We start from the raw sequence: 57,443 nt of genomic DNA, 5'->3' as shown, positions 1-57,443 counted from the left end.
TGCCACAGCCATCCAGAACGCCGCCGATCAGGTGATCTCCGGTGAGTTCGACGCCCACTTCCCCATCGACGTGTTCCAGACCGGTTCGGGAACCTCATCGAACATGAACACCAACGAGGTTCTGGCCTCGCTGGCGACGAAGGCGCTCGAAGCTGACGGAATCAACGTCCACCCGAACGACCACGTCAACGCCTCGCAGTCGTCGAACGACGTCTTCCCCACCTCGGTGCACCTGGCCGTGACCAAGGCCCTGGTCAACACCCTCATCCCGGCCATGGACACCCTGGCGACCTCTCTGGAGAAGAAGGCGAAGGAGTTCGCCTCCGTCGTCAAGTCCGGCCGCACCCACCTCATGGATGCCACTCCGGTGACGCTCGGTCAGGAGTTCGGCGGCTACGCAGCTCAGGTCCGCTACGGAATCGAGCGCATCGAGGCTTCCCTGCCGCGCGTGGCAGAGGTCCCGCAGGGCGGAACCGCTGTGGGCACCGGCATCAACACCCCCGACGGCTTCTCCTCCCGCGTGGTCGAGATCCTCGCCGAGGAGACCGGACTGCCGATCACCGAGGCACGCAACCACTTCGAGGCGCAGGCCAACCGCGACGGGCTCGTCGAGGCCTCCGGCCAGCTGCGGACCATCGCCTACGGCTACATGAAGATCTGCAACGATCTGCGCTGGATGGGTTCGGGACCGAACACCGGCCTCGGCGAGATCGCCATCCCCGATCTCCAGCCCGGTTCGTCGATCATGCCCGGCAAGGTCAACCCGGTCATCTGCGAGGCCACCATTCAGGTCGCCGCTCAGGTCATCGGCAACGACGCCGCGGTGTCGCTGTCGTCGACCAACGGCGCGTTCGAACTCAACGTCGGCATCCCCGTCATGGCGTCGAACCTGCTCGAGTCGATCCGCCTGCTCGCGAACGCCTCGACCGTCATGGCCGAGAAGATGATCGACGGTCTCACCGCCAATGAGGAGCGTGCCCGCTTCCTCGCCGAGGCGAGCCCCTCCATCGTCACTCCGCTGAACAAGGTCATCGGCTACGAGGCCGCGGCGAAGATCGCCAAGCATGCCGTGGCCGAGAAGATGACGGTCAAGGAAGCAACGATCGCGCTCGGCTTCGTCGAGAACGGCTCCATCACCGAAGCCGACCTCGACAAGGCCCTCGACGTCACCACGATGATCGGCAGCTACAAGTAGGTCTCCGGTCTGACAGATCGAGACGGCGCCCGGACGGTATCGTCCGGGCGCCGTGTCGTGTCGGCGGCTCCTTTCGAGCCCCGTCGACCGCTCACCCCAGCGTCGACCGCTCACCGCACAGCGCGATACACCGGCGGTAACGTGAGCGGTCGGCGACCGGAGCAGAGGCTCACGACCGGAACGGGTCGAACTCCTCGAGGACATCGGTGACCAGAGCCGCGATCTCCGACCTCTCGGACCGTGTCAGCGTGACATGAGCGAACAGTTCGTGGCCCTTGAGCTTCTCGATCACCGCAGCGACTCCGTCGTGCCTGCCGACTCGCAGGTTGTCGCGCTGGGCGACATCGTGGGTGAGCACCACCTTCGAGTTCATCCCGATGCGTGAGAGCACGGTGAGCAGAACATTGCGCTCCAACGACTGCGCCTCATCGACGATGACGAATGCGTCGTGGAGCGACCGTCCTCGGATGTGCGTGAGCGGCAGCACCTCGAGGATCTCTCTGTTGACCACCTCGTCGATGACGTTCTTGCTCACCAGCGCGCTGAGGGTGTCGAACACGGCCTCCGCCCAGGGATTCATCTTCTCCCCCTCGCTGCCGGGCAGGTAGCCGAGGTTCTGCCCGCCGACGGCATAGAGGGGGCGGAAGACCATGATCTTCGAGTGCTTGTTCTCCTCGAGCACCTTCTGCAGACCGGCCATGAGGGCCAGCGCGGACTTCCCCGTTCCGGCTCGCCCTCCCATCGACACGATTCCCAGAGCGTCGTCGAGCAGCATGTCGATGGCGATCCGCTGTTCTGCCGATCGGCCGTGGACGCCGAAGATGTCACGGTCCCCGCGCACCATCGACACGCGATTGCCGGTGCGCACCCGTCCCAGACCGGATCCGCGCGGTGAGGTGATGACGACACCGGTGTTGACCACCTCGTCGGAGACCTCCTCGGTGACGACCGATCCCGAATCGTAGAATTCGCTCATCTGCTCGTCGTCGAGTCCGAGCTCGCTCATTCCGGTGAACCCGGAGTCGACGGCCAGCTCCGCCAGGTACTCCTCCGCGTGCAGACCCAGGGCCGACGCCTTCACCCGCATCGGCACGTCCTTGGTCACGACGACGACATCACAGCCTTCGGCCGAGAGGTTGCGGGCCACGGCCAGGATGCGGGTGTCGTTCTCCGACCGGTCGAAGCCGACCGGCATCGTGGAGGCGTCGATGTGATTGAGCTCAACCCGCAGCGTTCCGCCCGCATCGCCGACCGGGATGGGCTGATCCAATCGGTCGTAGTCGGAACGGAAGTCGTCGAGGATGTGCAGTGCTTTGCGAGCCGTGAAGCCGAGTTCGGGATGATTGCGTTTGCCCTCGAGCTCGGAGACGACGATGAGTGGAATGACGACGTGATGTTCGGCGAAGCGCAGCAGCGCTCCGGGATCGGACAGCAGCACCGAGGTGTCGAGAACGTAGGTGTGGACTTTTTCAGCCATGAGGACCTCTGAGGCGTGAGTTCCGCCGAGATCCGGTTCTGACATCCCCCGATCTCGGGTTGGTGTCGACCAACTACAGTCAACCTAACCCGGTTCGTCCCCGCAGACGGCAGCGGCACGCGTGTTCGGGCAAGTCGAGGTCATGAACTTCGAGTGAATGCGGGATTCCACCGTCATACAGCTTCAGATCCGCGCGGGCCGCCGGCAGGCCCTATTTGCCGAAGCGACGCTGCCGCAGACCGTAGTCACGCACGGCACGGAGGAAATCCGTGCGGCGGAAGTCCGGCCAGTAGGCTTCGCAGAAATAGAACTCCGAGTAGGCGCTCTGCCACATGAGGAAGCCGGAGAGTCGCTGCTCTCCCGACGAGCGGATGATGAGGTCGGGATCGGGCTGGCCCTTGGTGTAGAGGTGTTCGCCGATCTGCTCGGGAGACAGCTCGGAGATGATGGACTCGAGATCCGTGCCGTCGTCGGCCCGAGTCCGCAGCAGGGACTTCACCGCGTTGACGATCTCCTGCCGACCGCCGTAGCCGACGGCGACATTGACTCGCATGCCGCAGTCCGCGGTGGTCGTCACGGCTTCCAAGCGGGCCCGCAGATCCGCTGGAACGATCTCGAGATCACCGACGAGCTGGACGCCGACGCCGTCGAGCGCTGCGATCTTCTCCACCAGGTCCGAGATGATCTCGATGAGGATCGACACCTCTTCGGCCGAACGGGCGAGGTTCTCCTTGGACAGAACGTAGAGAGTGACGATCTCCACGTCGATCTCGTGACACCAACCGAGGAATTCGACGATCTTCGCCGCTCCGGCCCGGTGCCCGTCTGCGGTCGTGGCCCCGAATTCCTTCGCCCACCGGCGATTGCCGTCGGTGATGACCCCGACGTGCCGCGGAACCGGAACCGACTTGTCGAGCTCACGCTTGAGCCGTCGCTCGTACAGCCGATAGAGCAGGTTCACGGGTCGCGCCACAGCTGTCCTCCTCCATCTGGGTCGTCGGTCGGCTCGAACACTGTCTAAGACTACTAGCCGACGATGCTGAACGCGGCCTCAGGCGCGCTGGCTACTATGGACCCATGAACGCTTCGCTCACCGATTCCTCTCCAGTCGTCCCCGACGGCTCCTGGCCCGTCGGTTCAGCAGGTGCGGATGCTGCGCCACCCGCCGATGACCACCGCATCGCGCGTCGCCGCTCGGCCCTGCGAGCCGAACTGACGAAACTGGCGGGTCAGGTCAAGCCGAAGCTGCGCGGCTGGTTCCACGCCGGTGCATTCCCTCTGGCGATGCTCGGCGGTCTGGCGTTGGTGATCATCTCCCCGACGATCGAATCGCGTATCGCCGCCGCAGTCTTCGCCGTCACCGGCATGCTGCTCTTCGGCACCTCCGCCGTCTACCACCGGGGCCGCTGGCGCACCCGTGCCCGCCTGGTTCTGCGGCGACTCGACCATGCGAACATCTTCCTCATCACCGCCGGCACGTACACTCCGCTGGCCGTGCTGATGCTCACCGCCGACCAGGCGATCCTCCTGCTGTCCGTGCTCTGGGGCGCCGCCGCACTCGGAGTGGCCTTCCGTACGATCTTCACCACCGCGCCGAGGTGGCTCTTCGTGCCCATCTACGTCGGGTTCGGGGTCGCCGGAGTCGGATACATCCCTCAGATCTGGGCGACGAACTTCGCCGTCGGCCTCCTCGTCGTCCTCGGCGGTGTGTGCTATATCGCCGGTGCCGTGATCTACGGGATCAAGCGGCCGAACCCCTCACCGAAGTGGCTCGGCTTCCATGAGATCTTCCATATCCTCACGATCCTCGGCTACGGCTGCCATCTCGCCGCGCTCATCATCGCCGCCGTCGCCGCCTACTGACCCTCATTCGGCCGAGTCCGGACGGCCTGTCCGTCTGCCCCGGCTCTCCGCCCTCCAGCTGAGTCCGCACGGACGCAATCGGCGCGATCACCGATCGGTGATCGCGCCGATTGCGTGGGCACAGGACCTCAGAGCCTCAGGCTCGTCCATTCCGTTCGTCGGAGGATTCGGAGGAATCGATCGGCTCCTCCGTCGCGTCGCCTCGGCGATGCGCATCAGATGGTCCGGTATCGGCGGCTGCGTCGGTGTCGCGCTCACCGGTCTCCGGTTCGGGTGCCTCCGGACCTGAGAGCGTCGACTGGTTGGGCACCACATGCCTGCGCAGCGGGATCGGGTAGGCATCATTCGCACCCGATCGGGCCCGCACCCGACGGACACGACGCAGAGCGTCCCGGATGAGGAAGATCGTCAGGATGACGATGACGAGCGTGGCCAGGAAGCCGATCGTTCCGGGAGTCACCAGATCCGGGTCCGGTGCGCCTCCGTCCGGGGTCGGGGTCGGAGAGGACGCGAATATCATGCTCGGGCATCGCTTTCGGTCGGGACGGCTGCTTCGGCGTCGAGGTCGTCGGCCGGTGAGTCCGGGAGCATCCCCTCATCGGGAACGCGACGACCGTCGTCGAAGGTCACGCCGGCGAACAGATCGGTCTCCTGGAAGTCGAGATCCCGGTTCAGCGGTTCCCGGCCGGTGAGGTCGAGGGCCAGTTCGAATTCTTCGGTCGGCCAGTATGTGCGAGCGGCCTTGCGAGAAGCGGAGAAGAAGCCGCCCTCGGGGTCGATCTGAGTGGCATGGGAGAGAAGCGCCCGATCGCGCGCAGAGAAGAACTCGGAGCAGTCGATGCGGGTGCTCAGCCAGTTGCGGCGTTGGTTGTCGCGCTTCTTGAAATCCTCGAGGTGGTCGGCGAACGGGGAGTCGAGTCCCGCTTCGAGCATCTTCTCGTGGATGGTGATCCACTTCTTCGCCGACAGGTCCTGATTGAAGTAGATCTTCTGCACCTGCCACGGCTCACCGAGCTCGGGGTGGGAGGTCGCATCCGCGGCGGCCTCGACGGCAGCCATGGTCACGGCATGGTTCTTGATGTGGTCGGGGTGAGGATATCCGCCGAGCTCGTCATAGGTGGTCACCACCTGCGGGCGGAAGGTGCGGATGATGTGCACCAGGGGCAGCATCGCGACCTCATCGGGGACCCGATAGAAGCATCCGGGAGGTGTCTGGTTGTCGAAATCACCGTCGGGCAGCCCCGAGTCGACGTGCCCGACCCAGACATGTTCGGCGCCGAGAGCGGCGGCGGCCGTCGCCATCTCCTCACGACGGAGACCGGCGATATCGCGGCTGGCCTTCGGGCTCTGCAGCAGGGCGGGGTTGAGGATGTCGCCGGCTTCACCACCGGTCATCGTGGCGATGAGCACCCGGGCACCCAGAGACGCGTACTTCGCGGTCGTTGCCGCACCCTTGGAGGATTCGTCGTCGGGGTGGGCATGGACGGCCAACAGGCGCAGCCCATGGTACGGAAGCGAAGTCATATCCTAAATGTCCCTTTCGATTCAGCCTGGTGGCCACCTCCTGCCGGCGCTGCGGCTGACATGATCGCCGGCAGAGGATCGACTACTCTAGATTAGTGCGCGAAGTACTTAATGAGGAATTCAATGACTGAGGTAACAGTGGCACCACCACTGCATGATGATCGCTACGGCCGGACCAGCAGACCCACGCGAGAGCTGAGCCGTCGAGCGAAGGTCATCGCCGTCGTCGTCCTCGCCGCTGTGGTCGCGGTCATCGCTGTCTGGGCCTTCCGTCCGCAGACGAATCCCACGACACCGCGCACTCTTGAATATTCGGTTGTCGACGACTCGTCAACGCACGTCAGCGTCGGAATATTTCCGGATCAGGAACGCGACGTGCACTGCATCGTCCAAGCCACGAACGAGCACGAAGCGATCGTCGGCTTCACCGAGGTGACCGTTCCCGCCGATCCGAACGCCGATCCGAATGCGCCGAAACGCGTCGACGTCGACCTGGCGACGACTCAGCTGGCTGCCTCCGGTCACGCGGACTCCTGCTGGTTCGAATAGTTCTCCCACGAGGACGCCGCTTGCGGCCGCGAAGTTCCGACTCGCGGCAGGCAACGTGATCGAACTCATCGTTTTTCTCTGCAGATGCGTTACACTGTAGTTTCATTCAACTTCCGGGCGTGCCCATACGCCCGGTTTTTTCGTTGCCTGACACGCCCGTCAGTGCACCGACCGAAGAAGGAGAAGTCATGACCGAGGAAGTCACCCAGGAAGAGACATGGTTGACCCAGGAAGCCTTTGACCGCCTGTCGAAGGAACTCGAGCATCTCTCCGGACCGGGTCGTGCAGAGATTGCTGAGAAGATCGAAGCCGCCCGCGACGAGGGTGACTTGAAGGAGAACAGCGGTTATCACGCAGCACGTGATGAGCAGGGCAAGCAGGAAGCTCGCATCCGCCAGCTCGAGGTGCTGCTGCGCAACGCCAAGGTCGGCTCGAACGACAGCGACGGCAAGACCGTGGCCCCCGGAACCGTCGTCACTGCGACCGTCGCCGGCAACAGCATGCGGTTCCTGCTAGGCAACCGCGAGATCGCCGGGGACTCCGATATCGACGTCTTCTCGGAGAAGTCTCCGCTCGGAGCGGCTGTCCTCGGCGTCAAGGCCGGAGACACGACCTCATACGAGGCTCCGAACGGCAAGACCATCGAGGTCAAGGTCGATTCCGTCGAGGCTTTCACCGGCTGATCATCGACAGACAGAACAGACAGAAGTGGGCGGGTGCGATCGCACCCGCCCACTTCTGTATGCACTCCGGCTCAGAGGATCCTCGTCGGCACTCCGCTCAGAAGATCCTCGTCGGATCGCCGTTCGGACGCGACCTGCCGGATCATCCTGGCCCGAGACTCATCCTGGCCCGAGACTCAGTCATCGGGGGCGTTCTTCGATCGTCCGGGCTCGGCCGAACCGGTCGTCCCAGATTCGCCCGAATCGGTCGGTTCGGAGCCTGATGCGCGTTCGTCTTCCGCGGATTCGCGGACGGCGTCGGTGAGCCGTTCCTTCGCGGTCTCCAGGACAGCGGCGGCCTCCCGCTCGTCCGGATCTCGCTTCGGGTCATCCTCTGCGGCCTCGGAGTCACCGGCGTTCGTGCGCACGATGTAGCCGACGACGCTGTTGAGCACCGCCACCAGGGGAACGGCGAAGAGGGCACCGACGATGCCGAAGAGGAAACCGCCTCCGGTGACCGCGAGGATCACGGCCAGCGGGTGGACGGACACGGCCTTGCCCATCAGGAAAGGCTGGAGGACCTGGCTTTCGATCTGCTGGACCGCAATGACCACGGCCAACATGATCACCGCGCTGACCAGTCCGTTCGAGACCAGAGCGACGAGTACGGCGACCGCCCCGGAGGCGATGGCGCCGACGACGGGGACGAACGAGGTGAGGAATACGAGCACGGTCATGGGAATGACCAGGGGGATCCCGAGGAACGCAGCGCCGATGCCGATGCCGATCGCGTCGACGGCGGCGACGAGGATCTGGACCCGCACATACTGCACGAGGGTCGTCCACCCGCGCCGAGCCGCACCCGTGGCGACAGGACGCGCCGGGACCGGCAGCAGGTTCATGACCCATCTGAAAATGTTCTCCCCGTCGTAGAGGAAGAAGAACGTCGCGAACAGGCAGACGGCCATCCCGGTGAGGAAGGTGCCCACCGAGGAGGTGGCCTCCAGGGCACCGCCGAGAAGCTGGCTGCTGTTGGTCTGGAAGAAGCTCGTCGCGGTCTTGATCGCCTCGTCGATATAGCTCGAGATCGTCGAGGCGTCGATGCCGAAGGGACTCGTGGCCAGCCAGCCGCTGATTCCGGACACACCGGCGATGACCTGTCTGACGAGATCGGGCATGCCGGAATAGATCTGCTGACCGACGAGGCCGAAGAGCCCGAGCACGATGACGATGAAACCGATGAAGGAGATCGCAGCGGCCCCGCCGCGCGGTACACGCTTCTTCTTCAGCCACCCGGTCAGCGGAGCGAGCAGAGCGGCCAACAGCAGAGCGATGAGCACGGGCAGCACGACGCTGGAGATCTTCGACAGGAGCCACAGGGCCACGCCGATCGCCACGAGTACGACGATCGACCGCCACGACCACGCAGCAGCGAGCTTGAGACCCGGAGCCACATACGGTTTGGCCTGGGCTTCGATTCGACTGAGTGCGATCTCTTCGGCACTGACGGCCTGCGACGGGGTCGGCTCGGATTCGGACCGGGAACGCGAGGATCCGCGTCCCCTCCGGAACGCCTCCCACGCCCCACGGAATCGGTTCGGAGGTTGCTGCTGATCGTTTTCCGTCATGGTCCAACAATAGTTGTTGAAGCACTGACAAAGGTGCAATGATGACGCCGGAGGAGGGAAACAGTGGGAAGACGCTTGATCTATACGCTGGCGACCATGGGAGCGACCGTCGTCGGCGCCGGTGCCTCGGCTGCGGGGCTGCTCCGCCACCAGGCAGGATCGCTGCGCCGCTCCTTCGACGACGACAAGAATCGCCGCTTCTCCACCTTCGCCGAGGCGATCGCCGCTCCCCGACACAACGACGATGACGACTCCGCCGCCCTGGCCATCATCGGCGATTCGTGGCTCTGCGGGGTCGACGTCGACCCCGAGCAGGCGCCACCGACTCTCATCGGCCGCGGACTGGCGCGGATGCTCGGCACCACTGTGCGGGTCCAGACCACGGCTCGCCCCTCGGCGCTGTCGGATGATCTGCATCGGCAGGTCGACGAGGTTCTGCGCTCGCCGTGGCTCTCTCGACAGCTCTCGGACCACTGGACAGAAGACCGCCGGTTCGCGATCATCTCGATCGGCACCGGAGACATCATCCACCCGATCCAGGCGACCATCGGCGTTCCCGTGCTCAACCAGGCCATCAACAGGCTCCAGCGCGAGGGCCGCTACACCGTGTTCGTCCTCGTCTGTCCCAACCTCGGCGGTCTGCCGGGGCTGCGCGATCCGCTCAAGACGTCGCTGCGGCGGACCTCACGGGTCCTCGCCGGTTCCCAATGGCTGGCAGCGCTGGCCGCACGTGCGGTTCCGCTGCGGTCGACGGGATCACTGAGCGGAACGACACGCCGGTCTCTGCTCAACGACTCGGGACGATTCCCCAGCGAACTCGGCTATGCACAGCTGTCCTCGACCCTGCTGTCGGCGATCGCCGAGCGCATCGCAGCCCCGGTCGTCGTCGACCGCAGCCTCGATATCCCGGAGAAGGGCGAAACCGCCCGCCGTCACGAACTGGTCCCCGGCGCCGAGGCTCAGTCAGCTGCCGAAGGATCAGCGGTGACAGAGGACGTCAGGGCCGACCCGGTCCCGAATCACTCGGAGGCCGTCTCGTGATCCCTGTGGTCCTCGCTTCCCAGTCTCCCTCTCGACGCCAGATCCTCCGAGCCGGCGGGATCGACCCGGTCATCATCGTCTCCGAGGTCGACGAACGCGCTATCGAAGACGAATTCTCCGGTTCCGTCGGCGATCTCACCACGGCTCTCTCGGAAGCGAAGGCCCGCGCGGTCATCGACCGGATCATCGGTTCCGCTCCCCCGGCGCTCGAGGACGCGGACACCGTAGTCGTCATCGCCGGCGACTCCCTGCTCGAATTCGACGGCCGGGCCATCGGCAAACCGGGAACGGCCGACCGCACTCGCGAAGTGTGGTCGGCGATCGCCGGTCAATGGACGACGCTGCACTCGGGGCATACCGTCGCCGTCCTCATCCGGACTCCGCAAGCGAACGGCACTGCCGGGCGGGCGGGAGCTGACGACCGCCGCGACAGCACTGATCGCGCCGATCGAACCGACCCGAAGGCCTTCGAACTCAGCGCACTGCGCTCTCAGCGGTTGGCCACCTCGGTGCTCATCGGCTCACCCGGCCCGGAGGAGCTCGAGGCGTACATCGCCACCGAAGAGCCCTTTCATGTGGCCGGGGCGCTGACGATCGACGGATTCGGCGGCGCCTTCGTCGACCGGCTCGACGGCGACCATCTCACCGTCCTCGGACTCAGCCTGCCCGTCGTACGCGAACTGGTCACCGATATGGGCCTGTTCTGGCCCGATCTGTGGACTCTCCAGCGGTAGACTCGAGACGAGTTCGATGACACGCCCGAGGACATTGAAGTTCTCGTCCCAATTTTTTATCGCTGTCCTACAAACCCTTGGTGCTGTTCTCTAAATTATTCTGTGATCATACAAAGGAGCACCATGACCACAGTCCTCTCCGACTCCACGACCTCGGTTCTGAGCACCACTGTTCCGACCGGGGCCGTCCGCCGGGTCCTCATCGCCAACCGCGGTGAGATCGCTCTGCGCATCATCCGGGCCGCCCACGACCTCGGCATCAAGGCCGTCGCCGTGTACACCCGTGCCGATTCCGATGCCGATTTCGTCGAACTCGCCGACGATGCGTGGCTGCTGGACGGATCCGGAGCCGGGGAGACGTATCTCGACATCGAGAAGATCCTCGCCCTGGCCAAGCGCTCCGGCGCCGATGCCGTCCATCCCGGCTACGGCTATATGGCCGAGAACGCGCAGTTCGCCCAGGCCGTCATCGATGCCGGGCTTATCTGGGTCGGTCCTCCCCCGGCAGCGATCGAGCTCCTCGGTGACAAGTCCGGAGCCCGGGCCGTCGCCGAGGCTGTCGACGCTCCGGTCGCTCCCGGTTCCGACGGTGCCGTGGCCGATCTGGCCGAAGCCGCCGAAGTGGCCGACCGGATCGGGTTCCCCGTCGTCGTCAAGGCCGTCCACGGCGGAGGCGGACGCGGTTTTCGCGCCTGTTCTGCCGCCGAGGACCTCGAAGCCGCCTACACTGCGGCGACCCGCGAGGCCCAGAGCGCCTTCGGCCGCGGTGAGTGCCTCATCGAGAAACAGATCGTGCGCCCCCGCCACCTCGAGACCCAGTGCCTGGCCGATGCCCACGGCAATGTGCGGGTCGTGTCCACACGCGACTGCACTCTGCAGCGTCGCAACCAGAAGATCATCGAAGAGGCGCCCGCCCCGTTCCTCACCGCCGAACAGGAGCGCATCGTCTCCGCAGCCTCGGCTCGTCTGCTCGCCCACGTCGGCTACGTCGGCGCCGCGACGTGCGAGTTCCTCCTCGGAGAGGACGGCACGATCATCTTCATGGAAGCCAATGCACGCATCCAGGTCGAACACACCGTCACCGAGGAGGTCACCGGAGTCGACCTCGTCGGCTGGCAGGTGCGCATCGCCTCGGGTGAGACCCTGCCGGATGAGTTCCCCGCCGTGCGCGGACACTCCTTCCAGTTCCGCATCAACGCCGAGGACCCGACCACGTTCTTCCCCGCCACCGGCGCGGTGAAGAACTACCGTGCGCCGTCGGGCCCAGGCGTGCGGCTGGACTCCGGCATCGGCGAAGGCAGCGTCGTCGGCACGGACTTCGACCCGATGCTGGCCAAACTCGTCGTCACCGGCGCCACCCGTGACGAGGCCCTGGCACGAGCACGTCGGGCGCTGTCCGAATACCGCATCGAGGGCGTCTCGACACTGCTGCCGCTGCACCGGGTGCTCGTGGACGAACCGTCCTTCGCGACCGATTTCAAGGTCTGGACCAACTGGCTCGAAACCGCTTTCGTCAATCCGCTTGTCGATCCACCGCTAGGAGAACAGATGAGTACTGCAACCGACAGCTTCAGTGTTGTGGTCGAGGTCGATGGCCGTCGGATGACCGTGTCGGTCCCCAAGGACGTCATCTCGGACCTCGGTCATGTTCCCAGCCCCAGCGTGCCACGGCGCAAACGCGGGCTGAGCAGCCGCAAGGGTGCGAAGCTCGCCGACGATTCGAACGCGCTCAACGCTCCCATGCAGGGCACCATCATCTCCATCGCCGTCAATCCCGGTGACACCGTCGAAGTCGGTGACACCCTTGCCGTCATCGAGGCGATGAAGATGGAGCAGCCTCTCAAGGCCGGTCACTCCGGCACCGTCTCCGAGGTGCTCGTCGACGCAGGTGCCTCGGTGAAGTCCGGTGAGGCGATCATCCGCTTCGCCGCCTGAGGAACATCGACTCCGGCGTTCGCCTCACCCGAACGCCGGAGTCCTGCGTCCACCAGTCCCTGCCCGGGTCACCGCTGAAGATCGGTGATCCGGGCAGTGATGTATTCGGATTCGGCATCGTTTCCGGGGCACTCCAGCCCGGTGGCATAGGCATCCGAGGCTTCGGCCGTGCGGCCGAGTTCGTCGAGCGTGATGGCTCTGGCGATGTGGAAGGGTCTGTGCCGCAGCAGCCGCGGATCATCGGCCAGTTCGTCCAGAGCGCTCATGGCCGCTTCGGGGCCCGAGACCTGCCCGAGGGCGATCGCGGTGTTGAGAGCCACGACCGGCGGCGGGTCGAGGTCGGCAAGCATCCGGTAGAGCACGAGGATCTGCTTCCAGTCCGTATCGGCGAACGTCGCCGCGTCGGCGTGCAGGGCAGCGATCGCCGCCTGGATGGTGAAGGCCCCGGCCCCCGGTTCCCCGGCGGCCGCTCCGACGATCCCCGTGCCTTCGGCGATGAGGCGGGAGTCCCACCGGCTGCGGTCCTGATCGGCCAGCGGCACCGGCCGAGCGTCCTCGGTCACCCGTGCGCGATCACGGGCTCGGGTGAGCAGGAGCAGGGCCAGCAGACCGCGTGCTTCGGTCTGCTCGGGCAGATATCCGACGAGCAGTCGGGTCAGGCGGATGGCTTCGAGCTGCAGATCGACTCGAGTATGTTCGCGTCCTGCAGTGGCGTTGATGCCCTGGGTGAAGATGAGGGAGAGGACGCGCAGCACTCCGGGCAGCCGGTCGCCGAGCTCAGCAGGCGCAGGGCGGCCGAAGGGAATCCCGGTCTTGCGGATCCGCTGCTTGGCGCGGACGATCCGCTGCTGCATCGTCGCGGTCTCGATGAGGAACCCGGCAGCCACCTCGGCAGTGGTCAGTCCCGAGAGGAAGCGCAGGACGAGCACGATGCATTCGTCCTCGCGCAGGGTCGGGTGGGAGCAGGTGAAGAACAGGCCGAGACGGTCGTCGGGCAGGTCCGCCGTGTCCACCTCCTCGCCGAGGCGCTCCGCGTGGTCGTCGTGGTCACCTGGCCGCAGCTCGTCCTCGATGCGCAGGCGGGCGAGGTGTCTGGTGCGCACATCGTCGGCGCGGATGAGATCGATGGCGCGGTTCTTCGCCGTGGCCATCAGCCACGCCTGGGGTCGTTCGGGCACTCCCCTGCCCGGCCACGTCTCGACCGCGCGCAGCACGGCGTCGTGGAGGGCCTCCTCGGCGAGGTCGAAGTCCCGGAACCGGGTGACCAGCGCCGCGAGCAGCCGCCCGTAGTCCTCCTCGCCGATGGCGCTGAGGATACGGGCGGCCGAATCGGGGTCAGGGTCCATCAGTAGTCGGCCACCGGACGGATCTCGATGTGTCCGGTCTTCGCGGCGGGGCTCTTCTTCGCCCAGGCGATCGCCTCGTCGATATCGGCGACGTCGATGACGTAGCTGCCGCCGACGAATTCGTTCGATTCGGCGAACGGACCCGAAGTCACAAGGGACTCGCTTCCGGATCCACTCACGCGGACACCGAATTCGGGCCCTTCGAGGGCGAAGCCGCCGACGACGACCCCGGCCTCGCTGATCTCCTGGTCGAATGCCATGAACTCGGCCGGATCCGCTCCGCCGTCCTCACCGCAGTCAGGATCCTGTGTGCGTCCCATCAGCAGAAGTGCGTACTTCATGTCGTTCTCCTTCGTCATTCCACATGTCATGCCGGGCGGCCTGACACCATCATGACGGTCGAGGAGCGAGAAGATCGACAGCTGCGGAGCAGAACTTTCCCGAGATCGCCGTTTCGAGGCTTCAGAGGTGGCGGTGGAGCTTTCGTGCCGCTTCGGTCAGCGATCCGCTCACCGATGGGTAGACGACGAAGGAGGCGGAGAGCTGATCGACGGTCAGACGGTTCTCCACGGCCATGGTGATCGGCAGGATGAGCTCGCTGGCACGGGGTCCGACGACGACACCGCCGAGGATGGAGCCGGATCCGCGTCGAGCGAAGATCTTGACGAATCCGTCCTCGATGCCGAGCATCTTGGCGCGCGGATTCGTATCCAACGGCAGCATCACGGTGTCGATGTCCGTCGGGTTCTCGCGGTAGTTCTGCTGAGTGAAGCCCACGGTGGCGATCTCGGGCGCAGTGAACACGTTCGATGCGACATTGCGCAGCTTGAGCGGCTGCACCGCGTCGCCGAGCGCGTGGTTCATGGCGATCCGGCCCTGCATCGCGGCCACCGAGGCCAACGGCAGCACTCCGGTGCAGTCACCGGCGGCATAGATCCCGGCCCGCGATGTCCGCGAGACCCCATCGACGACGATGTGTCCGGATTCGCTGACCCGCACACCGGCTTTCTCCAGGCCGAGACCTTCGGTGTTCGGAATCGAACCGACCGCCATGAGGCAGTGGGATCCCTCGACGCGGCGGCCGTCGGCGAGCACGACTTCGACTCCGTCGTCGGTGCGGGTCACCGAGGCGGCACGGGAGCGGGAGAGGACGTTCATCCCCTTGTTGCGGAAGACGAATTCGAGCACATCGGCTGCATCCTCGTCCTGTCCGGGCAGCACCTTCTCACGCGAGGACACGAGGGTCACCTCGGTGCCCAGGGCGCGGTAGGCCGACGCGAACTCGGCGCCGGTGACACCGGAGCCGACGACGATGAGGTGCTCGGGCAGCTCGTCGAGGTCATAGAGCTGGGTCCAGGTGAGGATGCGCTCGCCGTCGGGCTGCGCGGTGGGCAGCTCACGCGGATGGGCACCCACCGAGAGCAGGATCGTCGAGGCCTCGAGAGTGTATTCGGTGCCGCCGGCTTCGACGACATGGACCTGGTCGCGACCAGCCAGAGTCGCCTTGCCCTGAATGGCTTTGACGCCGGCGCGGATGAGGCCTTCGTAGATGTCGTTGGCCTGAGCGTCGGCGAGCGACAGGATGCGCTTGTTGACCGCTTCGAGGTCGGCGGTGACTCGGCGATCATCGGACGCGGTGTCCTCGGCGTTCTCGATCCGGATTCCGAGCCCGCCGGAACGCTCGATCTCATCCATCATCTCGGCAGTGGCGATGAGCGACTTCGACGGCACGACATCGGTGAGCACGGCGGAACCACCACACCGATTCGCTTCGATGAGCATGACGTCGGCACCGAGCTGAGCCGCGACGAGTGCGGCTTCGTAGCCGCCGGGGCCGCCGCCGATGATGACGACGCGATCTGCAGTGGAATCAAATTCAGTGTTCACACTCAGATTGTCTCAAATCGCCACGATGCTTGCGAACGGCCCCGCCGGATCGACTCGGGATCGGTCCGGTCAGCCCGGATCGACCACCTCGGCGGTGTCCTTGTGCAGGGTCGACAGGTGCACATAGGACTGGGCGTTCTGCCGGACCTTCTCCACTCCTTCGTCGGTCATCTCCCGACGCACCTTCGCGGGAACGCCGGCGACCAGGGACCGTGCCGGAATCTGTGTACCCTCGAGGACGACCGCGCCCGCGGCGATGAGGGACTCGCTGCCGATATGGGCGTCGTTGAGCACAGTGGAGTGCATTCCGATGAGCACGTCGTCGTCGACGACGGCACCGTGCACGAGAGCTTGGTGGCCGATGGAGACCCGGGCACCAATGACGACGGGTTTGCCGGCGTCGGTGTGCATGACGGTGTTGTCCTGGACGTTCGAGTCCTGACCGATCGTGATCGGGGCGGCCTCGGCGCGCAGCACACAGCCGTAGAAGACGCTCGCTCCCTTCTTCACATGCACATCACCGACGAGGGTGGCACCGGCTGCGACGAATGCGTCCGGATCGACCTGCGGTGTGTGACCGCCCACGGAGACGATGCGGGCGCCGGCGAGATCGTTGGTCATGATTCCTCCATCGGTTCACGAGATGTCTGTCTGCATTCATCTGCAGTCTGCATGTGCCTGACAGTCTAAGGGGAGACGCCGCCCCAGGGGCGAAGGGACGAATTGCGGACCGATTTGCGCGATCGCCCTCATAGCAGGACAATGGTCAAAATTCTTGTCAGAAATTTCACACTGCCGGACCCTTGTGCGCCCAATTGCGTTATGTGAACCTTGACTGTGAGAGTTGCACGCCCGGAATTCGGGTGTGATCAACCGCGTTCACTGAATTCGTCGAAAGGTCACCATGGATTGGCGACACCGTGCAGCATGCCTCAATGAGGATCCGGAGCTCTTCTTCCCGATCGGCAACACCGGACCCGCGCTGCTCCAGATTGAGGAAGCAAAGACTGTCTGTCGCCGCTGTGAAGTCGCAGAGACCTGCCTGCAATGGGCCCTCGAGTCCGGTCAGGATGCCGGAGTCTGGGGCGGTCTGAGCGAAGACGAACGTCGCGCTCTCAAGCGCCGCGCCGCTCGCGCCCGCCGCGCCGGCTGAGACGCCGACAAGCTGGGAGGCAGTCCCCTGAAGCTGCCGAAACCCGCACCGAGTCCCCCAGCACCACTTCATCGAAGACTGAGTCCCTTGTCCCGACGACGAATGATCGCCGTCGGGACAAGGGACTCAGTCGTGTGCGGCTCAGTCAGTCGTGTGCGGCTCAGTCGTAGGAGTCCGGGCGCAGCGGCACATCGAGGACGGCGACGGTTCCGCCGCCTTCGCGTGCCTCCCATTGGATCGATCCGGCCAGATCGGCGGAGACCAGGGTGCGCACGATCTGCGTACCCAGACCGTTGCCCGGGTTCTGCGTCTCCCCCAGCCCGATGCCGTCATCGGCGATCGTCACACTCAGATGGTCGCCGTTGCGCTCAGGAGTCACCCACACGTGGCCGTTGAGCGTCTCCCCCGGTTCCAGGCCCTCGAGGTTCTCGGTGGGGAATCCGTGTTCGATCGCGTTCGTGATCAGCTCCGTGATGGCCAGGGCCAAGGAGGTGGCATCGGCTGAGGAGATGGTGCCGAAGCTTCCGCGGCGTTTGAGTTCGATGTGCACGAGCGGGCTGGTCAGCTCGGGCGTCAGACGCAGCCCCTTGTCGACGACTTCGTCGAAGTCCACTTCGGATTCGACGCCTTGGCTGAGCACGTCATGGACCACGGCGATGATCGAGACGCGGCGCATCGCCTCGGTCAGCGCGCCTTTGGCCTCGGGGCTGTCGATCCGGCGGGTCTGCAGCCGCAGCAGTGCGGAGACGGTCTGCAGATTGTTCTTCACCCTGTGGTGCATCTCCTTGATCATCGCGTCGCGCGAGAGCAGCTCCCGCTTGCGGCGTCGGATCTCGGAGACGTCACGGGCCAGCACGATGGCACCGGTGCGCTCCCCCTCATCCGTCAGGGGAATCGCGCGCAGGGACACACTCGTGCGCCCGACTTCGAGTTCGGTCCGCCACGGGGCCCGTCCGGTGAGCACCAGCGGGAGGGTCTCGTCGACCTGCCGCAGATCTGCGCTGAGGTTCGAGACCACTGCCGAGAGGTAGCTGCCTTCGATCTCTCCTCCGTAGCCGAGCCGGTGCATCAGCGATACGGCGTTCGGGGACGCGTACTGCACATGCGAATCGCGGTCGAGGATGAAGATGCCGTCACCGACTCGAGGTTCGCCGTGCCGAGCTCCGGACGGGGCGTCGCGGTCGGGGAACGTTCCCTGCACGATCATCCGCATCAGGGCCATCGCCGTTTCCCGGTAGTACTTCTCCAACCGGGACGAACCTCTGCGCCGGACCTCTTCGGAGTACCGGACGACGAGCGCCATGGCCTCACCGTCACGGATGATCGGCACCGCCTCGGCGAGGATATCGACGCCGGAGGATCCGGCGCTGATTCCCATCTCTCGGGCTGCCGCGACGTGGGTGACATAGCTGCGGGTGCTGCTGGCCCGGTCGAGCAGCTCCTTCTCGAGACCGGTCGCTCGCGCTCCGATGAGGTCCCGATTGAACAGTGTCGCTCCGGTCGTCGATCGCGCATGGGCCAACACCGTATAGGCGCCGTTGGGCGACGGCACCCACAGCACGAGGTCGGCGAAGGAGAGGTCGGCCAGCAGCTGCCAGTCCCCGACGAGCAGATGGATGTGTTCGACGTCCGACTCATCCGTGAGGCCCTCGGCCGCCAGCAGTTCGTTGAGCACGATACGTTCCTCCCAGGTGAGATCAGCAGACCCGGGAGAACCGCGGATCTGCTGAGATGTCGATGTTCAGACGCTACCACTGAATCGGTCTGCGTTCTCACGCGCCGAGGCCGTGCCGTCCGGACGACGACCGACACGCCGGTCGCGGCCGACCGTGGGGTCGGCCGCGACCGGAACCAGCGTCAGCCGTTGTGTTCGCTCTCCCACGCCGAGGAGCGGACCATCGACCGCAGGGAGCGCAGCAGCACCGACAGCGGTGCCTGCGTGACCGTGTCGAGTCCGAGGATCGTCTCCGTCGTCTCCAGCACCCGGCCGACGACCGTCTCGTTGCGTTCGAGCCATTCCGCCAGCCGCTGCTTCGCCCGCTCGTCCGGGGTTCCTGAGATCGGCGAATCCGTGGCGGCCAAGACCGTTCCGGTCACCGACAGGATCGCGGCGTAGTAGTCGTCACGCATCGATCCGCGGGCCAGAGCCGACCACCGATCGCTGCGGTCGAGCTCACCGATGAGGGTCAGGATCTGCGAACCGGAGAAGCGTTCGTTCACGGCGTAGTAGACCTCGGCGACATCCTCGGCGGATTCGTTCGCCCGGGCAGCCAGCTGGGTGATGTCGAGCAGCACGAACTCGTCGAGGAGAGCAGCCGAGCGCCAGGCGAGTTCGCTCGGCACACCTTCGTCGATGTAGCTCTGGGCCTTCGCCCGCATGGTCTCGGCATCGTAGCCGTCGACGAGTTCCGGAACCCTGGAGCGCAGAGCCTCGACGACCTTGCCGTACATCTCGATGCCGGAATCGACGTCGAGACTGTCCGGTGCCTGCTGCACGAGCCAACGCGACGACCGATCGAGCAGCCGCACATAGTCGTGCTGGAGCTTCACCTGCACCTCGGTCGGCACCTGATTGTCGAGCGCGCACACCGCGTCGAAGAAGTCGTCGAGGCCGAAGATCTCGGAGACCACGACGAACACGCGTGCGATCTGCGGCACCGAAGCCGGGGTCTCTTCCAGCATCCGGTAGATGTAGGTCAGTCCGCCACGGTCGACGAGCCGGTTGACGAGCTTCGCCGTCGCGATCTCACGGTGCAGCGGGTGTTCGGGGATGAGCTCACCGTACTTCTCCTGCAGGGCCTCCGGGAAGTAGGACACGAGTTCGCGACGCATCCACGTCTCGTCCGGCACGGTGCTCGCAAGGACCTCATCGGCGGCGTGCATCTTCACATAGGCCAAGAGCACGGCGAGTTCGGGTGACACGTAGGAGCTGAACTCGCGTTTGGCCAGTTCCTCGGCGTTCGGCAGGAATTCGACCGCACGATCGAGGTCGGCGTTCTTCTCCAGATAGTTCAGCATCCGACCGTACGTGCCCGACATCGATTCGGTCTGGGCCCGAGCCTCACCGAGGACGACGTTCTGCGAGTAGTTGTTCGCCAACACGCGGTCGGCGACCTGGTCGGTGAACGAGTGCAGGACCTGTTCCCGCTCCTCGGCGGCGAAGGCCCCCTTGTGCACGAGCGTGCGCAGGAGCAGCTTGATGTTGACCTCATGGTCGGAGCTGTCGACGCCGGCAGAGTTGTCGACGGCATCGGTGTTGACCTCGACGCCGCTCAGCGCAGCCTCGACACGCCCCAACTGGGTCACACCGAGGTTGCCGCCCTCGCCGATCACGCGTGCCCGCACCTCGGCGCCGTCGATCCGGATCGCGTCATTGGACTTGTCGCCGACATCGGCATGGCTCTCGGTCGAGGCCTTGATATAGGTGCCGATTCCGCCGTTGTAGACGAGGTCGACGGGTGCCCCCAGGATCTCGGACATGAGATCGGCCGGGCTGCGCTTTCCGGGTTCGACTCCGAGCACCGTGGCGGCCTCACTGCTGAGGTTGATCGACTTCGCCGAGCGGGAGAAGACTCCGCCGCCTGCGGAGATGAGCTCCCGGTCGTAGTCCTGCCAACTCGAGCGCGGCAGGTCGAACAGACGCTGGCGCTCGACGAAGCTGCGTGCGGCGTCGGGGTGCGGATCGAGGAAGATGTCCCGGTGGTCGAAGGCCGCGACCAGACAGATGTGATCGCTGCGCAGCATTCCGTTGCCGAAGACGTCGCCGCTCATATCGCCGATGCCCACGACTGTGAAGTCCTCGGCGGCGGTGTTGAGGCCGAGTTCGCGGAAGTGGCGTTCAACGGACTTCCACGCACCCCGGGAGGTGATGGCCATCGCCTTGTGGTCGTAGCCGACCGATCCTCCCGAGGCGAAGGCGTCGCCGAGCCAGAATCCGCGGCGTTCGGCGATCGCGTTGGCCACATCGGAGAACCGTGCCGTGCCCTTGTCCGCGGCGACGACGAGGTAGTAGTCGTCGCCGTCGTGGCGGACGACGCGCTCGGGATGGACGACGACGCTGGAGTCATCGGTGCCGTAGGTGAGGTTGTCCGAGACCTCGAGCATGCTTTCGATGAACACCTCGTAGGCGGCCTGGCCGGCGGCCATCCAGGCGTCCCGATCGCTCATCGACGGCAGCTGTTTGGGGAAGAACCCGCCCTTGGCGCCGGTGGGCACGATGAGGGCGTTCTTGACCATCTGCGCCTTGACGAGGCCGAGCACCTCGGTGCGGAAGTCGTCGCGACGATCCGACCAGCGCAGGCCGCCGCGCGCGACGGTGCCGAAACGCAGGTGCACGCCTTCGACCTGCGGGGAGTACACCCACATCTCGAGCGCCGGCTTCGGCTTCGGTACGAAGCTGAGTTCGTCGGGCCGGATCTTGAGCACCAGTGCCGTCGGCAGGGCACCGGATTCGTCGATGTAGTAGTTCGTGCGCAGCGTCGCCCGCAGCAGCTCGAGTGAGGAGCGCAGCACTCGGTCGGCGTCGAGGCTGGCGACCTCGCTGAGCGAGGACTCGATGGAGTCGTCGAGCTCGGTCATCGCCGTTTCGCGTCCGGCATCGTCGACGTCCGGATCGAACTTGGCGGAGAAGTAGTCGACGAGCAGCTTCGAGATCTGCGGATTGTCGCTGTAGACCTCGCCGACGTAGGCGTCGGAATAGGTGAAGCCTGCCTGGCGCAGGTATTTGCCCAGGGCGCGGATGATCGTCACATGCTTCCAGGAGAGTCCGGCGACGACGAGGCGGTCGAAGACTCCCGCTTCCTTCTTGCCCTCCCAGCCGGCCATGAAGGCCTCGGCGATGCGGTCGTAGTCGTCATCGGCCAACTCTTCGGAGAAGCTGAGTCCGAAGTCGTAGATGTACCGATGCGTTCCGTCCGCGAGGTCGAGCTCGTGGGGACGTTCGTCGACGACGTCGGCGCCGAAGGCCGTGAGGAAGGGCAGGACCTCGGACAGGCTGACCCGGTCTCGGCGGTAGAGGACGAGGCGGACGGAGGCGTCGGAGTTCTGGTCGGGACGGTAGAGGCGCACTGCCGGACCGTCACCGGCCTCGAGGGCCTCGAACCGACCGACGTCGGCGACCGCCTCGGCGGGGGTGTGGTGTTCGCCGTAGCTGGGAGGGAACGACTTCGACCACAGGTCGGCCCGGGCATGTGAGGCCCCGGTGTCGCCGGATTCGGCGGGAACGAGGAACGCGTGGACGTCCTCTGACCAGGAGCGCACGGCTCCGACGATGCGCGATTCGACCTCATCGGCGCGGATCTGCGGCAGCTCGGAGTCCCGTGCGACGCGGGCCACGAAGTGGATGCGGGCCAGCGCCGATTCGCTCAGCAGCACATCGAAGTCGACGCTGTCGGCGTTGTAGAACCTGCGCAGCACTTCCTGCACGCGCACACGAGCGTCGGTGTTGTAGAGGTCGCGCGGAAGATAGAGAATGACCGAGACGAAGCGCTGGTACGGGTCGGTGCGGACGAACACACGCGATTCCCGGCGCTGCTGCATGTCGACGATCTCCATGACGACGTCGTAGATCTCCTCGGTGTCCTCATGCAGCAGATCCTCGCGGGGGTAGTTCTCGAGGACTCCGAGGAGCTCGTTGGCCGAATGGGATCCGGTGGGGAATCCGCTGGCCGAGAGGATCTTCGCGACCTTGCGGTTGATGACGGGGATGTTGAGGACGCTGTCGTTGTAGAACTCGGGTTTGAACACGCCGACGAAGCGGCGTTCGCCGACGATCTCGCCGTCGGCGTCGAAGGTCTTCACGCCGATGTAGTCCATGAAGGACGAGCGGATGACACGGGAACGGGAGTTCGCCTTCGTCAGCACCAGCACATGCGGTTCCAGGGCCTTGTCGGCGACGGCCCGGCTGAGCGGTGACTTCACGAGGGGGCGCAGGGCCGAGATGCCCATCGAGGTGTCCTCGATCGGTTCGAGGCTGCTGTGCTCGGCGTCGTGGGTGTAGTCGTATTCGCGGTAGCCGAGGAAGGTGAAGTGACCGTCGAGCCAGGTGAGCAGGGCGGCGGCGGATTCGGCCTCGGAAGCCAGTTCCGGACGCGGCGGGTGTGCACTCAGCTCGGCGGCGATGTCCTTGGCCTTCGCGGCCATCGCCTGGGCGTCGCGGGCCGCCGCGGCCACATAGTCCAGTACTCCGCGCAGGCTCTCTTCGAGTGCGTCGAAGTCGTCCTCTGAGATGCGGTCGATCTCGAGGCGGATCCAGGACTGCTGCTGCGGGGCACCGTCCGTGCTGTCGGCAGAAGCCTCGGAAACCGTCGGAATGCTCGCCGTGTCCGCACTGAGCGCGGGAGCCTCGGCGGGAGAGAGGATCTTCTCCCCCGGGCCGGTTCCGGTGACCGTGATGATCGGGTGATGGACGCGGCGGATCGCTCTGCCGTTGGCGGCGAGGTCGCTGACGATCGAGGACACGAGATGGGGCATATCGGCGAGCACGATGGCGATGACCGTGTGGTTGTCGCGGAATTCCGGCGAGTCGACACTCGGATTGTAGATGGCGATCGCCGGCGAGCGACCGTCGTATTCGGTGCCGAGCGTGAAATGACGGGCAGCCGCGGCCGCATACGCCTCGGGGTCGTTGGCCCCTGTTTCGAACCGCGGATAGTACGCTTCGAGGAAGTTCTCGGGAGCCGACTGTCCCCTCTGCTTCCTCCACTCTTCTGCAACGTCCGAAATTGAGACCTGAGTCACTGTTTCACCTCTATGATCAACGAGCATTCGTCATGCGATTCGACGTCGAATCGTCATTCCCCACACTATGCCCAAATATCGAGAAAGGCACGCCGAGGCGCATACGGTGGTGTACCGTTCATTCGCTGGCAAACTGGAGCTATGCGATCTCTGACTCTCAATCATGAATACTCGGTTGATCTGTCGACATTCCTGGCGAAACTCGCCGATCCCGGCGTGTGGGAGAAGCTCGGCTCCCAGGCCGGTGCCGAATACATGGACCCCGACACCGAGATGACCGTGCGGACCCCGATGCCCAAGGCCGAGCTGCCGGAGGCACTGGCCTCCAGGCTTCCGGAGAACACCGTGCTGGTCGAGGTGTACATGATTCCCGGGGATGTCCTCGGCGACGAGGCCGAGATCCGCATGACCGCACGTGCCGCGGGCGTTCCCGTCGAGATCGATGCGGTCCTCGAGCTGCGCGAGGACGAGGCGGTCACGAAGCTGGCCGCACATGCAGAGATCAGCTCGTCGATCCCGATGTTCGGGGCGATGATCGAACAGGCTGTGGTCCCGATCCTGCAGAAGCGACTGAGCGACCGGCTGCACCGCTTCGAATCCGCCTGAGGCCTCGAAATCGCCTGAGGCCTCGGAATCGTTCGGGGTGCGACCGCCTCAGTTCGCGTCGCCGAGCAGCTGTTCGAGTTCCGAGGCGTCATACCACAGCAGATCGGAGGCACCGAGGTGGTCCTCGGCTGCACCCGCGCCGCTCTCCTGCCCACGTTGCACCGCTTCGTCCCAGACGATGTCTTCGTCGAGGTGGAAGCTGGCTGCCCGGGCCATATCGACCTCGGCGACGGTGATGAGATCGAAGCCGTCGGTCAGCGGTTCGGTCGGGCTCGACTCGGGGGCGTCATAGGCCACGACCACACGGCGGGCGGGAGTCGCCTCGGCGGTTGATTCGGTACCCGGCGCGTCGGTATCGGCAGGATCGAATGCCGCGTTCGCGGCCAGGGCGGCGGCGATGCACATGGCATCGAATTCGGCGGTTTCGAACTCTTCGCCGCGCAGGCTGCGCCCCTGCGCATCGGGGGCGACGGCGCGGACATCGGCCAGCGTCGAACGCAGCGCGGTCAGGGTGGTGGGAATATAGCAGCGAATGGCCATGCCCCTCATCCTAGTCCCGCGGTCCGCCCACCTGGCGCACCCGTGCTCTCTGTGTGCGTCCGCGACGACCTGCGCCGCGACGTTCGCGGCCTCCCGGCGATCGGCGGGAGCGGCGCCGGCCAGGCAGGAGCTCGTCCATCATCGCGGCCAAGTCACCGACGAGGACGGATCTGGGGTTCTGCTCGTGCAGGGTATGGCCGGCGAGCATCGCGGCGTCTGCGGTGGAGCGGTCGTCCGAGAGCAGGAAGTCAGGGGTGATGCGGACGAAGCGGTCGAGGACTTCTCTGATCCGCGTCTCCGCAGGATGTCCGACCGCACCCGCCCGCACCTTCGTGATCACCAGCCTCATCTTCTCCCGCACCGACTCGGCCCGCGGCGTGCCGAGGAGTTTGACCAGCCGCTGCAGACCGATCGGCTCTCCGGCGGCGAGGATGAGGACGATATCGGCGACCTCGAGCGCGGCGCGGGTGGCGCAGTGCCGGTCATAGAAGGGATCGGCGAGGTCATCATCGGGATCGATCCGATCGCTGATGTCGACGATGACCACCTCGTAGACTGTGGCCAAGCGCTGCAGCACCGCCTCCAGGACGGAGGCGCGGATCTCGGGCCACCGCTCAGGTCGTGTGAGCCCCGTGACAACGTGGAAGTTCTCACGGATCACCGCATGCGGGACCGAATGCTGGTGCCCACGTCCCGACGGGTCCGTCTGCGACCGGCAGAGACTGGCCAGGTGAGAGGATTCCTCTGTCAGCCCGAGCGTGGACGCGACCATGCCCGAAACCGTGTCGGCATCGACGACGACGCTGCGCCTGCCCTGGCGGGAGGCCTGATCGGCAAGATTGACGGCCGTGAGGGTGCGTCCGGGCGACGATCCCGTCCCCCATACCGTGATGATCACTCCTGCTCCGCCGACGGCGCCCGGAGGCGCTGCCGGCCGCGGCGGTACCACGGTGGCGGCGCGGATGTCCTCGATAGCGGCGGCCATCGTGGGTGCATCCGCATCCGTTGCGACGACGGTGGTGATGCCGAGGTCCGCGAGGGCGTGCTCATCATCGCCGAAGCCGAGCACCTTCACCCCCGACGCCGCGATCGCTGCGACCACCTCGGCATCGAGTCCGGGAAAGTACCGGCCGATGATGACGACGTCGGCGCCCCCGGTGCGACAGTGGGCCAGCAGCTCCACCTCGTCGGCCGGGCGAGCGACGATCGTGACATCGTCGATCTCACTGAGCAGCTCGAAGAGGATGAGGTCGTATTCGAAGTCGACGGCGAGCAGGATCTGTGTCATCACTGCCCGCCGTCTTCTGCGGGAACGGACGGGGCACCGACGACGGAGAGCACGCTGCGCCCGTCGAGGGCGGCGAGGACACCGGGCAGATCGCCGGAGCCGACGAACACTTCGATGCGTGCACCCTCACCGGCCCCGAAGCTGCCGACGTCTCGACTGATATGAGCGACCGGAGCGGAATCGACGATCTGCTCGGGCGGGGTTCCGTCGTCGAGCCCGTTCTGCTCCGGTTGCGCCCAGACGTCGACGAGGCTGCCCGAGTCGACGACGCTCGGCACGGAGCCGGCGATGTCGATCGCCACGACTCGCCCGTCGAGCTCGGACAGAGGCGCCACCGCCGAGGCGGCCAGCAGCTCTCCTGCCGCGACGACGCTGCGCACGCTCGTATTCGCCGGCAGCTCGGCATCGGCAGACAGGTACTTCTCGCCGAGATCGGCGAGGTTGACCTCTGCCACGGTGAGATCGGCCGGACTCAGGGTCTCACCGGGCACGAGTGCGTGTGCGCTCGCCCAGACCCGGGTGGTCGAATTCGCCGAGGTGACGAGCAGGTAGGTGCCGACGACCGCCAGGACGACGAGCATCGCTCCGACCAACAGCCGAGCATCGGTCCAGCGGGGGCGTCGGATACGTTTCGAGAGCTCCATTGCATCTCCACATTCGCAGAATTTCCACTGACAGAAACTGTTTCTCAGTGCTAATATTGAGCATCAAACGATGCCAAAGCAAGGTTTTTGGCAAAATGCACCAACAAGCAGATGGACATCTGGTGGCAGATGGACATCTGGAATGGGAGAATTCACCTCATGGCCGTCGAAAGTCGCTTCCTGCCGCTGACCGATGTGGCCGAGCTGCTCAATGTCTCGATCGCCCAGGCTCGGGCCCTGGTCCGTTCCGGCGATCTCCGCGCCATCAAGGTCGGCGGGCGCGGCCAGTGGCGGGTCGAGAAGTCCGAGATCGAAGCGTATATCCAGCGCATGTATGAGCGCACGGAGTACCAGATCAAGACCGGCTCCATCGAGGACTGACCTGCTCGCTTCGACTCCGATCAGCATTGCGCCCCGATCATCCGAAGGGGTTCGTCCGGGCGTGGATGGCGCTGATCGCCGCGAAGGGAATGATCCGGCCGGAGATTTCGACATAGTCGGCTGCGACGAGGGAACATCGTCCGCGAATACCGCCCGAGCGCCCGGCGACGTCGATCGACACCTCTTCATGAGCTTCTGACCAGCGTCGCAGCGCCGAGCCCATCCCCAATCGCTCCAGCCCACCGGCTTCGAACCGGTGCACTCGCGTGGTCACCCTGAGTCCGCATACGGCACTGAACGCGATTGCGGAGACCTCGGCCCCGGCGAGGACGACGATGTCCCGGCCGAGGAAGCACACGGCCCCGGTGATGTCGCGATCGGACATCGTCACCTGCACCGTCGATCCCAATGATCCACGCAGCCGCTCGAGCAGAGTCCTTTCGGCAGCCTGCCCGGCGACCTCGTCACCGAATTCGCCCCTCCTGGCATGCGCCTGCGCCGCCGAGTCGGCGGCTTCGATATCCGCCAGGAGTGCATCGATGCGATCGTCCATAGTCGCCAAGCTTGCCCCAGCTGTAGTCCACTTTCAAGACTTGAATTGACGACTCATCGAACTACAGTCATGTAGTTACTGTTGATCCATTGACATCAAATGACATCTAACGGCATCATTATGTTCAATATCCAACGGAGGATGTCTAGATGTATCTCTTGCTTGCATGCGCGGGTTCATGGCTGATTCTGCTCGGTTCCTTCTTCATCGCGTGGACACAATTGCCACCACCGAGCACGACCGGCGACGTCGTCGTCATCGTCATCATCGGCACTGGAGCGATCCTGTTCTCGCGGATCGGCATCGTCTCGCTGCTGGCGCTGCTGCTGCGCCTTCTCCCGTCGGGCCGCGTCCGGTCAGCACTGGCGGGAGTGGTCGTCACGGCGATGCCGCGGATACTCGCGTCGAGCGTTCTTGCCATCGTGTCCGCCGGCCTGGCCGTCCACTCGACTCACGCAGCACAGGTCACAGACCCTGGGCCCGGACCCACATCGTCGGCGAACGCTTCGTCCGCCCCTGCCGATCCCGGATGGCCGACGGTCGACTCGGATACTCGGTCGCCGACCCCCGCTGACAGTGGGGAGAGGTCCGGCGTCGAGGACCCACCAGAGGAATCCGAATCGCCGGATCACCGACGAGCGCCCGATCGCGCACACCTCCCCGACCCCGGTTGGCCTGCCGAGCCGCCTCCGGACGATGGACCTCCATCACCGCCGGGCGAGAAAGACGATTCCTCTGTTCCTGCGGATTCGGCAGCCGCCACGCATATTGTGACCCACGGCGAGAGCCTGTGGTCGATCGCTGCGGACCTGACCGACACAACTGCAGAGATCCCTCGACTCGTCACTGACATCTATACCGCCAACGAAGACACCATCGGCCCTGATCCGAGCCTCATCATTGCCGGTCAGAGATTGGAGATCCGGACATGACCGCCCCGCTCACCCTCACCCGACCTCAGGCTTCGGCACCGCCTCGGCGACAGGTCACACCGCGCTCCACGGCGCAGTCCCCTCGCCGGGTCGGCAGGCACACCCGGGGGCAGGACATCGCAGACGACCGGGCGAGGATCGCGGCCACGGCCACCTCGTTGGCGGTTGCCTGCCTCGAGGTCCTCTCCGGGGTCAGACGCAGCGAGACGATCGCCCGCTGGGTCGAACCGGAGCTGCTGGCGAAGATCGATCACCGATGTCAGCTGCGCGCCGAGGTGGCGCCGCACCGGGCGGCCGTGCCCGGCGCTCGTACGGTGAAGCCGGGGACAGCGCACGTCTGCCAGATCAGCCCCGAGATAGCCGAGGTCACGGTCATCGTCGCCGCCGCAAATCGCGTCCGGGCGGTGGCAGTCCGTTTGGAACTGCTCACCACCCGGTGGACGCTGACTGCGCTGCAGACGATGTGAGCCGCTGAGGGCCCGGTGTCAGCTCTTGGCCTTCTTCTTCGCACGACGTTCGGCGCGGTTGGCCGCAGCCGGTTCCTCGTCGTCGGTTTCGGAGACCGCGGCCGAACCGGTCTCGGACGGAGCCGACAGCTGCATCTTCGGAGTCGTGTGACGCAGCTCCTCGGCGTCGACCTCGACCTCGGGTTCGGCATCGTCGGAACCGGCCGATGTCGTCACCTGAACCTGCAGCGTGTTGGTCAGGCGAACGACGTCCTCCTTGATCCCGTCCTGCATGGTGGTGAACATCTCGAAGCCCTCCCGCTGGTATTCGACCAGCGGATCCTTCTGGGCCATGGCGCGCAGCCCGATGCCGTTCTTGAGATAGTCCATCTCGTAGAGGTGTTCGCGCCAGCGCTTGTCGATGACGGAGAGGACGACGCGGCGTTCGAGTTCGCGGGTGGCATCCTCTCCGAGCTCCTCTTCGCGCTGCGAATAGAACAGGGCGAGGTCGGACTGGATCTCCTGATTGAGACGGTTCTTCGTGAGGTTGCCGAGTCCGCCGAGTTCCTCGGCGAGATCGTCGGATGAGATCGACGGTGAGTAGATCTTTCCGAGGGCGTCGAAGAGCTCGTCGATCTGCCAGTCTTCGACCGGTCCCGTCGTCGCTTGGGCGACGTAGGCGTCGATGACTTCTTCGCGGAAGTTCGCGACCTGCTCCTCGAGGTCGGCCCCGTCGAGGACCCGGCGGCGCTCGTCGTAGATCACGGTGCGCTGACGGTTGAGCACATCGTCGTATTTGAGCACGTTCTTGCGCTGTTCGGCATTGCGCTGCTCGATCTGCGACTGCGCCGAGAGGATGGCACGTGAGACCATCTTCGATTCCAGCGGCACATCGTCGGGCACGTTCGCCGTCGCCATGATCCGTTCGGCGGCTCCCGAACCGAACAGGCGCATGAGATCATCGGTCAGCGACAGGTAGAACCGGGATTCACCGGGGTCACCCTGACGGCCGGAACGGCCGCGCAGCTGATTGTCGATGCGGCGGGACTCGTGGCGTTCGGTGCCGAGTACGTAGAGTCCGCCCAGTTCGACGACCTCTTCGGCCTCTTCCTTGACCTTGTCCTCGGCGGCCTTGAGCACCTCCGGCCATTCGGCCTCGTACTGGTCCTCGTTCTCGGCCGGGTCAAGGCCGCGACGTTCCATCTCCGCGACCGCGAGGAATTCGGCGTTGCCGCCGAGCATGATGTCCGTACCGCGTCCGGCCATGTTCGTGGCCACCGTGACGGCGTTCTTGCGTCCGGCCATCGCCACGATCGACGCCTCACGGGCGTGGTTCTTCGCGTTGAGGACCTCGTGCTTGACGCCGCGTTTGGCCAGATTCTTCGACAGGTATTCGCTCTTCTCGACGCTCGTCGTGCCGACGAGCACGGGCTGTCCGGTCTCGTGGCGTTCGACGATGTCGTCGACGACAGCGTCGAACTTCGCAACCTCGTTCTTGTAGACGAAGTCGGACTGGTCGACGCGCTGCATCGGCTTGTTCGTCGGAATCGGGACGACGCCGAGCTTGTAGGTGGACATGAACTCCGCGGCCTCGGTCTCGGCCGTACCGGTCATTCCGGAGAGCTTCTCGTAGAGACGGAAGAAGTTCTGCAGGGTGATCGTTGCCAGGGTCTGGTTCTCGGCCTGGACCTTCACCCCTTCCTTCGCCTCGATGGCCTGGTGCAGGCCCTCGTTGTAGCGGCGGCCCTTGAGCACACGACCGGTGTGTTCGTCGACGATGAGGACTTCGCCGTCGAGGACGACGTAGTCCTTGTCCTTCTTGAACAGCTCCTTGGCGCGGATGGAGTTGTTGAGGAAGCTGATGAGCGGGGTGTTCTCCGCGTCGTAGAGATTCCCGATGCCCAGATAGTCCTCGACGCGTTCGATACCGGGTTCGAGGATACCGACGGTGCGCTTCTTCTCATCGACTTCGTAGTCGCGGTCGGTCTTCAGGCGCTTGACGACCTTGGCGAATTCGCCGTACCAACGGTTCACATCGCCTTCGGCGGGACCGGAGATGATGAGCGGGGTACGGGCCTCGTCGATGAGGATCGAGTCGACCTCATCGACGATGGCGAACGCATGTCCGCGCTGGACCAGTTCGTCGGCAGACCACGCCATGTTATCGCGCAGGTAGTCGAAGCCGAATTCGTTGTTCGTGCCGTATGTGATGTCGGCAGCGTACTGTTTGCGGCGCAGATCCGAAGGCATGTTCGCCTGAATGCAGCCGGTCTCCATGCCGAGGAAACGGAACACACGGCCCATCAGCTCTGACTGATAGGTGGCCAGATAGTCGTTGACCGTGATGATGTGGACCGGATTGCCGGTGAGAGCGTTGAGGTAGGCCGGGGCCGTGGCGACGAGGGTCTTGCCCTCACCGGTCTTCATCTCGGCGATGTTGCCCAGGTGCAGAGCGGCGCCGCCCATGAGCTGAACGTCGAAGTGTCGCATGCCCAAGGTCCGGCCCGAGGCTTCGCGCACGGTGGCGAAGGCTTCGGGCAGCAGAGAGTCGAGGCTCTCACCGTCCTTGTAGCGTTCCTTGAACCGGCCGGTTTCCTCACGCAGTTCGGTGTCGGTCATCTCGCTGAACTCATCAGACAGCTGGTTGATGGCATCCGTGTATCGGCGGAGCTTCTTCAGAGTTCTGCCTTCACCTGTGCGCAGAAGCTTCTCGAGGAAATTAGCCACTTTTCTCCTAATCGGCATGTCTGCCGGACAACGACTCGAACGACTGTATAGCCCCTAGCTTAATGGCAGGTGAGTACCTTCGAGGTCCACGGCGGTCAGGCCCAGCCATGCGGCCATCGTCATGAGCTCGTCGGCGAGCTCCGCGGTGTGCTCCTCCCCCGGCTCCCATGTCACCTGGTGAGCGCGCAAGATTCCTGCCGCGCGGTCCCGGTGCAGATCGACTCGCCCGACGAGCCGATCGCCGAGGAGGAACGGAGTGACGTAGTACCCGTGGACGCGTTTGGCCGCCGGGGTGTAGATCTCGATGCGGTAGTGGAAGTCGAAGAGCCATTCGATGCGCGGTCGGTAGAAGACCAAGGGGTCGAACGGTGCCAGCAGTGCTCGAGCGTTCACGGTGCGTGGGGTCCGTGCCTCGTGCCACTTCAGCGCGGGGACACCTTCGACGTCGACTTCTCGCAGCTCACCGGAGTCGATGAGTTCGCTGATGGCGACGTCGGTCGGTGCACGCCGCTGCCGAAAGTAGTCGGCGATGTCCTCGGGACGGGAGATGCCCAGGGCACGTGCCGCGATGCGGGTGAGTCCGACGACATCGTTCTCCACCCCGGAGATTCCGCGTGGAAGCTGCGCATTCGGGTCCAGTCCCAGCGCAGGATCGTCCGGAGGCCCGTAGGTCAGAGGCAGCTGCGGCAGCTCGGGTGCGACATCGCGGGTCAGGGCATAGATGCGTTCGAAGTGGTCATTGCGTCCGGCGACGCTGATGATGCCTCCGGCGAACAGCGCTTCGAGGGCGACTTTCACCTGGCTGGGATTCCAACCCCAATGGCCGCGGTGGATCTCCGGCAGATCGTGGTCGACCACCTCGGCGACTTCCCGCGCCGACATCGGCCGGGCGGACAGGGCAGCAAGGACGCGGGCTTGGAGGTTTCGGAATTCCTCACCGGTCTCCGGGTGGCGCTGTCCGAAGTCGTTGCGCCACCATTCGCTGTGGGCGCGGGCGAAGTGCTTCCACGTCTGCGGGGGCACGAAGGCCGCAGCGTGGGCCCAATACTCGACGCCCATGCGCGGCGAAGTGTAGAAGAGCCGGTCCAGGGTCTCCCGCGGATAGGTGCCCAGGCGGGAGAAGTACGGCAGATAGTGGGATCGGACGACACGGGCGACCGAGTCGATCTGGGTCAGCCCCAGGGTGGCGAAGACATTCTTGAGGTGTCGGGCGGTGACCTTGGCCGGTCGTGGTCGGTCCAGTCCTGTCGCCGCGATCGCCGTCCTGCGGGCCGCGGCCCGTGTCATCCTCTGCATACCCCCACGCTATCCCCCAATTGCTACCTGACGGCGGCCCAGCAACCTCGCGCGAGGTTGCTGGGCCGCCGTCAGGTAGCAATTGGGTCAGTCGATGGCTTCTTCGAGTTCGTGGTCGAGGGCGATGACTCCGTAGCTCCAGCCCTTGCGGCGGTAGACGACGGAGGGTTTGCTCGACTCCTCGTCGATGAACAGATAGAAGTCGTGTCCGACGAGTTCCATCCGATTCAGCGCCTCCTCGATGCCGATCGGTGAGGCGGTGAAGGACTTCTCACGCAACACGACCGGCGAATCGCCTTCGGCCTTGATGCGGCCGTTCGTCTGATCGACGCCGCGGTCCTCATCACGTTTCGCATCATCGGCATCCGCATCGGGGATCAGCGGCTCAACCACCGGCATCTTCGCCAGTGCCTCCGCAGTGGATTCCTTGCGGTGATGACCCGATCGCGGCACTTTGTGCCGGTCCCTCGCTCGCCGCAGACGTTCGACGAGCTTCGCCCACGCCAGATCGAGTGCCGCATATTTGTCGCTTGCCATGGCCTCTGCCCGAATTGCCGGCCCCTTCGCCACAACCGTGAGCTCGACTCGCTCGCTCGTCTCGGGTTGGCGGGAGTTCTTCTCGTGAGTGACATGCACTTCGACACGCTGAGCGCGAGGGGCAAGCTGCTCGACCTTGGCGATCTTGTCCTCGATGTGGGCCCGAAAGCTGTCGGAGATGGTCAGTTGACGGCCGTTGACAACAATATCCATGATGTGTCCTTAGCGACTCGCTCGTCGGATTCATCCGATCCCATGCCCTTGGATGGGTAAACACCGTTATACAGTAAAGGGAGAGACAAATCGAGTGCCCCCGCGACCGAGCCCGAGAACAGCTCCTGCAGCGGGTCTGATCTGCACCGATGTTAGCAGACGTGCGCTTTCTGCCAAGGTTGCGCCGGTGGTGGAGAAGTCATCGATGAGCAGATCAGCAGGCGCGGATCCGGCACCCGATACGCAACGCATCTCCGGGATCTCAGCGATTCTCCTGCGGTTGAGATACTGCGTCCGCTCCGCATTCCGAGCCCGTTCGATCGCCCCTAGTCCGACCTGGTCACGCGAACGCTTCGCCGCGAGCACATCGTGGACTTCCAGAGGCAGCTCCGGTGACAGTTCCTTGGCCCGATTCGCCAGCGCCGCTGTATGCGATCCGCCCCGACGACGTCTGGCCCGATCCGAGCTCGGTGCCGGAAAGAGTCGGATCGCACCACCCGAGTAGCCGATGAGATCGAGGGCAGCGACGATCGACCGAGTCAGCGCCAGGGCCAAGGGATCGAGGATGTCCCGACGTCCCTCGTCCTTGTACCCGACGACCATCTTCGAGATCTGCGAGTTGTATTCGCAGACCCCGACGATCGGGATCGTGCCGTAGCGCGGTTCCATCGCCCGCGGGATCCCGCCGAGCAGCCGCAGACAGCGGGTGCACAGCGAGACGTTCTCCCGCCCGCATCCGGCGCACCGGCGAGGCAGGAGCAGTTCGCCGAACTCCCCGAGCAGACCCATGGGAGCAATCTACTCCATGCCGGCCCCCACGAGTCGGCTGTCAGCTGCCCTCCGGGCGAACTCCGCACCGCCCTTCGAGTCAGCCGGGATACGAGGGATCCTTGGCGGTGACGTCGACGAGCTTTTGCCACGCGTTCGAGTTGTAGCTGTACAGCGCACCGTCCGAACCGGTGACGAGTATCGACCGTCCGTCCGCTCCGCCGGCGATGCGGCTTCCGCCCGACACCTCGCCGAGCTGCTCTGCAGGCCCGGTGACTCCGATGCGGAACGGTTGCGCGGTTTCGCCTTCCTCGGCGGCCAGAGCCACGAGATTCGTCGATCCTGACCAGGAGACGTCCTTGACCTCGTCGAAGTTCGCGCCCACTTCGATCGGTGTCTCGGAGACATGGCCGGATGGATTGCCTGCCTTGTCCCTGGGCACGCCGACCACATCGACACGGTCCGGCTCACCCTTGTGCCGACTGAGCAGAGCGACACGGGTTCCGTCGCGGGAGACCTCGATATCGACGAGCCGTCGTCCGTTGAGGAAATCGGCGGCCACGGTGAAGGTCTTGCCGTCGCGACCGACGGCTGTGAGTTCGCCTTTGTTCTCCGCCTCACCCGTCCAGGTCGTGTTGAAGCGGTCGATGCTGGGGCGCACGAGCTTCGTGCCCTTGAGGATCGGGGTGGCGTCGACGGCATCGGACTTCAACCGCATCAGCTGTTCGCCGTCATCGGCCAGATACACGTAGAGGGAGTCATCCAATGACACCGCGGGGTCGCTGGCCTTCGCCGACTTCAGGTTGGGACTGTTCTCGACCTTGGCGACGGTCGTTCCCGAGACTCGGGAGAGGTGGTCGTCGGCGAGAACCACGGGCGGACCGTCCACCTGGACCGAGGTGTCGGTCCGCGGCTGCATGCTGGACGGAATCGTCTGTCCGCCGATGCTCAGTTCGACCGCCGAGATCGAGGGAATGACCTGCAGAGTGGTGGCGATCTGCTGACGGATCAGCCCCTTCTCGCGGTCGGACGGAGCCGGATTCTGCGCCCCCAAGGCCACATGGGCAACGCCGTTCTCGATCGTGACCACGTTCGAGTCGCCGAGCTTCGCACCATCGGGGATCGCGGTGATCACCGCCCCCGAGAGGTAGGGCGCAGGACCGCTGAGCAGCTCGTTGATCAGCACTGTCGGGGTCGAGGAGGACCGGAGGAACCAACGGGAGTCAGGGACGAGATACGAATAGTCGGACGTGAAGAACTGCAGCGAATAGTTGAGGAAGATCGTCCGGAAGTCGGCCTGGCTGATGAGCAGCCCGTCCGGCGCCGAGGAGATCCTCCACTCCCCGTTCTCCTGCCGCAGCGAGAACTCCAGGGTGGACTGCGTGCCCGGTTTGGTCGAGTTGTAGACGCCGGAGGAATCGACGAGACCGACGACCGGAGCCGAGAGACTCATCGACTTCTGGTCGGAGGTGGTCCCGACGTTCAACGAGTCGAGATCCGTGCCGTTGGGCAGCACCGACACTGATTCCTGCGGACTCCATTTCTGAGCCTCGCCTTCGGTGAGGAACGACCGGGCCACGGAGAAGTTGTTGCCGGTGCCCGCTCCTGCCCGGAGGAAGCCGCGCACGATGTCCGATGGGCTGTCGCCGGGTTCGGGCCCGTCGGGGATCCGGGCGTTGTTCGCCCCCGCATCGCCCGAGTCATCTTCGATATGGCCGACAGGTGATGAGGTCGGGATCGACGAGCAGCCGACGAGAGCCAGGACCGTGAAGACGGAGACCAGCATGGTCTTCAGCCGGGAGCTCCTGGGCATCGAGCGAGTCATGAGCGTCCTCCTCTGCTGTCGTTGACACTGTCTTCGCCCAGGTCGGCTTCGCCGATGTCCACGGACCGCTCGCCCACGTCGGCCGTACCCGGCTCGTCGGTACTCGCGTCGGCCGTACCCGGCTCGGCGGTTCGCGTGGTCTCCTGATGCGATGCGGACTGCGAATCCGCCTCGGCGGGGCTGTCATGATCGGCGTCGAGCATCTCCGGCTCGGTTTCGACGACGATCGGGATCGATCCGGTCTGGATGCGGACGGAACCGTCCGAGGACAGTGGTCCCGCCACAAGTGCGGACCCGCGGATCTGCGCATCGCGAGGCGGCAGGGGCAGCGGCGAGGAGGTGATCTCCTGATCGGGGCGACGGGGAATCGTCAGTCGGAAGCACGAGCCCTCGCTCGGTTTGCCCCAGACCTGCAGCCAGCCGTGGTGCAGGTGGGCATCCTCGAGCGAGATCGCCAGACCCAGACCCGATCCGCCGAGGGTGCGCTTGCGTGCCGGATCAGCCCGCCAGAACCGGTCGAAGACGTGCTCGACCTGTTCTTCGTTCATGCCGACTCCGTGGTCGCGCACACTCACGGCCACCGCCTCGGCGTTGGAGGCGACATAGACGTCCACGGGGTTGCTCTCACCGTGTTCGATGGCGTTGACGACGAGGTTGCGCACGATCCGGGTGATGCGCACCCGATCGACCTCGGCCATGACCGGCGACGACGGTGCGTGGACGACGATGGCGGTCTCCATCTGTTCGGCCACCATCGACACGGTCTCGATCACGGAGGTCACGATCGCGCCGATATCGACGGGTTTGGGCACGAGTGCTGCGGCACCGGCATCGTAGCGGGAGATCTCCAGCAGATCGGAGAGCAGGCTGTCGAAGCGCTCGGCCTGCGAGTTCAGCAGTTCCGCACTGCGCGCGGTGACGGAGTCGAGGTCGTCGCGGGAATCATAGATGAGATCCGCGGCGGCACGGATCGTCGTCAGCGGTGTCCGCAGCTCGTGGGAGACGTCGGAGACGAACTGCCGCTGCAGCACCGACAGCCGCTCCATCTGCTCGATCTGGTGCTGGAGGGTGTCGGCCACATCGTTGAAGCTCTCACCGAGGACGGCGATCTCGTCGTTGCCGTGCACGGGCATGCGTTCGTCCAGGTCACCATCGGCAATGAGCCTGGCCACCTCGGCGCCGGTGCGCACCGGGGTGACGACCAGCCGAGTGACGATCCAGGCGACGGCACCGACGAGGACGACGAGGACGAGTGCGGCGACGAACATGGACCGCTGCACGAAGTTGAGCGTGTCCTGCTGTTCGCTGAGATCGCCGAGGTAGTACAGCTGGAACTGGCCGGCACCCGGAATCTGCAGCTCCTGAGTGATGAGCAGCCCCGGTCCCGTGCCGTCGGGCAGGCTCACCGACTGGTAGAGCTTGTCATCGGCCGGAGCTTTGCCGATGGCCTCGCGGAGCTCATCGGTGATGGGCACCTGCGGTGCCTCTCCGTCTTCGTTCGCCCCACCGGCCGTGATCGTCGAGAATGAGGTGTTCGGATCCGTCGGCTGCAGGGTCAGCGAATACACGGACCCCGCCGACCGGTTGTAGATCGATGACAGCTGCGAGCTCAGCATGTCCTGAGTGATCGCCTGGCCGTCGACCGGTGCCAGTGAGCGCAGCTCGGCCAGGATCGACCGTGTCTGTGAGGACAGGGAATCCAGGCGGGTGTCGAAGAGACCCCGGGCGATCTGCTGGGACATGTAGGTGCCGACACCGAAGATCGCCACCGAAGTGAGCACGATCGTGAGCACGACGATGCGGACCTGCAGGGAGTGGCTGAACGATCGGAGGATGAAATTCCAGAACGTCTTCAGCGCCGAGGCCGCAGTGCGGACGGGTCCGTCCGCGGCCGACTCGGAAGTCACGCGGCTCGGCCGGCCTTATAGCCGACGCCGCGGACGGTGACGATGATGTCCGGCTTCTCCGGATCGCGCTCGATCTTCGACCGCAGACGCTGCACGTGGACATTGACCAGCCGGGTGTCGGCGGCATGACGGTAGCCCCACACCTCTTCCAGCAGGGTCTCGCGGGAGAACACCTGCCACGGCTTGCGTGCCAGAGCGACGAGGAGGTCGAATTCGAGTGGAGTCAGCGACACCGGCGATCCTCCCTTGGTCACCGTGTGACCGGCGACGTCGACGACGACATCGCCGACGGTCAGCAGCTCGGGAGCCTGCGGTTCGGAGATCCGCAGCCGAGCCCGGACGCGGGCGATGAGCTCCTTGGGCTTGAACGGCTTCGGCACATAGTCATCGGCACCGGATTCGAGGCCGAGGACGACGTCGACGGTGTCGGACTTCGCCGTGAGCATGATGATCGGCACCGACGAGACCTCGCGGATCTCCCGGCAGACTTCGAGTCCGTCCTTGCCGGGCAGCATCAGGTCGAGGAGCACGAGGTCCGGATTGACCTTCTGGAATTCTTCGAAGGCCTGGTCTCCGGTGGCGCAGAAGAAGGGCTCGAAGCCTTCGCTTTTGAGCACAATTCCGATCATCTCGGCCAAAGCCGTGTCATCATCAACTACGAGGATTCGAGCGTTCATGCTCCCATTGTCCCTTATGTTCGCGTGTTCTTCGGTTCTCGACACTCCCAGCCTATCGGGCGTTGTCGACGACCTCACGCACCGCATCCGATGACAGCGATCGCCGATGCTTCGGCCACGACCCCGGGCAGAGACCCGGACAGGGACCCGACCGGCTCCCGACGGCACTGATCGACGGGGTCGACGCGTACCCATTGGGACAGGGAGACCTCTCGGCACTCGCCGGCGAATCATGGCAGGATTGGCGTGATGGGACAGACGAATGCATGGACTTCGGAGGTCGACTGGCACACCGGCCGGTGGCAACGACGTTCACCGTCCCCGCCCTCACGCGGCTGGCAGCCGCCTCCACCGCGCGGGCTCCTGCCCAAACGGCCGCTGACCTTCATCGAGGCCTTGGACTCCGGCTTCCGCCTGCTGCGTTTCATCCCGACACTGTCCGTCGGCTCCTCCCTCATCGTCTTCTCCCTCTGGAGCCTGTTGCTCACCGCGATCGGTGCCGTCATCGCCGTCCAGTTCCTGCCGTTCTTCACCGACCTCACCGGCAATGACGATGCCGTCTCCGGCTTCATCGCCGTGGCCCAATTGGGGTCGGTGGCGCTGAGCCTGCTCAGCCTCGGATTGGCCCATCTGCTCTCCGGACTCATCGCGACGGGCACCCGTGCCTCCTTCGGCGCCCGCCGAACCGCCCTGTCGACGGCGTGGAGGTCTCTGTCCGGTCGACGCTGGCGCCTCGTCCTGGCCACGCTGCTCATGAGCGGAATCAACCTCGGCCTGCTACTTGCCCTCACCGCTCCGACTCTGCTGTTCGCCAGCGCCGATTCGGCGATCCTCGCCTTCGTCTGGGCCGCCGTGGCCGCACTGCTGTGGTTCGTCGCGCTCATCTGGATCAACCTGCGACTGGCGTTCCTCGGTTCGGCGATCGCGGTGGAGGATCTGAGCGTCCGCGCCGGCCTCCGACGCTCATGGAGGCTGACCGGGCGCGGCTTCTGGCGGATGCTCGGCCAGCTCGCGCTCGGATACTTCCTGTCCAACCAGCTCGTCCAGCTCATCATCACCCCGATCGTCTTCATCATTTCGCTGGCCCTGGGCGTCGGGATGTCGACGACCACCGAGTCCACGACGGCGCAGACGGCCATCGCAATCGTCTCCGTCGGTCTTCTGCTCGGACTCACGCTCATCTCCTCAGCCGTCCTCTTCGGCTATTTCGCCTGCCTGGTCACGGTCTGCTTCTTCGACCAGCAGATGCGTTCAGAGGGACTCGACCTCGTCCTCATCCGAGCAGAGGAGGACCGATGATCCTCTCCCCCGTCGCCGCGGCGAGCATCGACCGCGACACCGGTCGCGAATGGGTCGAGCGCGAGCTGTCGAAGTCCGAATACGCTGCCAATGACCTCACTCCCTTGGAGCAGATCGGCCGCTGGCTTGCCTCCCTGTGGGATTCGCTCGTCGGTGCCGCCCTCGGCGCGAACTCTCCTTGGCTGCTCATCGTCGTCGTCCTCGCACTCGCCGTGATCATCGCCGGAATCGTCTGGCGCGTTCGTCGGGCAGGATTCCGTCGTGTCGGCGTCCCGCTGTCAGCATTCGATCCGGTCGTGGCCCACCCTGAACCGGGCCCGTGGCGCGAGAGCGCGGCCCGGGCCGCCCGCAGCGGGGACTTCGAGACCGCGGTCATCGATGAATCCCGTGCGATCTTCGCGGTCCTGTCTCTCAAACAGATCGTCTCGCTCGAGTCCTCTGCCACTGCGAGTGAGATCGCCCGCTCCGCCGAGGCGGCCCTGCCCGAACACGGTCCCGCCGTCCATGGGGTGGCCGAGGTCTTCAACGACCTCCGCTACGGAGAGGCGACCGCGAGGCAGGCCCGTGCGAACCGCCGCCTCGACGAGGTCTTTGCGGATCTGTGCGCACTCGACCGGAGGCTGAGCGCCCTGCCGATCCGCCACCGCCAGGACGCAGGCCGGCAGGACGCAGGCCGGCAGGAGGCACCGGCATGAGCGCACAGTTGGACGTCGCCGCCCGTGGCACGCGCTCGACCGTGCGGATCCCGCTGCGTGCTCGACTGCGTTCGGCTTCGGTGTGGATCGTCGCGGCCTTCGTCATCCTCATCACCGTCATCGCGCTCGTGCTGCTGACCGGTGATGACGAGTCCGCAGAGCCCCTGCACTACGACTCGACGGAGCGCACCGGCATGAAGGCCCTCGTCGAGACCCTGCGCGACCATGAGGTCGATGTCACCACCACCGAGGATCAGGAGCAGGCCCGCACGGCCGCGGCCCGCCCCGACACCACCCTGCTCATTCCCACGAACACCGCTGCCCTGTCGCCCGGAGACATCGACGGCCTCCAATACGCCCTGCGCACCCACGACAACCGGCTCGTCCTCGTCGACCCGGGTCCGACGATCTCGGAGTTCACCGACCGGATCACCGTCAACGACAATCTCAGCCCGCTGGCGAACCCGGATGCCACGTCCCCGGCGGCCTGCGACTCTCCGCCGGCCCGCAGCGCCGGTGCCGTGACCACTGGCGAGACCGAGTACGCGGAGACGACGAAGGGCACCGACGGGATCACCGCCTGCTACCCGTTCACCGGTCCCGGGGTCGATGAGATCGACGGCGCCGAGGTGGCCCCCGGGTCCGCGCGCGGACAGTTCGTCACCGATACCGGCAGTTCCGCGCCGCTGACCGTGCTCGGCAATCGCAATTGGGTGACCAACGAGCACATCGACGACGAGGGCAACGCCTCCCTCGTGCTCTCGCAGCTGTCCCAGACGCAGAACCTCGTCGTATATTATCCGACCTTCGGAGGCTCCGGTCAGCAGCAGACACCTCCGTCGACGATCGATTTCGTGCCCGGCTGGTTCCTCGCCGGAGTCCTGTGGCTGGTGCCCTGCCTGGTCGTCCTTCTGCTCGTCATCGGGCGCCGATTCGGACCGCTGGCCCTCGAGCACCTGCCGGTCATCGTGCCCGCTGTCGAGACCGTGCACGGCCGGGCCGCGCTGAGCTCTCGCAGTCACGATCGGGACGGGGCTCTGCACACTCTGCGGACCGGTGCGCTGCTGCGCATCGGCCGACGGCTGAGCCTCGGCCCCGATGCCCGCACCCCTGACATCCTCGGCCGTATCGCAGCCGCCACGGGAGCCGACCCGGGCCGACTCCACCACGTCTTCGTCTCCGCGTCGGCGCACACCGACGCCGAACTCACCGACCTCGTCCATCAGCTCACCCAGATCGAAAGTGAGATCCCATGACCGAACAGCCTCAGGAACCGATCGCGCAGCAGACTCCGGCCGTCGACCACGCGCAGACCCCGCCGGCGGAGCCGGACCCGGTCCGGGAGGCGTTCACCGGTGTCCGCGCCGAGATCGCCAAGGCCGTCGTCGGCCAGGACCAGGCAGTGACGGGGATGCTCATCGCGCTGCTGTGCCGCGGGCATGTGCTTCTCGAGGGGGTTCCCGGAGTGGCGAAGACCCTGCTCGTGCGCAGCTTCGCCGCCGCGGTCAGCCTGGACAGCTCGCGTGTGCAGTTCACGCCCGACCTCATGCCCAGCGATGTCACCGGGTCGTTGGTCTACGACGCGTCCGCCTCCGACTTCTCATTCCGGCCCGGCCCGGTGTTCACGAACATCCTCATCGCCGATGAGATCAACCGCACTCCGCCGAAGACCCAATCGGCTCTGCTCGAGGCGATGGAGGAACATCAGGTGTCCGTCGGCGGCCGCTCCCGGAAGCTGCCCGAACCGTTCCTCGTCGCGGCCACACAGAATCCCGTCGAATACGAAGGCACCTATCCGCTCCCGGAGGCCCAGCTCGACCGGTTCCTGTTCAAACTCGTCCTCGACCTGCCCGAGCGGGATCACGAATTCGAGATCCTCGACCGTCATGCCAGGGGCTTCGATGCCGGGTCCCTGACAGCGGCGGGTCTGCGCCCGGTCGCAAACGCCGACCTCATCGCCCGGGCTCGCGACGCGATTGCCACGATCTACATCGCCCCGCAGATCATCACCTATATCGTCGATCTCGCCCGAGCCACCCGCCAGACCCCGTCTCTGGCACTGGGAGTCTCGCCCCGTGGAGCGACGAGGATGCTCGGCGCCGCCCGGGCGCATGCGTGGCTGAGCGGCAGGCACTATGTCACCCCCGATGATGTCAAGGCCCTGGCCCATATGTCGCTGTCGCACCGGGTGATTCTGCGCCCCGAGGCGCAGATGGACGGTCTGGACGTCGGTCAGGTGCTCGATTCGATCATCGCCACCACCGAAGTGCCCCGCTGAATGACACCTCGCCTGTTCCTGCTCGCTGTCGCCGGCCTCGTGCCCGTGATGCTGGTGCCCACATGGCCGACGGCATCGATCGTGGCCGGGGTGATCGTTCTGGCCGCGGTCCTCGACTTCTTCCTCGTTCCCCGGATCCACGGCTTGGAACTCCAGCGCACCCCGGGACCGATGGTCCGCCTCGGCGATGGCACCCACTGCACTCTGACCCTGATCAATGGGACGAACCGCCGCCTGCGCCTCCACGTCCGCGACGCCTGGGCGCCGAGTGCCGGGGCCGTCGCGACCCGCTCCCACCATGTGCTCGAACCCGGTGAGTCGGCAGAGGTGACCACCGAGCTGGAGCCGACGAGACGAGGTGCACTGCCCGGCGATCTGGTGACGGTGCGCAGCCGCAGTGTGCTCGGACTGATCCACCGGCAGAAGAGCATCGATGTTCCCGCCTCGGTGCGGGTCCTGCCGCCGTTCGTGTCTCGGCGGGAGCTGCCGTCGAAGACCCAGAAGCTGCGCGAACTCGAGGGACGGTCCGCGGTCATGATCCGCGGAATGGGCACCGAATTCGATTCGCTGCGCGACTATGTCGACGGTGACGATGTCCGGTCCATCGATTGGCGGGCCAGTGCTCGCGCTCAGGACCTCGTGGTCAAGACCTGGCGACCGGAGAAGGATCGACGCGTCGTCATCGTCATCGATTCCTCCCGTTTCGCCGCCCGTCGCTGTGGCGAGGGCACGGTCTTCGACGCCGCTTTGGAAGCATCGCTGCTGCTGACGGCTCTGGCCACCGGCGCCGGAGACCGGGTCGATGTCATCGTCGCCGATGCCCGGGTGCGTGCAGCCGCATCGAGCCATCGCGCCCACGATCCGGTCCATGACCTGTCGGTGGCTCTGACGCCGGTGCATCCGGAGCTCTACGACGCGAACTGGGAATCGATCGCCGCAGCAGTTCTGCAGACGTCCAGGCAGCAGGCGCTCGTCGTGCTGGTCACGCAGCTCGACGAAGCGACGGTCGCCGAGGACATCCTGCCCGTGCTGCCGACCCTGACGGCTCACCACCGCGTCGTCGTCGCCGGAGTCGACGATCCGGCATTGTCAGCGCTGGCTGCCCAGCGCGGCGATGTCGACGACGTCTACACGGCTGCGGCCGCCGAGGCAGAGATGCTCGCGACGGCATCGCTGCGGACTCGCCTGCGCGGGCTCGGCGTCGCTAGCGTCCACGCTCTGCCCGAGAAGCTTCCCGGAGCATTGGCCGACCTCTACATCCGACTCAAGGTCACCGGCGGGCTGTGACCGGAACGCCCGTCAGGGGCGGGTACGCAGGTCAGCGGTCGGTCGAGATGACCGAGTATCCGGCCTGGTGATCGTCCAGATCAGCACTGAGTCCGGCTGCGGCAGCGCGCTTGCCGAAGTACCGGGCATAGACGACGACCGCGGCGGTGTAGGCCACGCCGATGGCGATCTTGAGCGCCGGCGGAATCGGGTTCGGTGTCACGAACCCCTCGATGAGCCCCGAACCCAACAGCAGCAGCACGAGGCCGCCGGCGACGACGAGCAGCGACCGGGCCTCACCGGCAAGCTTGTCACGGCGCAGCCTGGGCCCCGGCACCACCCAGGCGAAGAAGAGACGCAGACCCGCGGCAGCGGCGAGGATGATGCAGCTGATCTCCGGAATCCCGTGCGGCAGGATGTAGAGGAAGAAGTCGGAGGCTCTGCCGAACTCGAACATCATCGCCCCGGAGAAGCCGACGTTGACCGCATTCGAGAACAGTCCGACGATGACGTAGCCGCCGGTGATGCCGAGGAGGACGAACTGGACGGCGATCCAGGCGTTGTTCGTCCACACGCCGACGGCGAAGAAGCCGTTCGGGTTCTCCTTGTAGTAGTCGACGAAATCGTGTTCGGCGAACTGTCGTCGGAACTCACGATCACCGAAGGTCTCGAGCACTTCCGGATGCGTTCCCGCCCAGATCCCCGACACGACGGCGACGGCGAGGAATCCGGCGGCCACGATGACGAAGTCCCACCGCAGCCGGTACAGCGACAGCGGCAGACTGATGACGAAGAACCGTGACAGGCCCGACAGTCCCCCGCTGGGCACGGACGAGAGATGATTGCGACAGCGGTGGACGATCGCCGAGAGCCGTGCGGCTTCGAGAGAGTCGGGGGCCACGGTCGTGATCCGTGAGAGATCCTTCGACGCGGTCCGGTAGAGCTCAAGGAAACGGGTCGTCTGCTCAGGTGTCAGCGTGTTCTTCTTCGCCAATGCCGACAGTTCCAGCCAGTCATCGCCGTGCAGCTGGGCCAGCAGGTTCGGATCCATCCCTCCAGCCTATCGGAGACGACGCACAGGCACCTCCGACGTTGCGAGAGGCACCCGCATGCTCTCGGCGAAACGTCCGCCTCGGAACGCGGCGATGTGACACGATGGGCGGGTGAGTACTCTGATCACCGGTGAAGCCGTCGAACTCAATGTCCAGCCCGCCGCTCTGGCGGCTCGGGCGTTGAGCGCTCTGATCGACTACATCGTCTATTCGCTGGTGAATATCGGATTGCTCATCGCGATGTTCTGGTTGATGCTCAAGGTCCTCGATCTCAACGGACTGCTTCTCGGCTCCCTCATCACCGTCATGACCATCGTCGTCTTCGTGCTGCTGCCGATGCTCGTCGAGGTGCTCAGCCACGGTCGTTCGCTGGGCAAGCTCATCCTCGGGCTGCGGGTCGTCCGCGACGACGGCGGTGCGGTGCGCCTGCGGCATTCCTTCATCCGCGCCCTGCTGTGGCCGTTCGAGTTCGTCTCCTCGGGCGGCGGCATCGCAGCCCTGTCCGGGCTCCTCTCACCGCAGGCCAAGCGCCTCGGCGACTATCTGGCCGGAACCATCGCCGTGAGCGAACGCAGCCGACCTCTGCCGCCCATGCACACTCACGTGGCTCCGCATCTGCACGACTGGCTGGGCCGCACCGATGTGACGTCGCTGCCCGACGGCCTGCATCGGCGCATCGTCCGGTTTCTCGCCATGGCGCCCCAGCTCGGAGCGGAGTCGCGGTGGCAGCGAGCCATCGAGCTCGCCACCGAGCTCAATGTCTATGTGGCTCCGGCCCCGCCGGAGGGTACGTTTCCCGAACAGTTCCTGTCCGCAGTCATCCACCGGCTGCGCATCGCCGAGATCGAGAAGCAGCGCCGACGCACGGCTCGTGCGAACGCGTTCCGGTCCGGAGTCGACGCGCTCCCCTACGGTCTCAGCCTCACCCGCCGCCGGTCCGATCAGTAGCGGTAGTGCTCGGGTTTGAACGGTCCCGCCACGTCCACACCGATGTATTCGGCCTGTTCCTTGCTCAGTTCGGACAGCTTCGCCCCGAGAGCCGGCAGGTGGAGGCGCGCCACCTTCTCGTCGAGTTCCTTCGCCAGGCGGTGCACCGTGTTGCCGTAGTCGTCGTGAGCGTTCCACAGCTCGATCTGGGCGAGCACCTGATTGCTGAACGACGCACTCATCACGAACGACGGATGGCCGGTGGCGTTGCCCAGGTTGAGCAGCCGTCCTTCGGAGAGGACGAGGAAATCCGTGCGGTCACGGTCGAGTCCCGCCTCGGCGGGCACGGGTACGCTCCACTCGTGGACCTGGGGTTTGATCTCGATCTTCTCCACTCCGGGCAGACGGGACAGCCCGGCCAGATCGATCTCCTCGTCGAAGTGGCCGACGTTGCCGACGATGGCACCGGGTTTGAGCGTCTGCAGCACATCGACATCGAGGACCCGGGTGTTGCCCGTCGTGGTGATGATGATGTCAGCCTGGGCAGCCGCCTCGGCGAGGAGATCGACCTGGTAGCCGTCCATCGTCGCCTGCAGCGCACAGATCGGGTCGATCTCGGTGACGATGACGCGCGCACCCTGTCCGCGCAGAGCCTCGGCGGCGCCCTTGCCGACGTCGCCGTAGCCGATGACGACGGCGATCTTTCCGCCGATGAGGACGTCGGTGGCGCGGTTGAGTCCGTCGGGCAGCGAATGGCGGATGCCGTAGCGGTTGTCGAACTTCGACTTCGTCACGGAGTCGTTGACGTTGATGGCGGGGAACGGCAGTCCGCCCTGTTCGGCGAGGCGGTAGAGTCGGTTGACTCCGGTCGTCGTCTCCTCGCTCACCCCCTTGATCCCGGCAGCCAGGCGGGCGAACCGGCCGGGAGTCGCCGCGATGGACGTGGCGATCTGCTTGAGCAGGACTGCGTATTCCTCCGAGTCCTCGGCTCCGGCGGTGGGAACTCCCCCGGCGGCTTCGAATTCGGTGCCCTTGAGCACGTACATGGTGGCGTCGCCGCCGTCGTCGAGGATGAGGTTGGGACCGTCTGCGAAGTCGAAGATCTTGTCCGCGGCCCACCAGTACTCGTCGAGGGTCTCGCCCTTCCACGCGAAGACCGGGACACCGGCCGGGGCGTCGGGAGTGCCGGAGCCGACGACGACGGCCGCTGCGGCTTCGTCCTGGGTGGAGAAGATATTGCAGCTGGCCCACCTGACGTCTGCGCCGAGGGCGACGAGGGTTTCGATGAGGACCGCGGTCTGCACGGTCATGTGCAGGCTGCCGGCGATGCGCGCCCCGGCCAGCGGCAACGTCGACGCGTATTCCTCACGCAGCGCCATGAGGCCCGGCATCTCCCTTTCGGCGAGGCGGATCTGGTGCCGGCCGGCCTCGGCCAGGCTGAGATCGGCGACCTTGAAGTCAGTGGAATCGAGCACGGTACCTCCATACGGCGGGCTGTCGGATCGGGTTCGAGTCTATTGCCGGGGCGGCCGGCTTGTCGCGTCGTGCCCGATCTGCGGACGGCGCCGGCTTCAGGCGCGAGCGGTGACGAAGTCCGTGACCTGGCGGGTGAGTGCGTCGACCTGCGCCGGCTCGGCGGCCTCGACGTTGAGACGGACGAGAGGTTCGGTGTTGGACTTGCGCAGGTTCACCCACCAGTCCGACCCCTGCAGACCGATTCCGTCGAGGTCATCGACGGTGCTGTCGGGGAACTCTCCGGCGTGGGCGGCGAAGGCGGCGAGCACGGCGTCGGGATCGGAGACGGTGAAGTTGATCTCGCCGGACTGTTCGAACCTGTCATAGTCGGCGACCAGAAGAGAGGCGGGAGCCTGTGACCCGGCGAGGGCGGCGATGAGGTGGCAGGCGGCGAGCATTCCCGAGTCCGCGCCGAAGAATTCGTCGAAATAGAAATGTGCGGAGTGTTCGCAGGCGAAGACGGATCCGGTTTCGCGCATGAGCGTCTTGATGCCCGAATGACCGACCTTCGATCTCAGTGCATGGCCGCCGGAGGCTGTGATCGTCTCGGCCACACTGCGGGAGGTGATGAGGTTGTGGATGACGGTCGGGCGGTCATTGCCGAGTGCTCGGGCCCGGGCGATCTCCCGTTCGGCGACGAGTGCGCCGACGGCCGAGGACGACATCGTCGCCCCGGTCTCGTCGATGAAGAAGCACCGGTCGGCGTCCCCGTCGAAGACGAGGCCCAGATCGGCGCCGTTGTCGACGACGGCGCGTGCGGCGTCGACGAGGTTCTCGGGTTTGAGCGGGTTCGCTTCGTGGTTGGGGAAGGTGCCGTCGAGTTCGGTGAAGAGGCCGATGACGTCGAAGGGCACCGAGGCGGCTCCGGCGTCCGCGCCGAAGACCTCCCCGAGGAGGCGCCCGGCCATGCCGTTGCCGGCGTCGAGCACGATCGTCAGACCCTGCACCTCATCGACGTGCGTGAGTTCGCGGATCCGGGCCACGTACTGCTGCCTCATCCGTGTTGCCGCAGCCGCATCCTCGGCGACTCTGCGGCCGTCGCTCTGCGGTGCGGTGACCGCGAGTTCCCGGACCCTCGAGAGACCGGAGGCCAGGCTGACGCCGGCGGCGCTGGGCCCGCAGATCTTGATCCCGTTGTAGTCGGCGGGATTGTGGCTGGCGGTGATCATGGCGCCGGGCAGGTCGAAGATGCCGGAGGCGAAGTAGAGCTGATCGGTCGAGCACAGTCCCAGCAGGACGGCTATCGATCCGGACGCGTCGACTCCGGCGGCGAAGGAGCGAGCGAACCCGGGAGAACTCGGTCGCATATCGTGACCGATGACCACCTCGGTGGCGGCGTGGATCTCTGCCATGGCTCTGGCCGTCGCCCAACCGAGTGCGAACAGGATGTCCTCGTCGAGCTGATCGGGAATGCGACCGCGGATGTCATAGGCGCCGACGGCGGCATCGAGCGCGGCCGCCCGGGCTCGTCCGAGGTCGGAGTCCGTCAGGATCTGCGGTGCGGGATCGGTGCCGGTCGAGCTCGGTTCGGGCAGGGTCATGAGTCGCCGATGATGCGCAGGTGACCGTGTCGGCGTCCTGCGGCCGCCGGGTCGTCTGCCGGGGCCGACTCGGGCCCGGGCGGGGTCCGATCGGCACGGTCGGCGGCTTCACGGACGGCGTCGGCGATGGCCAGCAGGTCATCGTGGCTGCGTTCGGGCGGGGCCTGGCCGGAGTCGATGCGGATGAGCTGCCAATCCACGGGTGGGGTCAGTTTCGCCGCATGTTCGGCGCACAGGTCATGAGCGCCCGGCTCGGCTCGCCTGCCCAGAGGTCCGATGACGACGGTCGCATCGGCGTGCACGTACGTCATGGTGGCGGCGGCGGGGCGCGAACAGCTGACTTTGGAACACATTCTCACGGCTGACACAGTCCCACACTCTACACGCCGCGACCCGCCGATTCGCTCAGGCGCGGCGGCCCCGCACGTAGAATGAGAGGCTATGAGACCACGGCGACATCGCGACCGACACGGGCGGGGTCTGCGGTCTCCGCTGCACCGGGCCGAGGTGCCTGCGCGGCTGAGTCGGGCGGAGAGTTTCACCGCGGTCGCGGCCGCCGAGTTCGCCCGGATGCGCAGACGCGAGCCCGATCTCCTCGCCGAGGTGGTGCTGGCCGTCGATTCCGTCCCGCCGGCGAGTTCGACCGAACCGAGCTTCGGTCGCGTCTTCCCGTCGGCCGGGGATCGGCCCACCCATATCGTCCTCTACCGGCGGGTGATCGAAGACCATGCCGGCAGCGAGGCCCGCGATGCGCTCATCGCCGAGGTGGTGGCCGACCAGATCGATATCCTCCGTCGCACCTGAGACCGCTCGGCGGGCCTCCCCGGCGCGGCAGGTCGAGCAGGCCCGCCCACAGCAGGTCGCAGGATCTCAGCCGAGACGGATATCCCGGTAGGCCACCCCCGCCGGGGCCGGGGCCGGGACGGCAGTGGAGATACCGTCCTCGGTGGTCACGACGAGAGTCGCATGCACTCCATCGGCCTGCGACCCCGAAGCTTGGGATCCTTTGAGGACGAGCGCGCGCACCGGCTCCTCGGAGACCTCGCTCGGGTTGAACACGGTCGTTCCCGTCGGGTTGAGATCGATCGACTGCGGGTCGGTAAGCGTTCCGTCGTCGAGCATTCCCTGCACCTGCACATGCCCCTGACCGGGCGAGAGATAAAGGGAGGGCTCACCCGTGCGCGGAAGCGCCAAGAACTGGGTCTCGGCGAGAGTGTCGGTTGACGGGATGCTGCCGAAGTCGGCCGCACCCTTCTCACCGTCCTTGCCGATGAAGGCCCCCGCCTGCACACGCTGCGACGATTCGACGACGAGGCTCGTGGCATCGAGATCGCCGAGCTCGGCCTCGGCGACACCGCGGCCGACGACGGTCATGGACGAACGGCGAATGTCGATCTCGCCGTCGGGTCCGTACGCCCTCAGGGACACCTCGGCGAGATCGCTGCTCGGGTTCGCCACCCGCACCCGCACATCCTTGCCGCTGAGTCCGGTGAGCACCTGCTGGCGATCGGCGCCGGCACCACCGGCGGCGAGGTCGATGCCCTGCGGTTCGAGGCCGTCGAGGACGGTCTCCTGGATCGAGCCGGCCAGCACTCCGCCGTCGACGGTGACGTCGACGGCCAGGGCTTCGGCTCCTCCGGCCAGACCGCCCAGCGGGACGGCACGCTGCTGACCGGCCTTGATGCTCAGTTCGGTCGGTTCTGCAGTCTCACCGCCGGGAGTCATGAGGGCGACCTTCGCCTGGACGGGAACGTCTCCCGGATTGCTCAGCAGCAGCTGCGAGTTCGAGCCGGTGGCACCGGATCCGGCGACGATCCGGAAGCTGCTCGACGCCTGGGCACAGGTGAGTGTGGCGAGGCCGGTGAGGTCACCGGAACTGCCTTCGACGGTCTCGAGACCGGTCGTCAGTGCAGGGGCGCCGGGACGGGCGAAACCGGTGACGAGCTTTGTCGAGTCGATGCTGTCATCGCCGGAGACGAAACCCTGGCCGGAGGGATTGTCGAAGTCGATCGAACCGCCCAGATCGGCGACCTGCAAGCGAGCCGAGGAGGTCGAGCCGTCTGCAGCGCCGATCGGAGCGGACGCGGAGACGACCCGGGTCGAGACCTTCGAATCATCGACGAATTCGGCATCGGTGCCTTCGGCTTCCCCGGCTGTGAGCAGGGGCCCGGGGCAGACCACGCGGGTATCCGCGGTGGGCATGCGCACCTGCTCGGGGCTGCGGTTCAGCGTGCCGGGGGTCAGCGGAGTGAGGAACGAGGTCGTGGCCACGAGCACTCCGGGCACGGCGATGGCCGCGAAGGTGACGATGCTGCGCTGATGCTTCATGCTCTCTCCTCGGCGCGGCCGGGCGTGCTCGTCGTGTTCCCTGCCCGACCGAAGGGAATGGCCACGATGAGGCTGAGCAGTCCGAGGACCCATCCGACGATGACTCCGACCGGGTAGAGCGGCGAGTTCAATGTGATGTCGACCGTCCCTCCGGACGCGGGGAGGTCGAATTCGCTGGCCCGCTCCTCTGCGTCGGGCTTCGGCTGCGGCAGCGGCTCGCCGTCGATGCGCGCGGTGATTCCGTCTGAGGCGTCGGCGATCGTCAGTGTGCGCCCCTCCTGGCCGGCCGGCACCGTCGCGGTGGTGCCCGTCATCGCCGCGGTGGAGACCTGCCCTTCGGAGTCGCGGATGAGGAACCGTCCGCTGTAGGGCTTGTCGACGCGCCACAGCTGTCCCGACGAGGTGGGGCCGACCGGCAGGAGGCCCTCCGAGACGGACACGGAGTTGGTCAGGCTGCCGGCGTTCGGGCCGATGAGGACGAAATCGACCCCGAGCTCGCCGAGGATGCTGCCGACGTCACCGGCGTCGTCGGCCGACAGCGCGGACGCGGCCTGAGCCACGAGCACCTGGTCGGAGGTGATCGGCAGCGGACGACGCTGCCACGGCCACCCGCCGACGGTCTCGGCCGAGGTCACGGTCGAGGTGCCCAGAACCGTGCCGTCGGCAGAGGAGACGAGAGTGGCCAGAACCTCTCCGTCGACATTGACCAGACGGAGAGTGCGCGCCTGGGTCGCCCCTTCCGCGCGATCGGCGGCCAGAGCGGGGACAGTGCTCTCAGATGTCGCGGTGACCGGATCCGACGAGGACGCGGCCTGTCCGGCACCGATGGCGACGAGCCCGATGGCCGCCACTGTCACGAGCCCGACGAGGCCGCGCATGGGCGCACGACCAGCGGTCGCGGAGCTCGCCTCGGCACCGCTCTTCGGGGTCGTCGCACCGGCGGTCCGGCCGCGCCGGGGACGTCGTCCGGCCGCGCGGTCGGCACCGAGGCACAGCAGCAGGATCGAGCCGAGGCTGACCAGGGTCAGTCCTGCTGCGGGGTAGGACTCGATGAGATGGAACGGCCCCGTCTGCGCGGGCAGATGCACTTGGACCGTGGCAAGGACGAGACCGCCGAGGTAGAGCCCGACCGCCCAGGTCAGGCGGGAGAGTTCGAGCCGGGTTTCGATGAGGGCGAAGAAGGCCAGGATGAGCATCGGCAGCATGAGGACCGGTGCCCAGAGCTCGAGGACGTCGGCAGAGACCTCGCCGAGACCGAGGTCGGCGATGAGGTTCGCCAGCCAGGTCATGTCGATCGGAGCGGGGAAGCCGACGGCCAGAAGATACGTCGGCGCAGAGTCCGTGGCCGTGGTCTGCCCGGGCATGGTCAGCAGCGTTCCGGGTTCGCGGACCACGGCCCACAGCCATGGCCAGCCCAGGAACACGGTCGGAGCGAGCAGCCACAGATGACGCAGGCCGCGACCGGCGACCAGCAGCACCGCTGTGCCGAGGATCGTGACCAGCAGGAGGAGCGGAACTCCGGCGGTGATGACGTACAGCAGCAGGCCTGTGCCGGCGGCCGCGGCGATCGATCCGGTGGTCAGGCTGCGGCGCAGAGTCACCGCCACCAGCGGTGCGCAGATCCAGACGAAGACCACGCCGAGGCGGCCGTCCGACAGTGCGGTCGTCAGCAGCGGGGACGCGATCCACAGCAGAGCGGCGAAACCTCGGACCCACCGCCGGGCCAGCACGCTGCCGGTACCCGCGTAGGCGGTGACGGCGGCCGCGATCGGTGCAGCCAACAGCAGGGAGCGGACCATGACGTCGACATGGCCGAAGAAGAGGAGGGAGAGGACGCCGAGGACGAGGTGATAGGGGTCGGCAGGCACTGCCGCACCGGTCGAGACGTCGAGGTGCCGGCCGAGCAGGCGGTCGACGATCTCACCGAGGCCGATGTCCGTCGACCCCAGGGCGCCGCCGTCGAGGTGACCGGGGCCGAAGAGTCGAAAGCTGATGACACCGCTCATCACCACGGCAGCGAGGATCACATAGGTCAGGGGTGCGCGCAGCAGGCTGGAACCGCCGGTGATCTCCAGTCGGGAGAAGGAGTCGATGGCCTCCTCGGTGTCGCCGACCGGATTGAGCTCCGCATCGGCGTCGGGGCCGCCGGTGGGCACCTCTGCAGGACGCGGGTCGTCGGCCTCACCGCTCATCGTCCGGCGTTGGACGGCGAGTTCTTCGTCATCGGCGAAGAGCGCGGCAACGTGGGCGGTGTTCGATCGTTTGGCCACTCGGTTGCGACGTGCGTTGGCCCGCCGCAGCGGGGCGGTGGTCGACACGTCCGTGGGAAGTCCGAAGAGTGCCGAGAGATGCCATCCGGCGGGGCGGAAGTTGTTCGACAGCAGCCCGCCGAGGATGCGGCCGATATGGCCGATCGCGAGCAGGCAGAACAGGGAGAACAGTCCCTGTCCGGCGAGGCTGAGACGGTATCGCTGCTCGGTCCGGATCTGAGCTTTCGATGTCGGCGGGTGGGGTGAGGAGCCGAGTCGGGCGGCCGAGGTCGCGGAGATCTCCATCCGCGCACGCGGTGCCAGCAGCACGCGGGCGCCGAGGTCGCGCAGACGACGGGAGTATTCGAGTCCGGAGTAGGCGGGGCCGAGCACTCGGGAGGGTGCGCCGATGCGCTCAAGTTCCGTGGTGGCCATGAGCAGGCCCGGGAGGTCGAGACCCAGCGTTTCGATCTGACTGTCGCGCTGGCCCTGATCGATCTCCCCGGAGCCTACGGGGTTGAAGCGCTCCCCCGCCGAGGTGGTGCTCACTCCGGCGGAGACGATGCGGCCGGAGCACATGAGCTTCGGTCCGACGGCGGCGATGGATTCCGTCTCCCCGATGGCGTCGAGCAGCTCATCGAGACAGTCGGGTTCGGGACGGGAGTCAGGGGTGAGGAACCACAGGAAATCCGAGTCCGCGACGTCCGGCATCTCGCCGGCTTCGCGGACCGTCCGACCCCCGAGATCCACCACGGGGATCTCGGGGAAGTGCGGACGAAGAGCTGTTTCGAGCTCGACCTTGCTGGCATCGTCGCCGGAGACGACGACGATGGTGACGGATTGACTCACACGACCTTTTTCTTGAGCCGGCGGCGTTCGCGTTCGGACATTCCGCCCCAGATGCCGAAGCGCTCATCGTTGGCGAGAGCATATTCGAGGCATTCGGAACGGACGTCGCAGGAGGCGCAGACCCGCTTGGCTTCACGAGTCGATCCGCCCTTCTCCGGGAAGAACGCCTCGGGGTCGGTCTGAGCGCAGAGGGCCTGGTCCTGCCAGGACAGTTCGCCGTCGTCCGCGGCTCCCAGGAGCAGCGACAGCGGAGAGACCGCGGAGTTGTCCGGCTGCAGCGGTGTCAGATCACTCGGATCGACGGCCAGCGGATCCGGCAGCGTCTCGGGTGTACGTGCTCCCGGTTCGATGAACCAGTCTTCGGCACGGCGGGAGGTGACTCCCGGTGCGGCGGTGAAGTCTTCTCTCTCCCGCCATTCTCTCTGTGCACTTTGCACGGTTTTCCCCTTTCTCACGCTCGAGCAGGTCCAGTACCGTGACTGAGGCGATCAGTCCGATGTACGGTCGAATCCTGAAGGATCCCTGCTCGGCGCGTTCCCCTTAGGTATAAATTACACGCGTGTCATTACCGCCCCGTCAAGCCCTTATGGAGTACTGAGACACCCCATGAGACGCAATTCGAACACGCATTCACATGCACACGCACCCAGAACCCCATATATAGGTCACGGTCCGGTCATAGGGCACAACCTGTGGGATCCGCCTGAACAAACCTGGAGAATTTAGAAAGTGGGGACCCGCAATGGGATTATGGAGGAATGAGAGTGGAATCACCGGCGGCCCGGCATGAATGATCGTCTGCTCACCGTCTACGCGCCTCCCGTCGAGGAAGAGATCGGGCAGGGTTCCGACCTCTCTGCGATCCTCATCAACGCACTGCGGCGCAACCGCATCGACCTCAAGGACGGCGATATCCTCGTCGTCGCGTCGAAGGTCGTCTCCAAAGCCGAGGGCCGCCTGCGCACGGTCTCAGATCGCGCCGAGTTCGAAGAACTCGTCGCGGAGACCGGCACTCACCTCGTCGCCGAACGCTCCTATCGCTCCGGCATCACCGTTCAGGTCGTGCGCACTCCGGCGGGCACCGTGCAGGCCGCAGCGGGTCTCGACCAGTCGAACTCCGGCGGCGCCGTCATCCTCCACCCCCTCGACAGCGACCGGTCCGCCGATGGTCTGCGCCGACGGGTCGAGCAGGCCTTCGAGGTGCGCATCGGCCTGGTCATCTCGGATACGAGTTCGCGGCCGTGGCGGGTCGGGGTCGGCGATATCGCCATCGGATTGTCCGGGTTCTCCGGCCTGGACGACCAGCGCGGTCGCCCCGACGACGACGGACGCGTCCAGACCGTGACCGTGCGCGCTGTCGCCGACGAGATCGCGGCGGCAGCGGACCTGGTCAAAGGCTCCTCCCGCGGACTGCCGATGGCGTTGGTCCGCGGGGCCGGCGGATACCTCGACAACGGCAGCGACGGCGCCCGGGCACTGTCCCGCGATCTCGGCGAGGACTGGTTCCGCCACGGTCACGTCGAAGCCATCCAGCGCGGGCTGGGCGTCACCGACCTGCCCGGCAGCGCCCCTGCCGGCGACAACAGCGACGACATCCTCGAACGCGTCTCTCGAGCGATCCGCGTCGTCCGCGCCGGGCAGTCGCGGACTCCCGGCCATGCGGCATGGCGGATGCGCATCGAAGGCTCCGGATCGCGGATTACGCTCAGTCCCTCTGATTCACCGGCGACCGCTCAGTCGGGCGGTCCTCCGTTGCTCGAGGCGATGGTCGGGCTCGGGTCCTTGGTCGAACGGCTCCACACCGCGCTCTTCGCCGAGGATCTCAGTGCTTCCACCCGCTATCACTGGGTCGACGGTGAGCTGGGGGCCTTCCCCCGCGGGGTGACGATCGACATCGGTCTCATCGTGCCCTGATCTGCCCGGCCGACACCACACAACCGACACCACACATCCGACACCGAAGAAAGCGGCTATGGATCTCTCAGTCATTGCGCACACCGGCGGACCCGTCCTCATCTGGCGCGGCCCCGATTTCGATCGGCTCGACCTCACCGGCCCGGTCATCTCGAACTGGGTGAATAAGGGAGTCGGCCTCTTCGGCGACTATGACCTCGGCCCGGACTTCACACTCTTCGCTCCGCTGCCGAAGGGGCTGCACTGGCGTGAACTCGTCGCGATCCTCAGCGTCCTGCTGGCCGGAGGCCGCGTCACCATCGCCGCAGAACCGCCGGCGGAGGACTTCATGGCTCTCGTTCCCGTCGGTCATGAGGATGATGACGCGGTGGCCGATGCCGACGAGGTCTTCGTCTTCAATCCCCCGGCCCTGGCGCTGAGCACTCCGGTCGATACCGATTTCATCGACGTCAATTCCG

The 57,443-nt window shown here is 65.9% G+C and carries 50 protein-coding genes (2 of these 50 only partly in view); 21 read left to right on the top strand and 29 right to left on the bottom strand.

From position 1 onward, the window contains the following. A protein-coding gene (locus CXR29_RS06600; protein WP_127364184.1) for a class II fumarate hydratase crosses the window boundary here: on the top strand, positions 1–1,195 show its 3' portion. 209 nt of this gene lie to the left of the window's left edge; only the last 1,195 of its 1,404 coding nucleotides appear in the window; its start codon lies off the left edge, out of view; the stop codon is at positions 1,193–1,195. Between the two features lie 169 nt (positions 1,196–1,364). Here CXR29_RS06600 and CXR29_RS06595 read toward each other — a convergent pair whose 3' ends face one another. Continuing rightward, complete coding sequence (locus CXR29_RS06595; RefSeq protein WP_025778097.1) at positions 1,365–2,672, bottom strand: PhoH family protein; 1,308 nt, start codon at positions 2,670–2,672, stop codon at positions 1,365–1,367. 211 nt (positions 2,673–2,883) lie between these two features. Beyond that, on the bottom strand, positions 2,884–3,645 hold the full coding sequence (locus CXR29_RS06590; protein ID WP_101555281.1) for an isoprenyl transferase: 762 nt from the start codon (positions 3,643–3,645) through the stop codon (positions 2,884–2,886). Between the two features lie 104 nt (positions 3,646–3,749). Between CXR29_RS06590 and trhA the strand changes: the two genes are divergently transcribed. Continuing rightward, a complete protein-coding gene (gene trhA / locus CXR29_RS06585) occupies positions 3,750–4,535 on the top strand; it encodes a PAQR family membrane homeostasis protein TrhA (RefSeq protein ID WP_101555280.1) in 786 nt (261 codons plus the stop codon). A 136-nt stretch (positions 4,536–4,671) separates the two neighbouring features. Here the strand turns inward: trhA and CXR29_RS17615 are convergent, their stop codons facing one another. Together CXR29_RS17615 and mca are read right to left on the bottom strand one after the other, a co-directional pair. Continuing rightward, a complete protein-coding gene (locus tag CXR29_RS17615) occupies positions 4,672–5,055 on the bottom strand; it encodes a hypothetical protein (RefSeq protein WP_241241624.1) in 384 nt (127 codons plus the stop codon). Then, positions 5,052–6,059 (bottom strand): mycothiol conjugate amidase Mca, encoded by a 1,008-nt coding sequence (gene mca, locus CXR29_RS06575; protein WP_101555279.1) that lies wholly within the window; start codon positions 6,057–6,059, stop codon positions 5,052–5,054. The genes CXR29_RS17615 and mca overlap by 4 nt, the downstream gene beginning before the upstream one ends. 123 nt (positions 6,060–6,182) lie before the next feature. Between mca and CXR29_RS06570 the strand changes: the two genes are divergently transcribed. Continuing rightward, positions 6,183–6,608, top strand: coding sequence for a DUF4307 domain-containing protein (locus tag CXR29_RS06570; protein WP_101555278.1), 426 nt, complete (start codon positions 6,183–6,185; stop codon positions 6,606–6,608). Between the two features lie 188 nt (positions 6,609–6,796). After that, positions 6,797–7,291: a transcription elongation factor GreA gene (gene greA / locus CXR29_RS06565; protein WP_025778091.1), complete on the top strand. Its 495-nt coding sequence runs from the start codon at positions 6,797–6,799 to the stop codon at positions 7,289–7,291. Between the two features lie 176 nt (positions 7,292–7,467). Here the strand turns inward: greA and CXR29_RS06560 are convergent, their stop codons facing one another. Then, positions 7,468–8,898 carry an AI-2E family transporter gene (locus tag CXR29_RS06560; protein ID WP_127364183.1) on the bottom strand — a complete coding sequence of 477 codons (1,431 nt, stop codon included), beginning with the start codon at positions 8,896–8,898 and terminating at the stop codon, positions 7,468–7,470. Positions 8,899–8,961: 63 nt separating this feature from the next. Here CXR29_RS06560 and CXR29_RS06555 point away from each other — a divergent pair, with 63 nt between their 5' ends. From CXR29_RS06555 to CXR29_RS06545, 3 genes are all read left to right on the top strand, one after another. After that, a complete protein-coding gene (locus tag CXR29_RS06555) occupies positions 8,962–9,939 on the top strand; it encodes an SGNH/GDSL hydrolase family protein (protein ID WP_240812102.1) in 978 nt (325 codons plus the stop codon). Further along, entirely contained in the window at positions 9,936–10,673 is a 738-nt protein-coding gene (locus CXR29_RS06550) for a Maf family protein (RefSeq protein WP_127364182.1), read from the top strand. The genes CXR29_RS06555 and CXR29_RS06550 overlap by 4 nt, the downstream gene beginning before the upstream one ends. Before the next feature lie 123 nt (positions 10,674–10,796). Next, positions 10,797–12,608, top strand: a complete 1,812-nt coding sequence (locus tag CXR29_RS06545; RefSeq protein ID WP_101555275.1) for an acetyl/propionyl/methylcrotonyl-CoA carboxylase subunit alpha — start codon at positions 10,797–10,799, stop codon at positions 12,606–12,608. A 68-nt stretch (positions 12,609–12,676) separates the two neighbouring features. Here the strand turns inward: CXR29_RS06545 and CXR29_RS06540 are convergent, their stop codons facing one another. The 4 genes from CXR29_RS06540 to CXR29_RS06525 form a co-directional block, all read right to left on the bottom strand. Then, positions 12,677–13,954, bottom strand: a complete 1,278-nt coding sequence (locus tag CXR29_RS06540; RefSeq protein WP_127364181.1) for an RNA polymerase sigma factor — start codon at positions 13,952–13,954, stop codon at positions 12,677–12,679. Beyond that, positions 13,954–14,295, bottom strand: coding sequence for a YciI family protein (locus tag CXR29_RS06535; protein WP_101555303.1), 342 nt, complete (start codon positions 14,293–14,295; stop codon positions 13,954–13,956). The genes CXR29_RS06540 and CXR29_RS06535 overlap by 1 nt, the downstream gene beginning before the upstream one ends. Positions 14,296–14,416: 121 nt before the next feature. Next, a complete protein-coding gene (locus CXR29_RS06530; RefSeq protein WP_127364180.1) occupies positions 14,417–15,841 on the bottom strand; it encodes an NAD(P)H-quinone dehydrogenase in 1,425 nt (474 codons plus the stop codon). A gap of 69 nt (positions 15,842–15,910) precedes the next feature. Next, positions 15,911–16,462: a gamma carbonic anhydrase family protein gene (locus CXR29_RS06525; protein WP_025778083.1), complete on the bottom strand. Its 552-nt coding sequence runs from the start codon at positions 16,460–16,462 to the stop codon at positions 15,911–15,913. Between the two features lie 283 nt (positions 16,463–16,745). On the opposite strand from CXR29_RS06525, the gene CXR29_RS06520 reads away from it, so the two are divergent. After that, complete coding sequence (locus CXR29_RS06520; RefSeq protein ID WP_009374875.1) at positions 16,746–16,994, top strand: WhiB family transcriptional regulator; 249 nt, start codon at positions 16,746–16,748, stop codon at positions 16,992–16,994. Between the two features lie 160 nt (positions 16,995–17,154). On the opposite strand, the gene CXR29_RS06515 is transcribed toward CXR29_RS06520, so the two are convergent. After that, complete coding sequence (locus CXR29_RS06515; RefSeq protein WP_101555271.1) at positions 17,155–18,669, bottom strand: sensor histidine kinase; 1,515 nt, start codon at positions 18,667–18,669, stop codon at positions 17,155–17,157. Between the two features lie 182 nt (positions 18,670–18,851). Beyond that, positions 18,852–23,732 carry an NAD-glutamate dehydrogenase gene (locus tag CXR29_RS06510; protein ID WP_241241623.1) on the bottom strand — a complete coding sequence of 1,627 codons (4,881 nt, stop codon included), beginning with the start codon at positions 23,730–23,732 and terminating at the stop codon, positions 18,852–18,854. A gap of 141 nt (positions 23,733–23,873) precedes the next feature. On the opposite strand from CXR29_RS06510, the gene CXR29_RS06505 reads away from it, so the two are divergent. After that, on the top strand, positions 23,874–24,338 hold the full coding sequence (locus CXR29_RS06505) for a DUF2505 family protein (protein ID WP_101555269.1): 465 nt from the start codon (positions 23,874–23,876) through the stop codon (positions 24,336–24,338). Between the two features lie 48 nt (positions 24,339–24,386). Here the strand turns inward: CXR29_RS06505 and CXR29_RS06500 are convergent, their stop codons facing one another. The 3 genes from CXR29_RS06500 to CXR29_RS06490 are packed head-to-tail and all read right to left on the bottom strand — an operon-like array spanning position 24,387 to position 26,810. Then, complete coding sequence (locus CXR29_RS06500; protein ID WP_101596235.1) at positions 24,387–24,878, bottom strand: DUF6912 family protein; 492 nt, start codon at positions 24,876–24,878, stop codon at positions 24,387–24,389. Between the two features lie 10 nt (positions 24,879–24,888). Then, complete coding sequence (locus tag CXR29_RS06495) at positions 24,889–26,166, bottom strand: CpaE/TadZ family protein (RefSeq protein WP_206516260.1); 1,278 nt, start codon at positions 26,164–26,166, stop codon at positions 24,889–24,891. Continuing rightward, positions 26,166–26,810 carry an SAF domain-containing protein gene (locus CXR29_RS06490; protein WP_127364178.1) on the bottom strand — a complete coding sequence of 215 codons (645 nt, stop codon included), beginning with the start codon at positions 26,808–26,810 and terminating at the stop codon, positions 26,166–26,168. Before CXR29_RS06490 ends, CXR29_RS06495 begins: the two co-directional genes overlap by 1 nt. A gap of 159 nt (positions 26,811–26,969) precedes the next feature. Here CXR29_RS06490 and CXR29_RS06485 point away from each other — a divergent pair, with 159 nt between their 5' ends. Next, positions 26,970–27,191 (top strand): helix-turn-helix domain-containing protein, encoded by a 222-nt coding sequence (locus tag CXR29_RS06485; protein WP_025780784.1) that lies wholly within the window; start codon positions 26,970–26,972, stop codon positions 27,189–27,191. Positions 27,192–27,228: 37 nt separating this feature from the next. Here CXR29_RS06485 and CXR29_RS06480 read toward each other — a convergent pair whose 3' ends face one another. Then, entirely contained in the window at positions 27,229–27,744 is a 516-nt protein-coding gene (locus tag CXR29_RS06480; RefSeq protein ID WP_101596233.1) for a hypothetical protein, read from the bottom strand. A 149-nt stretch (positions 27,745–27,893) separates the two neighbouring features. Between CXR29_RS06480 and CXR29_RS06475 the strand changes: the two genes are divergently transcribed. Together CXR29_RS06475 and CXR29_RS06470 are read left to right on the top strand one after the other, a co-directional pair. Further along, complete coding sequence (locus tag CXR29_RS06475; RefSeq protein WP_101555266.1) at positions 27,894–28,676, top strand: LysM peptidoglycan-binding domain-containing protein; 783 nt, start codon at positions 27,894–27,896, stop codon at positions 28,674–28,676. Beyond that, positions 28,673–29,143, top strand: a complete 471-nt coding sequence (locus tag CXR29_RS06470; RefSeq protein WP_025780789.1) for an Rv3235 family protein — start codon at positions 28,673–28,675, stop codon at positions 29,141–29,143. The genes CXR29_RS06475 and CXR29_RS06470 overlap by 4 nt, the downstream gene beginning before the upstream one ends. Positions 29,144–29,161: 18 nt before the next feature. On the opposite strand, the gene secA is transcribed toward CXR29_RS06470, so the two are convergent. From secA to mtrA, 7 genes are all read right to left on the bottom strand, one after another. Then, on the bottom strand, positions 29,162–31,849 hold the full coding sequence (gene secA / locus CXR29_RS06465; RefSeq protein ID WP_127364177.1) for a preprotein translocase subunit SecA: 2,688 nt from the start codon (positions 31,847–31,849) through the stop codon (positions 29,162–29,164). Positions 31,850–31,903: 54 nt separating this feature from the next. Further along, on the bottom strand, positions 31,904–33,145 hold the full coding sequence (locus CXR29_RS06460) for a winged helix-turn-helix domain-containing protein (protein ID WP_127364176.1): 1,242 nt from the start codon (positions 33,143–33,145) through the stop codon (positions 31,904–31,906). Positions 33,146–33,232: 87 nt separating this feature from the next. Next, entirely contained in the window at positions 33,233–33,895 is a 663-nt protein-coding gene (gene hpf / locus CXR29_RS06455) for a ribosome hibernation-promoting factor, HPF/YfiA family (RefSeq protein ID WP_025777179.1), read from the bottom strand. Between the two features lie 66 nt (positions 33,896–33,961). Then, the gene (locus CXR29_RS06450) at positions 33,962–34,684 is read right to left on the bottom strand and encodes a ComF family protein (protein ID WP_127364175.1); all 723 of its coding nucleotides are present in this window, start codon (positions 34,682–34,684) and stop codon (positions 33,962–33,964) included. A gap of 79 nt (positions 34,685–34,763) precedes the next feature. Then, the gene (locus CXR29_RS06445; protein WP_241241622.1) at positions 34,764–36,488 is read right to left on the bottom strand and encodes an LpqB family beta-propeller domain-containing protein; all 1,725 of its coding nucleotides are present in this window, start codon (positions 36,486–36,488) and stop codon (positions 34,764–34,766) included. Beyond that, the gene (mtrB, locus tag CXR29_RS06440; RefSeq protein WP_127364174.1) at positions 36,485–38,395 is read right to left on the bottom strand and encodes an MtrAB system histidine kinase MtrB; all 1,911 of its coding nucleotides are present in this window, start codon (positions 38,393–38,395) and stop codon (positions 36,485–36,487) included. Before mtrB ends, CXR29_RS06445 begins: the two co-directional genes overlap by 4 nt. Further along, entirely contained in the window at positions 38,392–39,072 is a 681-nt protein-coding gene (gene mtrA, locus CXR29_RS06435) for an MtrAB system response regulator MtrA (RefSeq protein WP_025777175.1), read from the bottom strand. Before mtrA ends, mtrB begins: the two co-directional genes overlap by 4 nt. A 249-nt stretch (positions 39,073–39,321) precedes the next feature. Between mtrA and CXR29_RS06430 the strand changes: the two genes are divergently transcribed. Genes CXR29_RS06430 through CXR29_RS06410 form a run of 5 tightly spaced genes read left to right on the top strand, consistent with a single transcriptional unit; the run spans position 39,322 to position 44,631 of the window. After that, positions 39,322–40,371, top strand: coding sequence for a DUF7847 domain-containing protein (locus CXR29_RS06430; RefSeq protein WP_101555261.1), 1,050 nt, complete (start codon positions 39,322–39,324; stop codon positions 40,369–40,371). Continuing rightward, positions 40,368–41,066, top strand: coding sequence for a DUF4129 domain-containing protein (locus CXR29_RS06425; protein WP_101555260.1), 699 nt, complete (start codon positions 40,368–40,370; stop codon positions 41,064–41,066). Before CXR29_RS06430 ends, CXR29_RS06425 begins: the two co-directional genes overlap by 4 nt. Further along, positions 41,063–42,322 carry a DUF4350 domain-containing protein gene (locus CXR29_RS06420; RefSeq protein WP_101555259.1) on the top strand — a complete coding sequence of 420 codons (1,260 nt, stop codon included), beginning with the start codon at positions 41,063–41,065 and terminating at the stop codon, positions 42,320–42,322. Before CXR29_RS06425 ends, CXR29_RS06420 begins: the two co-directional genes overlap by 4 nt. Continuing rightward, the gene (locus CXR29_RS06415; RefSeq protein ID WP_025777171.1) at positions 42,319–43,344 is read left to right on the top strand and encodes an AAA family ATPase; all 1,026 of its coding nucleotides are present in this window, start codon (positions 42,319–42,321) and stop codon (positions 43,342–43,344) included. Before CXR29_RS06420 ends, CXR29_RS06415 begins: the two co-directional genes overlap by 4 nt. Further along, entirely contained in the window at positions 43,345–44,631 is a 1,287-nt protein-coding gene (locus CXR29_RS06410; RefSeq protein WP_101594799.1) for a DUF58 domain-containing protein, read from the top strand. Positions 44,632–44,662: 31 nt separating this feature from the next. On the opposite strand, the gene CXR29_RS06405 is transcribed toward CXR29_RS06410, so the two are convergent. Then, positions 44,663–45,661 (bottom strand): stage II sporulation protein M, encoded by a 999-nt coding sequence (locus CXR29_RS06405; protein WP_025777169.1) that lies wholly within the window; start codon positions 45,659–45,661, stop codon positions 44,663–44,665. Between the two features lie 112 nt (positions 45,662–45,773). Here CXR29_RS06405 and CXR29_RS06400 point away from each other — a divergent pair, with 112 nt between their 5' ends. Further along, positions 45,774–46,610, top strand: coding sequence for an RDD family protein (locus CXR29_RS06400; protein ID WP_240812099.1), 837 nt, complete (start codon positions 45,774–45,776; stop codon positions 46,608–46,610). Here the strand turns inward: CXR29_RS06400 and ahcY are convergent. The 3 genes from ahcY to CXR29_RS06385 form a co-directional block, all read right to left on the bottom strand. Then, positions 46,604–48,064 carry an adenosylhomocysteinase gene (gene ahcY, locus CXR29_RS06395; protein WP_127364173.1) on the bottom strand — a complete coding sequence of 487 codons (1,461 nt, stop codon included), beginning with the start codon at positions 48,062–48,064 and terminating at the stop codon, positions 46,604–46,606. The two genes, CXR29_RS06400 and ahcY, sit on opposite strands and share 7 nt — an antisense overlap. A 96-nt stretch (positions 48,065–48,160) precedes the next feature. Beyond that, positions 48,161–49,645, bottom strand: coding sequence for a phosphohexomutase domain-containing protein (locus tag CXR29_RS06390; RefSeq protein ID WP_127364172.1), 1,485 nt, complete (start codon positions 49,643–49,645; stop codon positions 48,161–48,163). Continuing rightward, entirely contained in the window at positions 49,642–49,998 is a 357-nt protein-coding gene (locus CXR29_RS06385) for a DUF3499 domain-containing protein (protein WP_127365287.1), read from the bottom strand. The genes CXR29_RS06390 and CXR29_RS06385 overlap by 4 nt, the downstream gene beginning before the upstream one ends. Before the next feature lie 88 nt (positions 49,999–50,086). Here CXR29_RS06385 and CXR29_RS06380 point away from each other — a divergent pair, with 88 nt between their 5' ends. Next, positions 50,087–50,449 carry a metallopeptidase family protein gene (locus tag CXR29_RS06380; RefSeq protein ID WP_025777164.1) on the top strand — a complete coding sequence of 121 codons (363 nt, stop codon included), beginning with the start codon at positions 50,087–50,089 and terminating at the stop codon, positions 50,447–50,449. Positions 50,450–50,515: 66 nt separating this feature from the next. On the opposite strand, the gene CXR29_RS06375 is transcribed toward CXR29_RS06380, so the two are convergent. The 3 genes from CXR29_RS06375 to CXR29_RS18030 are packed head-to-tail and all read right to left on the bottom strand — an operon-like array spanning position 50,516 to position 55,508. Then, complete coding sequence (locus CXR29_RS06375) at positions 50,516–51,973, bottom strand: DUF5719 family protein (protein WP_127364171.1); 1,458 nt, start codon at positions 51,971–51,973, stop codon at positions 50,516–50,518. Further along, on the bottom strand, positions 51,970–55,071 hold the full coding sequence (locus tag CXR29_RS06370; RefSeq protein ID WP_127364170.1) for a glycosyltransferase family protein: 3,102 nt from the start codon (positions 55,069–55,071) through the stop codon (positions 51,970–51,972). Before CXR29_RS06370 ends, CXR29_RS06375 begins: the two co-directional genes overlap by 4 nt. After that, positions 55,068–55,508 carry a WhiB family transcriptional regulator gene (locus CXR29_RS18030; protein WP_369864242.1) on the bottom strand — a complete coding sequence of 147 codons (441 nt, stop codon included), beginning with the start codon at positions 55,506–55,508 and terminating at the stop codon, positions 55,068–55,070. The genes CXR29_RS06370 and CXR29_RS18030 overlap by 4 nt, the downstream gene beginning before the upstream one ends. A 349-nt stretch (positions 55,509–55,857) precedes the next feature. On the opposite strand from CXR29_RS18030, the gene CXR29_RS06360 reads away from it, so the two are divergent. Both CXR29_RS06360 and CXR29_RS06355 read left to right on the top strand, forming a co-directional pair. Beyond that, positions 55,858–56,985: a coenzyme F420-0:L-glutamate ligase gene (locus CXR29_RS06360; protein WP_127364169.1), complete on the top strand. Its 1,128-nt coding sequence runs from the start codon at positions 55,858–55,860 to the stop codon at positions 56,983–56,985. A gap of 58 nt (positions 56,986–57,043) precedes the next feature. After that, a protein-coding gene (locus CXR29_RS06355; RefSeq protein WP_127364168.1) for a hypothetical protein crosses the window boundary here: on the top strand, positions 57,044–57,443 show its 5' portion. The gene runs 293 nt beyond the window's last position; the window shows 400 of its 693 coding nt (coding positions 1–400); its start codon is at positions 57,044–57,046; the stop codon falls past the right edge of the window.

This window comes from Brevibacterium linens (genome assembly GCF_003999335.1).
GTDB lineage: Bacteria > Actinomycetota > Actinomycetes > Actinomycetales > Brevibacteriaceae > Brevibacterium > Brevibacterium linens.
Note: the sequence above shows the minus strand (reverse complement) of the source record. Positions and strands in the feature narration are given on the sequence as shown.

What these genes read in the sequence shown, in the direction of transcription:
- CXR29_RS06595 (WP_025778097.1), bottom strand. Translation starts at nt 2,672, where the DNA reads ATGGCTGAAAAAGTCCACACCTACGTTCTCGACACCTCGGTGCTGCTG.
- trhA (WP_101555280.1), top strand. Translation starts at nt 3,750, where the DNA reads ATGAACGCTTCGCTCACCGATTCCTCTCCAGTCGTCCCCGACGGCTCC.
- CXR29_RS17615 (WP_241241624.1), bottom strand. Translation starts at nt 5,055, where the DNA reads ATGATATTCGCGTCCTCTCCGACCCCGACCCCGGACGGAGGCGCACCG.
- mca (WP_101555279.1), bottom strand. Translation starts at nt 6,059, where the DNA reads ATGACTTCGCTTCCGTACCATGGGCTGCGCCTGTTGGCCGTCCATGCC.
- CXR29_RS06570 (WP_101555278.1), top strand. Translation starts at nt 6,183, where the DNA reads ATGACTGAGGTAACAGTGGCACCACCACTGCATGATGATCGCTACGGC.
- greA (WP_025778091.1), top strand. Translation starts at nt 6,797, where the DNA reads ATGACCGAGGAAGTCACCCAGGAAGAGACATGGTTGACCCAGGAAGCC.
- CXR29_RS06560 (WP_127364183.1), bottom strand. Translation starts at nt 8,898, where the DNA reads ATGACGGAAAACGATCAGCAGCAACCTCCGAACCGATTCCGTGGGGCG.
- CXR29_RS06545 (WP_101555275.1), top strand. Translation starts at nt 10,797, where the DNA reads ATGACCACAGTCCTCTCCGACTCCACGACCTCGGTTCTGAGCACCACT.
- CXR29_RS06540 (WP_127364181.1), bottom strand. Translation starts at nt 13,954, where the DNA reads ATGGACCCTGACCCCGATTCGGCCGCCCGTATCCTCAGCGCCATCGGC.
- CXR29_RS06535 (WP_101555303.1), bottom strand. Translation starts at nt 14,295, where the DNA reads ATGAAGTACGCACTTCTGCTGATGGGACGCACACAGGATCCTGACTGC.
- CXR29_RS06525 (WP_025778083.1), bottom strand. Translation starts at nt 16,462, where the DNA reads ATGACCAACGATCTCGCCGGCGCCCGCATCGTCTCCGTGGGCGGTCAC.
- CXR29_RS06520 (WP_009374875.1), top strand. Translation starts at nt 16,746, where the DNA reads ATGGATTGGCGACACCGTGCAGCATGCCTCAATGAGGATCCGGAGCTC.
- CXR29_RS06505 (WP_101555269.1), top strand. Translation starts at nt 23,874, where the DNA reads ATGCGATCTCTGACTCTCAATCATGAATACTCGGTTGATCTGTCGACA.
- CXR29_RS06500 (WP_101596235.1), bottom strand. Translation starts at nt 24,878, where the DNA reads ATGGCCATTCGCTGCTATATTCCCACCACCCTGACCGCGCTGCGTTCG.
- CXR29_RS06495 (WP_206516260.1), bottom strand. Translation starts at nt 26,166, where the DNA reads ATGACACAGATCCTGCTCGCCGTCGACTTCGAATACGACCTCATCCTC.
- CXR29_RS06490 (WP_127364178.1), bottom strand. Translation starts at nt 26,810, where the DNA reads ATGGAGCTCTCGAAACGTATCCGACGCCCCCGCTGGACCGATGCTCGG.
- CXR29_RS06485 (WP_025780784.1), top strand. Translation starts at nt 26,970, where the DNA reads ATGGCCGTCGAAAGTCGCTTCCTGCCGCTGACCGATGTGGCCGAGCTG.
- CXR29_RS06480 (WP_101596233.1), bottom strand. Translation starts at nt 27,744, where the DNA reads ATGGACGATCGCATCGATGCACTCCTGGCGGATATCGAAGCCGCCGAC.
- CXR29_RS06475 (WP_101555266.1), top strand. Translation starts at nt 27,894, where the DNA reads ATGTATCTCTTGCTTGCATGCGCGGGTTCATGGCTGATTCTGCTCGGT.
- CXR29_RS06470 (WP_025780789.1), top strand. Translation starts at nt 28,673, where the DNA reads ATGACCGCCCCGCTCACCCTCACCCGACCTCAGGCTTCGGCACCGCCT.
- CXR29_RS06460 (WP_127364176.1), bottom strand. Translation starts at nt 33,145, where the DNA reads ATGCAGAGGATGACACGGGCCGCGGCCCGCAGGACGGCGATCGCGGCG.
- hpf (WP_025777179.1), bottom strand. Translation starts at nt 33,895, where the DNA reads ATGGATATTGTTGTCAACGGCCGTCAACTGACCATCTCCGACAGCTTT.
- CXR29_RS06450 (WP_127364175.1), bottom strand. Translation starts at nt 34,684, where the DNA reads ATGGGTCTGCTCGGGGAGTTCGGCGAACTGCTCCTGCCTCGCCGGTGC.
- CXR29_RS06445 (WP_241241622.1), bottom strand. Translation starts at nt 36,488, where the DNA reads ATGACTCGCTCGATGCCCAGGAGCTCCCGGCTGAAGACCATGCTGGTC.
- mtrA (WP_025777175.1), bottom strand. Translation starts at nt 39,072, where the DNA reads ATGAACGCTCGAATCCTCGTAGTTGATGATGACACGGCTTTGGCCGAG.
- CXR29_RS06430 (WP_101555261.1), top strand. Translation starts at nt 39,322, where the DNA reads ATGGGACAGACGAATGCATGGACTTCGGAGGTCGACTGGCACACCGGC.
- CXR29_RS06425 (WP_101555260.1), top strand. Translation starts at nt 40,368, where the DNA reads ATGATCCTCTCCCCCGTCGCCGCGGCGAGCATCGACCGCGACACCGGT.
- CXR29_RS06420 (WP_101555259.1), top strand. Translation starts at nt 41,063, where the DNA reads ATGAGCGCACAGTTGGACGTCGCCGCCCGTGGCACGCGCTCGACCGTG.
- CXR29_RS06415 (WP_025777171.1), top strand. Translation starts at nt 42,319, where the DNA reads ATGACCGAACAGCCTCAGGAACCGATCGCGCAGCAGACTCCGGCCGTC.
- CXR29_RS06410 (WP_101594799.1), top strand. Translation starts at nt 43,345, where the DNA reads ATGACACCTCGCCTGTTCCTGCTCGCTGTCGCCGGCCTCGTGCCCGTG.
- CXR29_RS06405 (WP_025777169.1), bottom strand. Translation starts at nt 45,661, where the DNA reads ATGGATCCGAACCTGCTGGCCCAGCTGCACGGCGATGACTGGCTGGAA.
- CXR29_RS06390 (WP_127364172.1), bottom strand. Translation starts at nt 49,645, where the DNA reads ATGACCCTGCCCGAACCGAGCTCGACCGGCACCGATCCCGCACCGCAG.
- CXR29_RS06385 (WP_127365287.1), bottom strand. Translation starts at nt 49,998, where the DNA reads ATGTGTTCCAAAGTCAGCTGTTCGCGCCCCGCCGCCGCCACCATGACG.
- CXR29_RS06380 (WP_025777164.1), top strand. Translation starts at nt 50,087, where the DNA reads ATGAGACCACGGCGACATCGCGACCGACACGGGCGGGGTCTGCGGTCT.
- CXR29_RS06375 (WP_127364171.1), bottom strand. Translation starts at nt 51,973, where the DNA reads ATGAAGCATCAGCGCAGCATCGTCACCTTCGCGGCCATCGCCGTGCCC.
- CXR29_RS06360 (WP_127364169.1), top strand. Translation starts at nt 55,858, where the DNA reads ATGAATGATCGTCTGCTCACCGTCTACGCGCCTCCCGTCGAGGAAGAG.